The following is a 57,671-nucleotide window of genomic DNA, read 5'->3' as shown; positions in this document are numbered from 1 at the left end:
CGCGGGGCGTCCACGGTTTCCGAATATCAGGGCCTGCCGGAGCAGGAGGCCTTCGACATCGAATACTGGCTGCTCGAAGAGGCGAAGCTGCAGCGCATGCCGAAGCCGAAAAGCCTTGCCGGACAGGTGGCCTTCGTCACCGGCGGCGCCGGCGGCATTGGGCGGGCGACCGCAGCCAGGCTGATGGGCGAGGGTGCCTGCGTGGTGCTTGCCGATATCGACGGCGGCGCTCTTGATACGACCAGGGCAGATTTCGAAAAGTCCTTCGGCAGGGATGTGGTGCGTGGGGTCCTGCTCGACGTGACGACCGAGGACGCGGTGATCACGGCGTTTGCCGAGGCCTGCGTCGAATTCGGCGGCGTCGATATCCTCGTCTCGAATGCCGGGATTGCGTCTTCCGCGCCGGTCGAGGAAACCACGCTTGCGATGTGGAGCAAGAATATCGACATCCTGGCGACGGGTTATTTCCTCGTGTCGCGCGAGGCATTCCGGTTGTTCCGCCGCCAGAAGCTCGGCGGCAATATTGTCTTTGTCGCTTCCAAGAACGGGCTTGCCTCCTCGCCCAATGCATCTGCCTATTGCACTGCCAAGGCCGCCGAAATCCATCTCGCCAGGTGCCTGGCGCTGGAAGGCGCCGATGCCGGCATTCGCGTCAATACGGTCAATCCGGATGCGGTGCTGCGCGGCTCCAAGATCTGGAATGGCGAATGGCGCGAACAGCGGGCGGCTTCCTCCAAGATCGAGGTGGACGACCTGGAGGAGCACTACCGCAAGCGGTCGCTGCTCAAGCTCAATGTCTTCCCGGAGGATATTGCGGAGGCAATCTATTTCCTCGCCAGCGATGCCTCGGCCAAGTCGACGGGGAATATCATCAACGTGGATGCCGGCAACGCCCAGAGCTTTACGCGGTAAGGTAATATCTTCTCCCCGCTGGGGAGAAGATGCCCGACAGGGCAGATGAGGGGGAGGAGCAAAGCGACGCCTTGAGCGATAAGCGAAAGGCAGAATGTGCCGCGAAGACCCCTCATCCGACCCTTCGGGCCACCTTCTCCCCGCTGGGGAGAAGAGACAAAATCAGATGGGAGGACCGAATGGCCGAGTTAAAGATCACAACCAATGTGATCGCCGCCGAAAACGACAAACGCACAGCAGCGCTCAAATCCGACTACGACGCGCTCGGCGATAACCTGTCGCGGCGCGGCATCGATATCGAAACGATTACCCGGGATGTCGAAAAGTTCTTCGTCGCCGTACCCTCCTGGGGCGTCGGCACCGGCGGCACGCGCTTCGCCCGTTTCCCGGGTCAGGGTGAGCCGCGCGGCATTTTCGACAAGCTCGATGATTGCGCCGTCATTCACCAGCTGACCCGCGCGACCCCGACGGTTTCGCTGCATATCCCGTGGGACAAGGCGGATCCGGGGGAGTTGCGCGCCAAGGGCGAAGCACTGGGCCTCGGTTTCGACGCGATGAACTCGAATACGTTTTCGGATGCTCCGGGTCAGGCGCATTCCTACAAATACGGCTCGCTCAGCCACACGAATGCTGCGACGCGCGCCCAGGCGATCGAGCACAATCTCGAATGTATCGAGATCGGCAAGGCAATCGGCTCCAAGGCGCTGACGGTGTGGATCGGCGACGGTTCGAATTTTCCGGGCCAGAGCCACTTCACGCGGGTGTTCGAGCGTTATCTCGCTTCGATGGCGGAGATCTACAAGGCACTGCCGGACGATTGGCGGCTGTTTTCCGAGCACAAGATGTACGAGCCCGCCTTCTATTCGACGGTGGTGCAGGACTGGGGCACGAATTATCTGATCGCCAATACGCTGGGACCGAAGGCCTTCTGCCTCGTCGATCTCGGCCACCATGCGCCGAACACCAATATCGAGATGATCGTTGCGCGCCTCATCCAGTTCGGCAAGCTCGGCGGCTTCCACTTCAACGATTCCAAATATGGCGACGACGACCTCGATGCCGGTGCGATCGAGCCCTACCGCCTCTTCCTCGTCTTCAACGAGTTGGTGGATGCCGAACATCGTGGGATCAGGGATTTCCGCCCGGCACATATGATCGACCAGTCGCATAACGTCACCGATCCGATCGAAAGCCTGATTTCCAGCGCCAACGAGATTCGCCGCGCCTATGCACAGGCTTTGCTGGTCGATCGGGTAGCACTTGACGATTTCCAGCAGGAAAACGATGCGCTGATGGCATCCGAGACGCTGAAGCGCGCCTATCGCACCGATGTGGAGCCGATCCTCGCCGAAGCCCGTCGCCGCACAGGCGGAGCGATCGATCCGGTCGCGGCCTATCGCGCCAGCGGTTATCGAAAACAGGTCGCCGCGGAACGCCCGGCCTCGACCAGCGGCGGCGGCGGGATCGTCTGATCCCTCCGGCCTGCGATGATGCCGGCGGATGGGTTCCGCCGGCGGCCAATTCTTATTATTTGATCGAGTGAACCGATCAGGTATTCCGGCCGATTGCGCGTTCCATGCGGCTCAGGCCCTCCTCAAGCAGGGTGCGCGGGCATCCGAAATTGACGCGGACGAAGTTGCCGTAGGCCTCCCCGAATTCCGATCCGGCATTAAAGCCGACCTTGCCGTGCTCGAGGAAATAGCTCTGCGCGTTCGGTTCCAGACCGAGTTCCGTGCAGTCGAGCCAGGCGAGGAACGTGCCTTCCGACGGGATGAGCTTGATCTTGGGAAACCGGCGCGCCAGTTCGGCCGATAGAAAATCTCGGTTAGCCTCGATATAGGCGAGCATCCGCGTCTTCCAGTCTCCCGCCTTCGAGAAGGCCGCAAGCGTCGCCTCGAGCCCGATGATATTGGCGTTGTCGACCATTCCGAGCCGCGCCTGGTTGAATTTTTCGCGGATCGCCTTGTTGCCAACGATCGCGAAGGCGGTCTTGAGGCCGGCGATGTTGTAGGTCTTGCTGGCAGCCATCAGGGTGATGGTGCGATTGGCGGCATCTTGCGAAAGCGTGGCGATCGGTACGTGGCGGCGACCATCGAACAGAAGGTCGCAATGGATTTCGTCGGAGATGATCAGCGTATCGTTCTGGCGGCAGAGGTTGGTGATTGTCCTCAGTTCCTCTGCCGTGAATACTTTGCCTGTGGGGTTCTGCGGGTTGCAGAACAGCAGTGCCTTCGATTTTGCCAGTTCCGCCGCGAAGGCATCGGCATCCATCACATAGCCTTCACCAGCCGGGGTAAGCGGCGCTTCGTGTCGAACAAGGTTCCAATTCGCGGGGGCTTCGAGGATGGGACGGTAGACCGGCGTCTGCACCAGTACGCCGTCGCCGGGCTGAAGCATCGCGTGCAGCGCCATGTTGAAGCCGGGTACGACTCCGGGGAGGAAGACGATCTCGTCGGGCGAGACGGTCCAGCCGTATTTTTCCTGCATATCGGCGACGATCCGGGCGCGCAGTTCGTCGCGGGCGACGCCGTAGCCGAGCATCGGATGTTCGAGCCGGTTGCGGATGGCTTCGACGATCTCCGGTGCTGCGGGGAAGTCCATGTCGGCGACCCACATGGGCAGCACGTCGTCCGGATACTTGCTCCACTTCGAGCTGCCGGTGCCCCGGCGTTCGTGCACCGCATCGAAATCGGTCATGCTTTCAAATCCCCTTTTGTCATTCTGCCGGTCAACTCGATCGGCCATCCTCATTTTCGACGCGGGCCGCGAACCAGGCAAGCGCCAATCAGCTCCCCGTTGTCCCCAACCGGCCGCGCGCCTGTCAACGCCTTTCTTTGCGTAACCGGCGTACGCAGCGCCTGACGCTTGTCCCGGCAAGGGAGCGAGCAGCCTGCTTCGTTATTGGAGATGACGCGGATCGATCTGGCGGAAAGCTCAGGCGCGAATCAGGATATGCGCTTCCATAGCCGCTTCGACGAAGGCCTTTCGGGCTTCTTCAGGCTTGCGTTTTCCGGCATCCACCGCGGCGCAGACTTCGAGGGCCCGGTCGAGGGCCGTGCCATCCTCCACCGGCCAGTCCTCGATCATCGCCCATGCCGCGGCCTGCGTCGTTTCGATCGTGGTTTCGGCCGGCGGCTCGCCGATCGATACGACGACCGGCTTGTTCCAAGGCGTGTTCATTCTGTTCGGCGTCCCGTCTCGTCCATGCCGGTCTCATAGACCGATTTGACTGCCGTGGCGAGGGTCGGCAGTCGGCGATGCGAGAAAGAAGGAGGGTCGCTCTATCTAGAGCAACCCACGGGCAGCGAGGTTCTTCATCAGCGCCGAGATGCCGAAGCTCCAGGGAGGGCATTCGGTCGAGAGGCGTACCGTGTTGCGCAGCGTGCCGAGGCCCGGAGAGGAGATCTCGACGATGTCGCCGATCTTGTGGGTAAAGCCCTGGTTCGGCACGTCGCGATCCTCCGTCGGTGCAAACAGCGTGCCGAGAAACAACATGAAGCCGTCGGGATACTGATGATGCTCGCCGCATGTATGCTTGACGAGATCGAGCGGGTCGCGGCTGATCTGCGACATTGAGCTCTTGCCGTTAAGGACATATCCCTCCGGCCCGGTGACGCGCAGGTCGAGTTCGGCATTGCGGACATCGTCCAGTCCGTAATCTTCATCGAAGAGGCGGATGAAAGGCCCGATCGAGCAGGAGGCATTGTTGTCCTTTGCCTTGCCGAGCAGAAGCGCCGAGCGCCCCTCGACGTCGCGCAGGTTGACGTCGTTGCCGAGCGTCGCTCCCTTGATCTCGCCCTGGCTGTTGACCGCCAGCACGATTTCCGGCTCCGGATTGTTCCAGGTCGATACGGGATGGAGGCCGACATCCGCGCCCCAGCCGACCGAGGCCAACACCGGCGCCTTGGTGAAGACTTCAGCATCCGGGCCGATCCCGACTTCGAGATATTGCGACCACATGCCCTCCCTGATCAGCGCTTCCTTGACCTTCGCGGATTGCGGCGAACCGGCCTTCAGGTCCTTGAGGCTGCCGCCGATGATCGTGCTGACGGTCTGCCGGATGGCGGCCGCCCTGTCCGGATTGCCGGCGGCCTTCTCCTCGATGACGCGCTCGATCATCGATTGCGCGAATGTCACGCCGCAGGCCTTGACCGCCTGGAGATCGACGGGCGCCAGCAGATGGGGATGCGACGGATCGGGCTTGCCCGTGCTGTTCCCGGCAATGTCTTCCAACGTGCCGATGACCGGGCCAGCGGCGTTTCGGACAAATTCCGCAGCATCAGCGCGCTCCAGAAGCGCGCTGAGGGTCGGCGCTTGCCTGCTGGTGATATCGACCAGGGCACCGTCACGCAGGGTGACGACGCTCGGGCCTGAAACAGCAGGATTCCAGACGCGGCCGACAAAAAGCCCGTTGGCAAACGTATCGATGAGATTGTCGGTCATGCTGGTGTATCTCCTCCCGTTAGATGTGGCCGAACGGGCCACTCTATCCTGTCTTGTCTTTGGCTTGGCGCGAAGCGCGGTTTTCAGCTCGCAGCCGAGGCCGTGTGTTTTCGCTGTCGAAGACGCATTCGTCCAGTCCCAGGCGACGAATTAGATCGAGATTTTGTGGGGGCGCCGGCGCGTCGCGCTGCCGATCGAGGATCTCCGCAAACGATCTCGGCTGAAACCTCCCGGCGTCGGGGTCGCAAATATCGTTATCAGCGGCCGCCGCCGCTCGTCCCTACCTCCCCATTGACAGGGCGGCTTCATTCTATATTCTGTTATAAAAGCCTATATAACATAATTGTGGAACATAAACGGGAGACTATCATGAAGCTGAAGCTTGCATTCCTTGTTGCAACCGCGCTCGTCGCCACGCCGTCATTCCTGATGGCGCAGGAGAAGGGCGGCGTCATCAACGTCGCGACCATCGGGGAGCCGCCGACGCTCGATCCGATGACTTCGACGGCCGACCTTGTTGGTATCGTCACGCAGCACATTTTCGAAACGCTCTATACGTTCGACAAGAAGTGGGGCGTCACGCCGCTTCTCGCGGAAAGCCTGCCTGCGGTCAGCGACGACGGCAAAACCTATACGGTCAAGCTGCGCACCGGCATCAAATTCCATGACGGCAGCGACATGACCTCGGAAGATGTCGTCGCTTCGCTCACCCGCTGGACCAAGCTCGCCTCGCGTGGCAAGCAGGCCGCCGGCTTCATCGAGTCCGTCTCCGCCGCCGATCCGGCGACCGTAACGATCAAGCTGAAGCAGCCCTATGCGCCGCTCGTCTCGCTGCTCGCCTTCAACAACTCCGCGGCAATCATCATCCCGGCTGAGAAGCAGGCCGACACGATGACCGACTTTGCCGGTACTGGACCCTATATGCTGAAGGAGCGCAAGGCGGATCAATATATCCAGCTCGTCCGCTTCAAGGACTATAAGCCGCGCTCCGGCGAGAGCGACGGTTATGGCGGCGCCCGCCACCAGTATCTCGACGAGATCCGCTTCGTACCGGTTCCGGACCCGAACACCCGCGTCGAAGCCGCCGTTTCCGGCCAGTACGACTATGTCGACTCGCTGCCGGTCGAATCCTTCGACAAGGTGAAGGCCTCGAAGGCCACCCAGCCGCTGCTCCTGAAGCCGTTCGGCTACCCGGTCTTCGTCTTCAACACCGCGGAAGGCGCTGCCAAGAGCCTTGGCGTTCGCAAGGCGATCCGCCAGGCGCTCAGCATGGAAGACATGCTGGCCGCCGCCTTCGGCAGCAAGGATTTCTACGCGCTCGACGGCAACATCTATCCGGCCTCCTTCACCTGGAGCACGGATGCCGGCGTGAAGGGCAATTACAACGTCGCCGATCCTGAAGGTGCTGCCAAGGCCGCCAAGGCTGCGGGTTATGACGGCAAGCCGATCCGCATCCTGACCAGCCGCCAATACGAGTTCCACTACAAGATGGCGCAGGTCGCAGCCGAGTATCTGAAGCTTGCCGGCTTTGCCGTCGACATGCAGGTGGTCGACTGGGCGACGCTCACCCAGCGCCGCACCGACAAGGCGCTTTGGGACATCTATATCACTCACAGCCCCTTCCTGCCGGAGCCGGCACTGATCGGTTCGCTGGCGCCGACTTCCCCGGGCTGGTGGGATACGCCTGCCAGAAAGGCGGCCGTGGATGCTTTCTCGGCTGAGTCGGATCCGAAGAAGCGCGTCGAGCTCTGGGCCAATGTCCAGAAGGCCATGTATGACGAGGCGCCTTTCATGAAGATCGGCGATTTCAACGCGGTCTCTGCGATCTCGACCAAGCTTCAGGGCGTCGATCCGGCTCCGTGGCCTTATTTCTGGAACGCATCGATCAAGAAGTAATAGTCCTCCCGGACGGATGCCGGTTTACGGATCGGCATCCGTTTTCGATGATGTCCGCACGGCCGGACACAGGAACACCTTCGTATGATACGCTATATCCTTCAACGCCTTGCCGGCATGATCGTGGTGATGTTTCTCGTCGTGACGATCGTCTTCGTGATCGTTCGCGTGACGCCCGGCGATCCGGCCGCGGTCATGCTCGGTCCCGATGCCACGGCCCAGGACGTCGCCGAACTGCGCACGCGCCTCGGCCTCGATCAGTCCATCGCAGTTCAATATGTCTTCTATATCGGCCAGCTTCTGAAGGGTGACCTCGGCCAGTCGATATTTCTCAACATGCCGGTGACATCAGCGCTTCTCGACCGCGCCGAACCGACCTTCTTCCTGACGATTTTCTCGCTTGCAATTGCGAGCCTCATCGCGCTGCCGATCGGCATCTATGCCGCCTATCGGCGCGGGTCCTTGATCGACCAGGCCGCGACAATGGTGGCGATGCTGGCGGCCAGCATTCCGAGCTTCTGGCTCGGACTCATCCTGATGCAGTTCTTCGCGGTGCGGCTCAACATTTTCCCCGTTTCCGGTTACGGCGGGCCTGGTGCGAGTTTTGCCGAGCGCATGTATCACCTGACGTTGCCGGCCTTCGCGCTCGGCCTCGTTTCTTCGGCGCTAATCCTGCGTTTTACCCGGGCATCGATGCTCGACGTGCTCGGCGACGATTATATCCGCACCGCCCGCGCAAAGGGGCTGGTCGAGCGGCGCGTCGTGCTGAAACATGCGCTGAAGAACGCGCTGATCCCGATCCTCACCGTGCTGGGCTTGACCGCCGCCGTGCTGATTTCCGGTGCTGTCGTCACCGAAACCGTGTTCGGCCTGCCGGGCGTCGGCAATCTGGTCGTTTCGGCGGTGCTGCGGCGTGACTATCCCGTCATCCAGGGTGCGCTGCTCGTTATCGCCGCCCTCTATGTCCTGATCAATTTCGCGATCGACATGCTTTATCTGCTGGTCGATCCAAGGGTGCGCTACTGATGGCGGAAATTGTCACCACCAAGCCGGCCTCGAGCGAGGGCGCCAAGTTCTTCCGCCGCTTCCTGAAACGCAAGACGGTCGCGCTCGGGCTGGTCGTCATCGTGATCTTCGTTATGCTGGCGGTCTTTGCGCCGTGGATCGCGCCCTATTCGCCGTCGAAACTGTCGATCGTCAACCGGCTGAAGCCGCCGAGCGAGATCTACTGGTTCGGCACCGACGAGTTCGGCCGCGATATCTTTTCGCGCACCATTTTTGCGGGGCGGCTGTCGCTGCTGGTCGGGGCGGCTGTCGTCACCCTTTCGGCGATCATCGGCGTGACGCTCGGTCTGCTTGCGGGCTTCTTCCAGAGGCTCGACACGCCGATCGCCCGGCTGATCGATGCGATGATGGCCTTCCCGGATATCCTGCTTGCCATCGCGCTGGTTGCCGCGCTCGGGCCATCGCTGGTGACGGTGATCATCGCCTTGTCGATCGTCTATTCGCCGAGGCTCGCCCGTATCGTCCGGGCCTCGACGCTGGTGATCCGCGAACTGCCTTACGTGGAGGCGGCGAAGGCTCTGGGTATCTCGACCTTCCACATCATGACGCGGCACGTGCTGCGCAACCTGATATCGCCGATCCTGGTGCAGGGCACGTTCCTGTTTGCCAGCGCCATGCTCGCCGAAGCCGGGCTTTCCTTCCTCGGCCTCGGCGTCAGCCCCGAAATTCCCACCTGGGGAACGATGATTGCCAGCGGGCGCCAATATATCGGCCAGGCCGACTGGATGACCTATTTCCCGGGCTTTGCCATCATTCTTTCCGTTCTGTCGCTGCAAATGGTCGGCGACGGACTGCGGGACATGCTCGATCCAAGACTTCGAAAGGACCTGTAAATGACCGGTGAAACAGCGGGCCAGCCGCTCCTCCTCACCAATGTGAAGCCGATGGCTTTTGGCGGCAATGCGGCCTCCGGCACGACTGACATCCTGGTCGGCGCCGATGGAAAAATCTCCGCCATCGGCCCGTCGCTCGCAGCCCCCGCGGATGCGATCCGGGTCGATGGCAAGGGCGCCTTCATCTCGCCCGGCTGGGTCGACCTGCATGTGCATATCTGGCATGGCGGCACCGATATCTCGATTCGTCCGTCCGAATGCGGCGCCGAGCGCGGCGTGACGACGCTGGTCGATGCCGGTTCTGCCGGCGAGGCCAATTTCCATGGGTTCCGCGAATATATCATCGAGCCGTCCAAGGAGCGCATCAAGGCGTTCCTGAACCTCGGTTCGATCGGTCTGGTCGCCTGCAATCGCGTCGCCGAACTGCGTGATATCCGCGATATCGACCTCGACCGCATCCTCGAATGTTATGCGGAAAACAAGGAGCATATCGTCGGCATCAAGGTGCGTGCGAGCCACGTCATCACCGGTTCCTGGGGCGTCACCCCCGTCAAGCTCGGCAAGAAGATCGCCAAGATCCTCAAGGTTCCGATGATGGTGCATGTCGGCGAACCGCCGGCGCTCTATGACGAGGTGCTGGAAATCCTCGGCCCCGGCGACGTCGTCACCCATTGCTTCAACGGGAAGGCCGGTTCGAGCATCATGGAAGACGAGGACCTCTACAATCTCGCCGAACGCTGCGCCGGCGAGGGCATCCGCCTCGATATCGGCCATGGCGGCGCGTCCTTCTCCTTCAAGGTGGCGGAAGCGGCGATTGCCCGCGGCCTGCTGCCCTATTCGATCTCGACCGACCTGCACGGCCATTCGATGAACTTTCCGGTCTGGGACCTGGCGACCACCATGTCCAAGCTGCTGTCGGTCGGCATGCCGTTCGACAAGGTTGTGGAAGCCGTCACCCATCACCCGGCTTCGGTCATCAAGCTTTCCATGGAAAACCGGCTGTCGGTCGGCGAACGCGCCGATTTCACCATCTTCGATCTCATCGACGCCGATCTCGAGGCGACCGATTCCAACGGCGACGTCTCGCGTCTCCAAAAACTGTTCGAGCCGCGTTACGCGGTTATCGGTTCGGAGGCCATCACCGCCAGCCGCTATATCCCGCGGGCACGCAAGCTCGTTCGCCACAGCCACGGTTATTCGTGGCGCTGAGGCGCATTCTTGAAATCGCATGACAGGAGTTGACGTGAATACGTCTTCAGCAAAGGCCGCTCCCACGGCACAGACACCTTACGATCGGCTGATCGAGCTCGGCATCAAGCTGCCGCCGCCGCCGCCGCCGATCGCCAATTTCGTCACGCATGTGCGCGAAGGCAACATGCTCTACCTCTCCGGCCAGGGGCCGCGCGAGGCGGATGGCCATCTGCATGCCGGCAAGGTCGGCGCCGATGTCAGCGTCGATCTCGCCTATCAGCATGCGCGGCTCGTCGGCATCAACCTGCTCGCGGTCATGCACGAGGCGCTCGGCGACCTTTCGCGGGTGAAGCGGGTGGTGAAGCTGCTCGGCATGGTCAATGCCGTGCCGGATTTCGAGGATCATCCGAGCGTCATCAACGGTTGCTCGGACCTCTTCATTGCCGTGTTCGGCGATGCGGGCCAGCATGCCCGTTCGGCGGTCGGTTTCGGCTCGCTGCCGGGCAATATCACCGTCGAAATCGAGGCGATCGTCTCGCTGAACGACTAAGGAGACAAGGTCAGTGGTTGCGCCAACCCATCAGCTTCTCGATCCGCTGGGCGGAAGCGCGGACGTGCTCCGTATAGTGGTTCCCGTCGGAAACCACCTTCTGTTCCGGCAGCACGATGGAAATGGTGGCAATGCACTCACCGCTCCGGTCGCAGACCGGCGAGGCGATGCAGGCAACCGCATAATCGGACTCCGCCACCTGGATCGACAGCCGCTGCTCGAAGGCCTTGCCGGCCGAGTCGGACAGCGTGCGGGCGTCGATCTCGGCGCGGCCGGTCGGCGAGGTGCGGGCGCAGCGCTTGAAAAGCTCGATCCGCTCGGCCTCCGGCAGATGCCCGACGAGAAGCCGGCCGGATGCCGTCCAGTTGAGCGGCACGCGGGTGCCGACGCGCGAAGCGACCTGGTAATGGCTCGGGCCGTCCGCCATGGCGAGCACCAGCATGTAATCGCCGTCGCGGCCGCAGACCTGCACGGTTTCGCCCGCCTCGCGGCAGAGGTCGTGCATTTCGTGGGTGGCGACGCTCATGAAATCGAGCGACCGGGCATAAGCGAGGCCGTAATGGTAGAGCCTCGCGCCGAGCCAGATCGAACCGTCGGCATTGCGGGCAAGCATGTTCTTCTCGACCAGATCGTCGATGATCACATAAACGGTCGACAGCGGCGCCTTGACCGCCTTGGCGATCGCATAGGCACCGGCTGGCGCGCCCGTTTCGTAGAGATAGTCGATCACCTGCAGCGCGCGGTCGATGCCGCTCACACGCGTGCGACGCGCGCCCTGGGCTTCCACTTCGGAACCTGCCTCACCGGAGAGGCCTGCGGATGAAGTCTTTGCGTCCAATTCAACGCTCCTCGTGTGATTTCGAGAGGCTATTACATTATTATGGCATAGTTGTCGATGGCAATTCGCCACTGGCCGCCACTTTGGAGAACCACAATGAGCGATGATATCCGCACCCAGATCGGCCTTCGCCCGGTCATCAACGTTTCCGGAACGATGACAAGCCTCGGGGCCTCCATTGTCGTTCCCGAAGCAATCCAGGCGATGGCGGCTATCCTGCCGCAATTCGTGGAGATCAACGATCTGCAGCGCAAGGCGAGCGCGATCATCGCCCGGTTGACCGGTGGTGAGGCGGGCTTCGTGACGGCCTCCTGTTCCTCGGGCATCAGCCTCGCAGTCGCTGGCGCGATTACCGGCAATAACCTGCTGGCAATCGAGAAGCTGCCGGACACGGTGCCCGACAAGAACGAAGTGCTCGTGCAGATGGGCCATGTGGTAAGTTATGGCGCGCCGGTGGACCAGGCGATCCGGCTGGCCGGCGGCAAAGTCGTGCTGATCGGCCAGGCGACCTCGACGCACCGCTACCATATGGAAAATGCGATCACCGAGAAGACGGCTGCCGCCGTCTATGTCGTCTCGCACCATGTCGTCGACTACGGTCTGCTCAACCTTGTCGAGTTCGTCGAGATCGCCCATGCGAAGGGCGTGCCGGTCATCGTCGATGCGGCTTCCGAATATGACCTTAAGCTCTTCCTGGCACAGGGTGCGGATATCGTCCTTTATTCCGGCCACAAGTTCCTCGGCGGCCCGACTTCGGGCATCGTCGCGGGCGAGAAAGAGCTGGTGCGCAGCGCCTTCCTGCAGAACATGGGCATCGGTCGCGGCATGAAGGTCGGCAAGGAGAGCGTCTTCGGCGTCATGGCGGCCTTGGAAGCTTGGGAGAAGCGCGATCACGCGGGCATCCGCGAGCGCGAGACCGGCTATCTGAACCTCTGGAAACAGACGCTCGACGGCCGCCCGGGTGTCACGGCCCTGATCGAGCCGGATCCGACCAACAACCCGCTCGACCGCATGCGGGTGATCATCTCCGCGCCGGAAGCGCACATTACCGCCTGGGATCTCGCCGCCGCACTCGGCCGCGGCAATCCGCCGATCATCGTCCGCGACCACGAGGTGGAGCATCATTATTTCTACCTCGACCCCTGCAACCTGCATCCGGGGCAGGAAACTATCGTTGCGAAACGTCTGACGGAAGAACTCGATAAGGCACGCGCGTCCAACGAGATCATCGCGACGCCGATCGAAGAGCGCAGCCGCCACCGTTTCGACGGCGCTCTCCGCTGGCCGGACTGAGGTACAGCACGGCAGACTAACCCTCCCCCTTGTGGGGAGGGTGGCCGGCAGGCGGGAGGGGTTTTCACTCGGAGTGAATTCCCCTCCCCAACCCCTCCCCACAAGGGGGAGGGGCTCCACGCACCGCCGACGACAATAAGAAGGGAACGATCATGGCCATCTTGCAAGCACAAGCCACCCAGTCCGCTCAGCCGGTCCTCTCGGTGGAAAACCTGACCACCTCGTTCAATGTGGACGGCGAGTGGAAGTCGGTCGTGCGTGACGTTTCCTTCACCGTCGCCCCCGGTGAAACCGTGGCGATCGTCGGCGAAAGCGGGTCCGGCAAGAGCGTCACCTCGCTCTCCATCATGCGGCTCTTGCAGGAAGGCACGAGCCGCATCGCCGGCAAGATCATGCTCGGCGGGCGGAATCTTCTGGCGCTTCCGGAACACGAGATGCGCAAGGTGCGCGGCAACGAGGTCGCGATGATCTTCCAGGAGCCGATGACGAGCCTCAATCCGCTCTTCACCATCGGCGACCAGATTTCCGAGGCGCTGCTCTGCCACAAGGCGATGTCGGCGGCGCAAGCCAAGGCCGAAACCATCCGGCTGCTCGAAAAGGTGCGCATCCCGTCGGCCGCGTCGCGTTTCGACGAATATCCGCATCGTTTCTCGGGCGGCATGCGCCAGCGCGTGATGATCGCGATGGCGCTGGCGTCGAAGCCGAAGCTGTTGATCGCCGACGAACCGACGACGGCGCTCGACGTGACCATCCAGGGCCAGATCCTCGACCTCATCAAGCTGCTGCAGGACGAGGAGGGGACGTCGGTCCTGTTCATCACCCATGACATGGGCGTCGTTGCCGAAGTCGCCGACCGGACGATCGTCATGTATCGCGGCGAGCAGGTGGAGACGGGCGATACGCCGGATATCTTCCATCGCGGCAAACACCCCTATACGCGGGCGCTGCTCGCCGCGGTGCCGGTGCTCGGTTCGATGCAGAAATACGAGCGGCCGCTGCGCTTTCCTGTCGTCAACACGGCGACCGGGGAATCCGATGTGCAGGTGGAGGTGGCCGATACGGTTGCGGCCAACGACCGGCCCATTCTGGAGGTGAAGAACCTCACCAAGCGGTTCGATATCCATTCGGGCCTGTTCGGCCGTGTCAGCGGCCGTGTCCATGCGGTCGAGAACGTCTCCTTCGATCTGCATGCCGGCGAGACGCTGTCGCTAGTCGGCGAAAGCGGCTGCGGCAAGTCGACGACCGGCCGCGCCATCATGCGGCTGATCGAGCCGGATGCCGGTTCGGTGGTCGTCGAGGGACGGGACGTGCTGGCGCTCGACAAGCGGGAGATGCGCGAGATGCGCAAATCCGTGCAGATGATCTTCCAGGACCCGTTCGCCTCGCTCAACCCGCGCATGACGATCGGCCAGGCGATCGCCGAGCCCTATCTCGAACACAAGATGGGGACGGCGAAACAGGCGAAGGACGTGGTCGCCGACATGCTGCGCAAGGTCGGCCTGACGCCCGACATGGTGAACCGCTACCCGCACGAATTCTCCGGCGGCCAGCGACAGCGTATCTGCATCGCCCGGGCGCTCGCGCTCGAGCCGAAGGTGATCGTCGCCGACGAAAGCGTCTCGGCGCTGGACGTGTCGATCAAGGCGCAGGTCATCAACCTGATGCTCGACCTGCAGCAAAGCCTCAACCTCGCCTTCCTGTTCATCAGCCACGACATGGCAGTGGTCGAGCGCGTTAGCCACCGCGTCGCGGTCATGTATCTCGGGGAGATCGTCGAGATCGGCCCGCGCGCTTCCGTGTTCGGCAATCCGCAGCATGAATATACGAAGAAACTGATGGCCGCCGTGCCGGTGCCGGATCCCGATCGCCGCCGCGAAAAGCGGACGGTCGCCAGCGACGAGCTCAAGAGCCCGATCCGCCCCGTCGACTATAAAGTCAATCCGCTCGGCTATAAGACTGTTTCACCGGGTCATCTGGTCGCGATGTAACGGCTGCGGGCAATCTCTGCAGCAATCAGTCGATGACGGCCTCGATCAGGAAAGGCCCCCTGCGGCTAAGCGCGCCGTCGAACAGCTTGACGAATTCCTCGATGGTCGTCGCGCGGCCGGCTTCGACGCCGAGGCCTTTGGCGAGCGAGCACCAGTCGAGTTTTGGCGCGTCGAGATCGAGCATCCGCTGGGCATTGCGGCCGTAGGCATTGACGCCGACATTGGTCATTTCGCCCTGAAGGATGCGGTAGGCGCTGTTGGCGAAGACGATGGTGACGACGTCGAGTTGTTCGCGCGCCTGGGTCCAGAGGCCCTGCACCGTGTACATGCCGCTGCCGTCGGCCTGCATCGCAACCACCTTGCGGTCCGGCGCGCCGATCGCGGCACCTGCCGCCAGCGGAATGCCGATGCCGATGGCGCCGCCGGTGATCGGAAGGTGATCGTGGGGTGGGAGCCCGGGTGCCAGAACCGGATATTGGCCGACGGAGGTCAGGCCTTCATCGATGACAACCGCATTTTCCGGTAGACGGCGCCCGATCGCGAAGCTGATTGCATCGGGGGTCAGCGCGCCGGTCGGAACCTGGATATCATTCTGGATGAACCGGTTGCGGATGAAGTCCGAGCCCTGCTTGATCCCGAGTGCATCGGCGAGCGTCGCCAGCACGTCGGCGAGATCGTGTTCGTGCTCGGCGAGCTGGATGACCTCGCAGGAAGGCGGCAGGGTCGTGCTCGGCTTCCCGGGATAGGCAAAGAAGGTGACTGGGCGTGGCCCGCCGATGCAGATGGCGACCTCGAAATCCTGCAGCGCTTCGAGCGCAAGATCGATCTTGTAGGGCACCGGTCTGGCGAGCGCCCGCCCGGCGCCGCGGGCGCTGCGGCCCGAGGACGTGGAAAAAAGCACCGCGCCGGTGGTGGCTGCGATGCGACCGGCGATTTCGGCAGGTTTTTCCCTCAGCGCTGCACCCGCCAGCATGATCACTGCCCGCTTGCCGCCGCGCAGCGCGGCAGCGGCGGCTTTCAGGGCTTCGGGGTCGACCGCCGGAGGGGCAGGGATGGCGGCAGGCGCGAGCGTCTCCGGCGAAACCTCGCCCCAGGCAGCGTCCGCCGGCAGGATCATGGTCGAGACGGCGCGATTGGCAAGTGCCGCCACGTAGCCTTCTTCGGTGCAACGGCGGATGTCGGCTGGGCCGCTTGCGCGTCCGACCCAATGGGACATCGGGCGGGCCAGGCTTTCGATATCGCTGGTCAGCGGTGCATCATATTGAAGGTGATAGGAGGCATGGTCGCCGACGACGTTCAGCATCGGCGTGCGGGCGCGGCGGGCATTGTGAAGGTTGGCCAGGCCATTGGCGAGGCCGGGGCCGAGGTGGAGAAGAGTGGCGGCTGGCTTGTCCGCCATGCGGGCGTAGCCGTCGGCGGCACCCGTCACGACACCTTCCGACAGGCCGAGCACGCAGCGCATGGCCGGCTTCCGGTCGAGGGCTGCGACGAAATGCATCTCCGATGTGCCGGGATTGGCAAAGCAGACATCGACGCCGTTCACCAGAAGGACGTCACACAGCATATCGGCGCCGTTCATGCGCTTTTCCTTATCTTTGCAGCGTTCCCAAAGGCCACTGCGACCAAGAGAAACCGCGGGCCGGATCGGACCTGCGGTCAGTGGCGATGAGTGAGGCTCAAGCGGCTGCCGAAGCGGTCGCGTCGGAGAACGCTGCTTCGATCGAAGCTTCGAGAATGGCGAGCCCTTCCTCCAGAACCTCCCACTCGATGGTGAGCGGCGGCAGCAAACGGATCACATTGAAGCGTGTCCCGCAAGACAGGAGGATTAGGCCGCGTGCCTCCGCTTCCGCAATGATGCGGTTGGTGAGGGCGGGCGATGCCGCTTTCGACTGGCGGTCCTCGACCAGTTCGAAGGCTACCATCGCCCCGAGACCGCGCACTTCGCCAATGTGTTCCATGCCCTGGCGGGAGGCGATCATGGTCAGCCGCTCGGTGATCCGGCGGCCGACTTCGGCGGCGCGTTCGCAGAGCTTCTCATCCTCGATGACGTCGAGCACGGCATTGGCGGCGGCGACGCTCAGCGGATTGCCGGCATAGGTACCGCCCAGCCCGCCCGGATGGGCTGCATTCATGATCTCGGCCTTGCCGGTGACGGCCGAAAGCGGGAAGCCGCCGGCCAGACCCTTTGCCATGGTGATCATATCCGGCTTCACGCCGGCATGTTCGAAACCGAACATCCTGCCGGTGCGCGCCATGCCTGCCTGGATTTCGTCGGCGATCAGCACGATGCCATATTTATCCGCGACTGCGCGAAGGTGTACGAGGAATTCCTTCGGTGCGACGTTGAAGCCGCCTTCGCCCTGGACCGGCTCGACGATGAAGGCCGCAATCCGTTCCGGATCGACATCGGCTGCAAACAGCCGCTCGAGCCCGGCGATCGCCTCTTCAATCGAGAAACCGAGATAGGGGTTGGGGAAGGGCGCGTGGTAGATGTCGGCCGGGAAGGGGCCGAAATTCTTCTTGTAAGGCATAACCTTGCCGGTCAGCGCCATGCCGAGCAGGGTGCGGCCGTGGAAGGCGCCCGAAAAGGCGATAATGCCGGCGCGGCCGGTATGGGCGCGGGCGATCTTCACGGCATTTTCGACCGCCTCGGCGCCGGTCGTTACCAGCATGGTGCGGTTTTCAGCTCCGGTCGGCGCCATCGCGTTCAGCCGTTCGGCGAGCCGCACGTAGCCTTCGTAGGGCGCGACATGAAAGCAGGTATGGGTGAAGTGCTCCGCCTGCTCGGCGACGGCGCGCATAACGGCCGGATGGCGATGACCGGTATTGTTGACCGCGATGCCGGCGGCGAAATCGATGAAGCGCTTGCCGTCGACGTCCCAGAGCTGCGCATTCAAGGCTTTCCGGGCGAAGATGCCCCGGGTTCCGACGCCGCCCGCCACAGCGGCTTTCTGGCGGGACTGCAGATCTGCTGAAACGGTCATGGCGATATCCCCTAAAGTCGATGACCTAAGCTATAATCGCGCTCATTATTTTGAGCAAGAGGGGAATCACGAAATCACAGATAGGGCGGCGAGCAGGCCGAGATGACGATTGTCTGCCGGTCCGAGAGGTTGCGGAACCGGTGAGGGATGCGGCTGTCGAAGAGGTAAGCCTCGCCGGCTTTGAGGACGCGAACGTCGTCGCCGACCGTCACTTCCAGCTCGCCCTCGACCACATAGCCGCCTTCCGAGGAAGCGTGCTGCAGCCTTGTTTCGCCGGTGTCCGCATGGGGGCCGTAGATCTCGTGGAGGATCTGCAGGTTATGCGCCCGCGCATCGCCGATCTGGCGAAAGATCAGCGTGCCGTCACCGCCTGCAATCGGCGATGTTGCGACCCTGGAAGTCAGGTCGACCAGTTCGTGCGCCGAGAAGAACGGGCCTTTCGGCGGGCTGCGTTCCGGCTCGAAAAAATCGCCCATGCCGACGCCGAGACCGTTCAGGATCTTGCGAAGCGTCGAAACGGAAGGGCTGACCTTGTTGGTTTCTACATTGGATATCTGCGCGTGCGGGACACCCGCCCTTTCGGCGAGCTGGCGCTGCGAAAGGCCGGCGGCCGCGCGCATGGCGTTGAGGCGTGCACCGATGTCGAACTTTTCATCCATCTCAAATGTCCCGGCTGTTCGGGCCGGTTATGCCGTGGATCGGGATCGTGATCAACTGGATGATATTTTGAGCGATATGGTCCCAAGGCGGCACCAGCGCATGACCGCTCGCGGTGGTGGCCGCGATCGACCGCCGTGGATCTCGATGGAGCGCTGTCCCGCCTGAAAGCGGTCTATTTTCTCCATCAGCCACGAGGCCGATAGGCCTATGGATATAGCTCATTTGGCGCAACTGCCCGCGACTCACGCGCGTGTTATCCTCCGACCCTGCGGTTCAGAGAGGATTTCGCTCATGTTCAGGTGCGGAGACTGCAAGGACACGGGCTGGGTTTGCGAAGCTCATCCTGCCAAACCGTATACCGGTACCCGATGCTGCGGCTGCGGCGCGGTTGAAATGCCATGTCCCCGCTGTCTCGCGTTCCAAGACCTGGACAAATATCCTGAGGCGGTGCGGGGCTTGCCGAAGCTGCCTGGCGTCGAGATCACCTTGGTTCAAGGTTTCGCAGAGCGCTCCGATGCAGCGCAAACCCGCACCTGAATGCGGAGTTTCCCTTGAGAAAACTTTCGCCCTTACAAAAAAAATCCTCCGAATTTTCCGAAGGGAACTTTGCGCAGCAATATTTGTTTCCTCCTGCCTGGAGGTGCGATGTATGGCAGTGTTTCTGGTTATATTGGAATTCGAGAAGGTTGAATCATACAATCGCGCGCGCAAAAGGATTCAGCCGCTTGTAACCTGCAAGTTATCCGGAACCGCATGGTTGGTAGAGTTCGACGGAGATGCTTTCGAACTGCAGCAATATCTTCAGGAATTTATCCTCCAGAATGACAGCTTGTTCATTTCTGCGCTGAACCATGATTGGGCGAGCATCAATATGCATGCGGCAAGGCGCTGGCTTGTGGAGAGGCACGCGATTAGGCCTAAGTGATCACCCGCAAAGCCTGCGGCTGCGAAGGTTTAAAGTCCCATTTCTATGGTAAGCTGCCAATTCCGGATTGACCGGAACCATGAGTAATTTATATATCTCCTAATGTTCTGATTGAGCTTAATCGCAGATCGGGAGATGTGGGAGTAGACGCTTGCAGGTTGTCAGCGCCGCTTCTGCCACGGGTTGGATTCGCAGTTTCAAGTGGCCGCCACGCTATCCCCGGGAGGTTGGGTTCCATGGTGAGATATTTCCTGAATGTCGATCTGAAAGACGGTTTTATTCCTGATACCGAAGGCCTCGACTTCCTCGATATCGAGAGAGCCACGGCCGAAGTCATCTCTGGAATGAGAGACATCGTCGTCGAACATATTCAGCAGGGAGAAGTCCTGGCTTTGCGGGCGATTTCCATCACTGACGATGCCGGCCATCTCATTTCGATCGTCACGCTGGCCGACGCTCTCAACGGCTTCCTACCCGGCATAGCGGTTCCGGGCCTAGGGTAACGCCTTGCTGAGGTTTAGGTGGGGAAGCCGTAACGTTCGGTGATGTCCCAGAACATCCTGTTGATCGCGACGAGCGAATTGATGCTTTCCCGGATCCGGCTGATCTCGCGCGCATCGAGCTCCTCGATCTTTCCGTATTTGATCTCGTCCCTGCTTTCGAAGATCCGCATCGATTGCGTGATGTTGCGGCCGCTGTCGGGATCGAATGAATAAATGCAATGATTGTATTTGTTGCGAAGCTTCGCTTCCTCAGAAAGACGACGAGTGGCCTCCAGGATTTCCTTGCGGCAGGCCGGCGCGGTCTTGCGCATCTTGGTCAGCCGTTCCACGAGATCGACCCGGGCCCGGGTCGTATTCAAGGTCAGGAAGATGACGATCGCCGTTTCCTTGTCCACCTTGGCAACGCCTGCGATCATGTGGATCAGCAGGCTTTCCGTATTGGTCCAGGTATAATTCAGCTGCCCGATCAGGAGCAGGATGTCCTGGAGCCTAGTACTTGTCGCCTGAGAGGGAGCGGCCGTCCTGACCGCGGTTCGTGTCGCCTGCATTGCCGGTCGTATCCTTGCGTCTATATTCGAAATAGAGAGCGACGACTTCTGTTCTGTTATGCACGCCGAGCTTGGTGATGATGTTGTGGATATGAATCTTCACGGTATGTTCGGATAGACCGAGCGCGGCCGCGATGATCTTGTTTTGATTGCCCATGGCCATCCTGACAAGAATTTCGTTCTCGCGTTTTGTCAGCTTTTCAATCGCCGGCTTGCCGGCTTGATATAGGGCTGGCTTGAGATCCGCCGGCTCTTCGCCTTCGAGAGGGGCGTTTCTCTGGGCCCGGTAACCCGTAGAAGGGAAATATGTACCACCCTTCAATATGATCCGCAGACCTGACAGGAAGACGTCGAGATTGACGTTGAACGGCAGGATACCCTGCACGATTTCAAGCTCTTTCGCCCTTCGATGATCGGAGGCTATCTCGCCATCGTCGGTACCCATCAGCGCAAGGGTTGCAGCAGGATGGTGCCTGGCGAGCTCCGGCCAGTATTCGGCGAGAGCGGAGGCAAGGCGGACGTCCGCCAGCACGAGCTGGACCGGATTATCGAATTCCACCGAGGCCAATTTCAGGTCGGGGACCGTCCTGACGGAGAGCCATGGGAACTCGCTTTCGATGGCCGCCGTCATTGCGGTGGAGATTGTTCCGGGTGAGCAGATGAAGAGGAGTGTTCGGATCGCATTCATTCTCTTCAAGGCGTTTGTTGCCAGATCCAAGCCGACATGTTGCGAAATACCATGCGGAATTTGCATGGAAATGTCCCCCTCCCGTCGTTGATCGAAAGTACACGCACAGTGGTGCTCCGAAGATCTTATTAGGGAACGGTAAACCAAGAGCCCAATGCTGGGAATAGACCGAAGGATTTATGGAATAGATCGAATCGGCGACCGAATGGGGCCTTCAAGGTCGTTCCCAGGCGAACGGACCATGATCAGACAGCGTTTCCTCGCGTTGTGAATGAGTTGCTGCATACATAAGGGTAGTTTTGTGCCGATGTGGTATACGTCTTCTTGGTTAGATCATATAGCCCATGTAACTATGCTCACATAGTATTCATCAGGTTGTGCTAGATCGAAATATCACCTTATTTCTTCTGCTCATTCGGCACACAGTGCTCCCATCCCGAAGCACTTGAAGAACGAGCGCTGAAGAATGCTCGTCGGTGCAAAATGTAGTGAGTATGCGATCCACGCGCCGCTCATTCCAAGTCTCTCGGGAAACGTAGGGGAGAGGAAAAAAATCAGACATCACGAGAGAAAGACCGGCGAACGGTCGCGTTGACGCGCGCCTTGTCGCCAGAGGCAAATGACTCATTTCAACCGCGACGAGCAAAGACCCCAAAAAGATGAATGGCGGTCACGCCGTCGCAGTCAGTAAGAGGACTGTGTGATGGTAGATAAACGCAATGTGTTCGACACCTTGGTCGACGATCCTGATAGCCAGGAGCAGCAGCAGCAACAACAGGAACAGCAGCAGCAGCAGCAACAACAGGCCAGCGACCAAAGCCAGAGCCAGACGAGCGATTCCACGAACCTCAACGGCAACGGGAATGGTAACGGCAACCTGAACCTCAACGGTAACGGCAGCCTGAACCTCAATGGCAACGGCAACTTCAACGCAAACGTCAATGAGACCGCTGTCACGGTCGATGTCGGTGTCAACCTTGACGAATACCTGCCGTCGGACGACGACTTTGCAGACGTCGATATGACGGACAGTTCCATCGACGGGATGTTCAACATCCACATCGACAACTTGTTCAACAACGCCCTGACGGGTGAAGGCAACGATGTCGGCAATGTGTTGAGCCAGGTCGCCAACCTGCAGGACAACGACAAGCTCGAAAGCGCCAGCGTCAGCAATGACGGCTCGTTCGAGATGAATCCTACCGCCGAAGGTGGTTTTGCGATCGCCTCGGAAGGGATCAATACCGGCGGCGGCGGCGGTGACGGCGGAAGCAATGCGGATGCCGACGGCGGTGACGGCGGTAACGGCGGTACGGCGCTCGGCGGGTTCGCACTTGGCGGCGACGGCCTCGGCGGCCTGGCCGCAAGCGCTGCAATTGGCGGTGAAGGCGACGGCGGCGATGCCGACGGCGGCGACGGCGACAGCGACGCCGACAGCGGCGATGCCGACGGCGGCAACGGCACTGGTGGCGATGGCGGGCGTGGCGGCGACGGCCTCGGTCTGGGTCTTGGCCTGGGTCTCGGCCTTGGCGCAGGACTTGCATTTGCCGGTGACGGCGATAGCGGCGGCAGCAACACTTCCGGTGACGGTGGCGACGCCGGCGACTCGGACGGCGGCGACGCTGACGAAGGCGGTGACGGCGGCGATTCCGAAGGCGGCGATGCCGGAGCTCTCGTCGGCGGAAGCCTCGGCTTCATCAACCCGATCTTCGTTGAAAACGACGGCGGCGACGGCGAAGACGCCGGTAACGGCGGGGATAGCGAAGGCGGCGACGCCGGCGACTCCGAAGGTGGTAACGGCGGCGAAGCCTCGGATGCCGGTAATGGCGGCGATGGCGGCGGTGCCCTTGGTGCCGGTCTCGGTGCCGGCTTCGGCGCCGGTCTTGGTGCCGGCTTGGGCGGTGACGGCGCAGCAGGCGGTGGCGGTACCGGTGGCGCAGCGGCAACCGGTGCGGCAACCAGCGGCGATGCTACCGGTGGTGACGCGACATCCGGGGCTGGCGAAGGCGGCGGGGCACTCAGTGGCGCATGGGCCGATGGTACCGGCGGCGGAGCTGTCGGCGGCTGGGCATTCGGCGGAGCTGGCGCAGCCGGCGGCGCGGGTGGCTGGGCCTCCACCGGTTCTGGCGCAGCCGGCGGCGATGGCGGTACCTGGGGCTCGAGCAACGGTGACGATGGTTTCGTGACCGGGACGAGTTCAGCTTCGTCCGATGCCGTCATCGAAACTCACGCCTTCAACCAGGAAATCGTGATGGGTGCGAACCTGCAGCAGAACGCGATCGATATGACGATCGTGGGCGGGAACCTCTCCAGCACGGTGGCTGGCGACGACACCGAAGATGGCGTCTAAGCGACACAACTTCCTGCCTTAGGGAGAGACTTCACATCGTGGACTGCGCAGACGCTCCTGCGCAGTCCCTCATTCCGAACGACCTGTGATGCAGGCATGCCAATACAAAGGCAGCGGTCATGACGACGATGGACACAATCACCGAGGAAATCGCTCATTTCATCGGCCTCTTCCACACGAACGTCGAGGATGCGCGCCTGCGGGAAAGTTACCAGGACTTCTCGCTCTACACGCCCGAACAATTCATCCAGACATCAGCGGTGATCCGCTCCGATTTCGAGGCGCCTTACGATCTGCTCGGTTTCGATCCGGGCGTGGTCTACAAGGCGCCTGCCAGTTTCACGCCGATCTGGCATCCCCATTTCGTGGGCCGATACGATCATCCGCCGATCCCCACGATGGAAATCAAGACGCATCACGGCCCGCACGAGACGCCGCAGTACGAGTACCCGTTCTACGCAAGCGGCAAGTCCTTTACCTGGGAGATACAGCCTCCCGGCTCGGTTGCGAATTTCATCGTTCAGGCCGCCTCGCTTTCCGACAACGACAGTTTCGGCGTCGGGGGACATGGCCTGACCTTCAATCCCACCCCGGTTGACAACAGCGAGCTGCTGCAGACGGCCCAGGATGTCCTTGCGGACGCACCTATCGGCGATCTCGAAATGCCCAAGTCCTCGGACGAGCTTATCGAGATCATCAAGACCGTCGCCAGCCAGCTGGAGGCCCTTGCGGCCGGTTCCGACGGACCGATGGAGGCTTTCCTCCATCAGTCCACCACGATCGAAGGCATTTACGTCAACGGCGTGCTCGTCGACGAGGCGCCGAAGCTGGAGGACCATCATTCCTTCAGTGAGGACGAAGATGAAGCAGATGATGCCGCCGACGCCGGTGATGAAGCCGATGCCGATGCGGAGGACGATGCTCAGCCATCCAACGTCCACGTCTATGCGGATGGCTCGGTCGAGGTGGAAGCCTCGGTCGAGTTGGTCGGCGGCAACAATACCGTCGTCAATGATGCTGTTCTCAAGAATATCTGGACCGGCGCGACGGTAACCGCGGTCGTTGGCAATCACTTCGAGATCAACGCAGTCATCCAGGTGAACATCATCCAGAATACTGATGCGATCACCTCGGCCATCAGCGGCTGGACGAACGACGGCGCGCCGGATGAAATATTCAATATTGCGACATTCCAGAGGGTCGATCCGCTGGAGGACGGCAACGCTCCGGCAAATGCCGGCGGATATCCCGCAAGCTGGGCGGTCACAGAAATCCACGGTGATCTGCTGATCGCAAACTGGCTGGAACAGTACATTTTCATGTCCGACAACGACATCGGCATCCTGTCGTCTTCCGGCGCCACGACCAGGGTCATCGCCGGCGACAATACGAGCGTGAACCAGATCTCGATCTACGAGCTCAGCCAGTCCTATGATCTGATCCTGATTGGCGGCAGTCTGTACGATGCCAATATCATCCACCAGACGAACATATTGTTCGACAACGATGTCGTCGGTGCGGTTACGGGTTTCGGAACGACCGGTGAGGGCACGATATCCAGTGGCGGAAATCTGCTCTGGAACCAGGCTCATATCTATAATATCGGCGGCGCCGACCGTTTCAGCGCTCTGCCTTCGGCCTATCTGGATGCGGCCAACGATTTTGCCGCCGGCGGAAGAGATATTTCCCAAGGCATTTTGACCGACCCGGCGTTTGCGGGAACGGCTGGGCTGCGCGTTCTTTATATCAGCGGTGACTTGCTGAATATCCAGTATATCAGCCAGACCAACATCGTCGGCGACAGCGACCAGATCGCCTTGGCGCTGAATGCCCTCAATCCCCACGCAGACGCGACGTGGTCGATCTCGACCGGGGGAAATGCGCTCATCAACAACGCGGTGATCGCCGACCTGGATTCTCTCGGCATTACCTATGTGGGCGGCGAGCAATATTCCCAGGAAACGCTTTTTCAATCGGGATTGATTTCGAGCAGTCCGGAATGGGCCGCTCACGATCCGGACGCGCTGGTCAACGAAGCGGTGGCATTTCTCGACGATTCCATGCTGGAAGCCGAACCGACCGAGCTCGGCTTCGGTGTACCTGTAGATCCCGACGGCCAGTATCAGAATGACGGACTACAGCATGTGCTCGGATAATGGGGGGAAACATGTCGGATGTCCAAAAAAGGGCCGATCTGGAACAGGCCCATGATCACGATGAAGGTCAGCAACTTGCCGGTGAGGATATCTATGAAAAATTGGAGCGCGCTGTGGACGAATGCCTGAAACTGTCACCCGGTGGCGCAGCCCCTTCAGCAACGATATCCAGACTGGAACCCAGAAACGCTTCGCAGAATCCGTCCCGGACGAATGAAAACTCCTCCGGAGCCGATATTCTGCCCATGCCTGCCAGTGACAGGATCATCGAAATCGAGCCGAAGTCCACGGTGCGCGAAGCGACGGAGGCAAAGGCGCCGGAAGGCATGATCACGATCGATGCCGACACCGGACCTTTGCGGACCGAAACAAAGACCTTCGGAAAATCGCCGTCGACCGGCGGCGGCCGCGGCGGCGACGGAACGTTTCACAAGCGTCTCGCGCCGGTCGATTTTTCGGCCAGCCTGCGGGCGGGCGTCACCGCCGTGCGGCGGAACCTGGCGATCGTCATGCTGTTCACCGTCGCCAGCAATATCCTGGTGCTTGCGATCCCGGTCTACCTGTTCCAGATATCGGACCGGGTGCTGACCAGCCGCTCTCTTGACACCCTGGTGATGTTGACGATCGTGATCGTCGGCGCCGTCATTCTGCAGGCGGCCTTCGACGCGCTTCGGCGCTTCATCCTGATGCGGACCGCGGTGGAGATCGCGGCGCAGCTCGGCGCTCCGATCCTGAGCGCGGCCGCCCGCGCCTCGCTTCAGAGCAATGGCCGCGAATACCAGGTGCTCGGCGATCTTCAACAGGTTCGCTCGTTCCTGGTCTCCAGGACCTTGCTCTCGTTCCTCGACGCGCCGATCGCCCCTCTCTTCGTGGTGGCGGTATTCCTCATCCATCCGCATCTGGGCCTGATCGTAGTCCTGACGGCCCTCATGCTGCTTGTTTTCACCCAGATCAACCAGCGCATGACGGCCGAGCCGTTTGCCGAAGCCAATACCGCGCAGATAAAGGCCAATCTTCATCTGGAATCGATGTCGCGCAATTCGCAGATCATCAATGCGCTCGCCATGATCCCCGAGACGGTACAGATCTGGGGCAAGGATACCGCCACCTCGCTGAAGGCGCAGGTCATTGCCCAGGACCGGAACATCACCATTGCGGCCATATCGAAGGCATGCCGTCTTCTGACGCAGATCGCGATGCTTGGCTGGGGCGCCTACCTGTCGATCGAGGGGCAGCTCACCGGAGGCATGGTGATTGCGGCGTCCATCATTGCGGGTCGCGCGCTGGCGCCGATCGAAGGGGCCATCGAAGGATGGAGCCAATACAGCCAATCCCGCGCGGCCTACGCTCGGATAACGGCGCTGCTGAAATCCTCGCCCTTGAATTTCGACCGTCTGAACCTGCCGAAGCCCGAGGGGCGCCTGGATGTCGAACGCCTCCTTTATGTACCGCAGGGAACCAAGCGTGTCGTGCTCAACGGCGTCTCGTTTGCCCTGCAGCCCGGAGATTCTGCTGGCGATCATCGGCAATTCCGGCGCCGGCAAGACCACTCTTGGAAAAATGCTCGTCGGATCGATCCTGCCCACGTCGGGCAGTGTCCGCCTGGATCTGATGGACCTGAGGAACTGGGATCAGCGGCAGTTCGGCGAAAACATAGGCTACCTGCCGCAGGACGTGCAGCTCTTCCCCGGCACGATCAAGGCCAATATCGCCCGGATGCGGCCGGATGCGGCTGACGAGCAGATTTACCGCGCCGCGATGCTGGCCGATGTTCATGAGATGATCGCCAGCCTGCCCCACGGATACGAAACGGTGGTTGCGGCGGATGGTTCTCCCCTTTCGGGCGGCCAGAAGCAGCGCATCGCGCTCGCCCGGGCGTTCTTCGGCGATCCGAGGATGGTGGTGTTGGACGAGCCGAATTCCAATCTCGACAATGCGGGTGATGCGGCGCTGCTCCATGCACTTCAGCATGCCAAGGAACACAAGATAACCGTCGCGACGATCACGCAACGTCCGGCTCTCCTCAGCAACGTCGACAAGGTTCTTCTGCTGGTGAACGGCACCGTTGCGCTGTTCGGGATGCGGGCGGATGTGCTGAAGGCCATCGAAGCCCGCGGCATCGACATCAATACCGGTTCATTCGGCCATCTGTTGCAATAGGGGTTGGGCATGTCTGCTGTCGCCAAGGTACACGATCTCGAATGGTACTCGGAAGTTCCCCGGTCGGTCTGGAAACAGACGGTGACCGGTCTGGCGCTGACGGCCATAGCCTTTGGCGGTTTCGGCACCTGGGCTGCGACGGCCCCGCTCGCGGCGGCGGTCATCGCGCAGGGCAGTTTCGTCGCAACCGGCCGCAACAAGATCGTGCAGCATTTCGAGGGCGGTATCATCAGGGAGCTGCTGGTCAGCGAGGGTGACCAGGTTGTCGAGAACCAGCCGGTGGTCAGGCTTGACGAGACCGCATCGCAGGCCAAGAAACGGGAATTCTTCCTCAGACGCGTCAGGCTGGAAGCAACGGCCGCCCGGCTTACCGCCCAGTCCGAGGGTGCCGACTCCATGAAGATTTCGTCATACCTGAACGATTTCAGGGATGACCCGGATGTTTCCGCGATCATCCTTACCCAACAGCTCAACTTCAAGGCCCAGCGCATGAAGCTGGCGACCGAGCTTTCCCTGCTGAAGCAGAACATGAAAGCGCTGGAATTCCGCAGCGAAGGTTACACCCGGCACCGCGAGGCCATGTCGCGGCAGCTCGTCCTGCTCAAGGACGAATACGATACCAAGCGGGTTCTGCTGACCAAGGGATTGCTGCGAGCAACCGAGGTCAGAGCGCTTCAACGGGCGATCGCCGATGCCGAAGGGCAGATCGGCCGGCTGGAGGCGGAGGTATCGGAAACCGGAGCCCAGCTCCTGAAGGGGCAGCAGGAGATCATGCGCGCTGAGGAGACATATCGGGAGGAAGCGCTCGACCGCCTACAATCGATCCAGGGCGAGCGTGATACTTCGCGCGAACAATCACGCGAAGCCGACGATGTTCTGCGTCGCGCGACGATCCTTGCTCCGGTGTCAGGTACTGTCGTGCGGACATATTACCATACGACGGGTGGCGTTATCGAAAGCGGCAAGGGGATCATGGAGATCCTGCCTGCCGGCGTGCCGTTGATCATCGAGGCAAAGGTGCCTCGCAACGAGATCGACAGCGTCAAGGTCGGCCAGAAAGCCACGGTCCGCCTCATCGCATTGAACCAGCGCACGACCCCGGTCCTGCAGGGCGAGGTTTTCTATGTCTCGGCGGACGCAATGGAGGATAGCAGGGCAGGGCTCTCAAACCACGACGTCTATGTCGCGCGCATCAATATCTCGTCTGACGAGATCGCCCGCATCAAGGGGTTTACTCCGCAACCCGGCATGCCGGCGGAAATCATGATCCAGACTGCGGTCAGAACGTTCTTCAGCTATCTGGTCAAGCCGGTTGTGGACAGCATGTCGAGAGCGTTCAGCGAGCGCTGATAAGCCCCACCTGCTCGGGCCTACGCCAGGGGGCTACCTCTTAAGGCGTAGGCTCGCTGCTATCTTCAACGCGCCCTGTAAAGCCATTCGCCTTTTACAGGCTTCCAGCCAGCGCTCCGGAGATGGGCGGCAGGCTGGCTTTCCTCGCTTTTTCCCTAAAAGAAACCCTCGCCGATCAAACAGCGAGGGCGTCCGCAACACGGGAAATACTCGAGGCTGACAGGACGCCTCGGGCAACATAACACCACGAGCGTTGACAAATGTCAGGTTCACCAAAAGGAGAAGGCCCGACCGTTTTTCCCGTTCGAGCCTTCAGCAGTCTGTTTGGCAGAAGTATTATTCCTTTATCTGCAAGAGACATCAACTCAATCAAAAGGATTAGGTTCTCTCATTCGTTGTGGATAGGATAAAATTTAATAATCACAGGTTGTTTTCTATCTTTACATGCGCAGTTTCGGGCGAAGTACACGAAACTCGACGGCAATTCGTTCGGCATTTGGTTGGCTAAATTAGGCGTTCGAAAATTACACTTGAGGTGTGGCCTGATTGCAATATCGCCGATCTATGATTGTGCTATTTTATAGTGCGGACTTGAGCAGAACGCCTCGGGTTTCGGCGTTGTAGACTGGCCGGTTGCCCCCTAGGCAGCCGGTCAGTTGTTTGATCAATACTTTTATCGCGATGCCTTCGGTGCTGTGTCATGAAAGCGGGATATTCCGGCCCCGTGAACCCACAAGGCCGACCGTATCGACAAAGATCTGACGATTGTGTCTGTTGATCTTCCTCCCTGACTGGGTTGAGACGGCGTTGTTGAACGGCGGGCTGGGCGTTGCGGTCTTCTTCGTACTCAGCGGTTTTGTCATCGCCCATTCACTCTACGACAAACCGATGTCCCTTCCGGAATTCGGGCGTTTCACCCTCAGGCGATCGCTGCGACTGGATCCGGCCTACTGGGCTTCCATCGCGGTGACCATCGCCTTTGCTGCGCTGTCGTCATATCTGGTCTCCGGGCGGCTCGGTCAGCGCAAGGACCCAGATTTGCCTCCGCAGAACGTCGCTCCTCTCGCCGTTCGGCATCTGCCGCAATGATGTCGCGCCTTGCATCCACGTCGGAAGCGTCCTGGCCGGCTCGGCGATGATGAACAGGTAATCTAGAGCAGGGAGGCAGTTCGCACGGCTCGGCGAATGCCGAAGATTGGCGAAGGACGTCGAGAAATCCGTTGCGTCAGCCGAGGCGTGGATCGCTCATACACGCCAGATGACGGGACGGCCGGCAGGAGACTGCTATCGCGCAATACTTACGGAGCCCGTTTCTGATTGGAACTCCCTCCGCATGAGGATTTTCTCTATTGCCAGCCACTTGGGATTGCTGTCGCTCTCATTTTCCAACAGCCCCCAACTGCCCCACTTGCTCGCATCCGTCATTGAAGAATATAGGGCATAGGCATCTCCACCGGATCGCTGCCAGATATTCAGATGGAGGAGATAGAGATCGCCCATCCGTCTGTCACGATTTGCCGCTATGAAGAGGTTCGTCATCCTCTCGTTGTTTTCTGCACCAGTATGTCCGACAAGATGTTGTCCGCCTTCATAGGCGTAAAGCTTGACGCCATATTTCTTGGCAACGGAAGCCTGGGCCTCGATCATCTTCCGATTGTCGTTTAATACGTCCCGTTCAAGTTCCGTGAACAACTGGGCCAAAGGCCATCTGGAAACCGCTTCAGCTCGCTCAGGCGACCCGAGACTGCCGCCGAAATAGGGCGCGATGGCAAGGACGTCCGCATGCGCCCGCACGCCCTTCCACGACAGTATCGTTTCACTGGTCCAATCATTTACGGATTGAGCAGAATAAATCCCGATGACCCTTTGCGTCTGTCCACGAAATACGTCTTCCCAGATGGCAAGAATTTCCGTTGTCCGCTGGGCGTAGTAGCGGAGTTGGGCTTCGAACTCGTTGCTCGAAAGTCCGAGTTCGAGCCCCTTTTCCTTTGCATACTCCGCCTGGCCGAAGCTGGAATTCCAGACTTCGTTGGAATACTCCACATTCACCATCAGGTTTCCGTCCAAGCCGTCTTTCACCTGCTGTGCGAACCGGCGGATGTATTCGTCATCGGCTTGGTGAGGCATGTTGAACCAAGGGTCGATTTGTAGCTCGTTACTCAGTTCGATCATGTACTCAAGCGGCGTTCCGGCATCGGATTTACCGAAGTGGCCCACACGGGGCCGATCATCCCAGCTGCGGACCGCCGAGTTATTGGTAGCCATCCAGTCCATGAAGCGTAGCGTAGACATGCGCTTCAACCGCCTGAGGAAGGGCTCGCGGAATCGTTGTGTCGGCCTTTTGCCTCGTTCGTAGACACGGATGTTGCGGATCGGATCGGAAGGATCGGTTTCCATCAAGATTGTGGTGAAAGCCGCGTCCTTGCGAAGATTTCGCACATCATCGCGCCCGGGCAAACGCGCCTCCAGTTCGGCGCCTTCGCGATATCCGAGTTTTCCCTTGCCATCATAATAAACTGAGAGATTTACAGGCAGATTTCTCCGTTCACGTGAGAAGATCAGGAAACTCTCGATCGTAGAGTTCTCCGGGACGTTCAACGGGTACCCGTCCGGTGTCATCGGCGGTAACGGCGTGTCCCATGTAAAGGGTGCGCCTCTGACCTGCACACGCCAGCGTGAGGCGTTATAGGCCAGGTCGGAGAAGACCTGCTCGGTGGCCCAATAATTCATCGGGCTTAGATTCACGCCCAAACGGCTTGGATAGTCCTCTCTGGCTGAGGCTTGCCCAAACGAAAAGGCGTTGAAAGGTTCGGTGGCTGCAAGACCTGCCAGCATTTGAAGAAGTGTTCGGCGGTTCACGGCAGATGTTCTCCGTATTCACTCGGATATCTGTTGCAGTGCTTGTCGCGGAACGTGGCCGTCCACCACCAGACGAGATAATACAAGGCGCCCGCGAGCAAGCTGCGCATTAGTCGTATGCCGCCTCCAAAGTTAGTAGGTGGGAATCCCTTTTACCGTGTGGCGACCCGCAACCGAATGGGTAGCATTCCAGCGTAGCGGGATACCTTGCTCGATAGCGGCGGGTGGCGGGGAAAATATACAATATGCAGGCGTTCCTCAGATCATTGCGGCGGGGCAAGAGACGTTAGATGCCAGAATTCCTGCGCTCGCTTGTCTTTGTATTGATAGCCGCTGCCCCTGCCCTTTATGTCGGCGGGAAGATAGCGGTGCCGATAATCGGCCTGGCTGAGCTCCGTCTTTGGCGAAATTGCTGGCTGCTGGCGACCGTCATCACCTTCCTATCCAGGGGTTTTTTTGATTTTGCTGTCGCGATGGCTTTCGTGAGCTTTTATGTTCACCGATACTCCAAGCAGCCGGCGTTTTTCTATATAGTCCTGATGTTTGTTGCGCCCTGCGTGCCTATCCCCAGCGGGATACCCGGCATCTTCAACAAGATTATTGATCTCGATCCTCCTCGTTGGCTGGCGATTACAATTCTCCTGCCGATTGCGGTCAGGCTATTGAGGGACCGAGGCACTCGGGAATTTCGGGGCTTGGATGTTCTTGTGATTGCCTTCGTGGCGTATACCTCGCTGCTTTCCGTAAGGTTGGGAGATTTCAATTCCATTCTTCGGATCCTGGCCGGCAATTTTCTCGATATCTGCCTTCCTTACTTTGTCTTCAGCCGGGTGATCCGCTCCAGTCTTGATATGAACAAAGCGCTTCTCGCCTTCGTGGTCGGCGTGCTGCCCCTGAGCGCCATCGGGGTTCTGGAGATATCGAAAAGCTGGCGAGTCTATTATGTCGTCGTGCAGGAATGGGACGTGTTTCTTATAACCGCCTATCTATTTCGAGACGGGCTCCTGCGTGCTTCAGCCACGTCTATCGAAGCGATTGCCTTCGGCTTCGTCTGCATGACCGGAGCCGGTTGTCTCTTGGCTCTCCGAAGCCCAGTCCCGCTAGGTGCCTGGCGTTATGCGGCACTAGGCGTACTGGTGCTCGGGCTGCTTTCGAGCGTGTCACGAGGCCCGTGGCTGGGTTTCGCATTTTGTCTCTTGTTCTTGACCATCACTAACCCGAAGAGGTCTTTCAGGCTTGCTCTTGCAGGTTTGCCCGGGGTGGTTGCGTTGCTGTTCCTGCATCCCCCATTTCTTGACCGCTTCATAAACTTGCTTCCGTTTGTCGGATCGGCGGATAAGGGTAGCGAAACTTACAGATCCAGCCTTTTCGAAAATTCTCTGATAGTCATCCAGCGTTATCCGCTTTTCGGTTCGGCTTCATTCCTGAAGGAACCAGAGATGCAGACCATGATACAGGGGCAGGGTATTATTGATATAGTGAATACTTATCTGCAAGTCGCGCTATATTACGGACTAATCGGCTTGTTTATATTTGTACTATATTTCGCCTTTATTACGTCGGCGCTGACTCGAAAATCGTTCGAGGGTAACTCGGATGCGTTAAACTACAAGGCAGTTTTGGGTATCCTGGTCGCGATGCTCCTGGTGATTATTACAACCAGCAGCGTTTCTGTCATACCCTATATATATTGGACTTTCTCCGCCATGTGCGCCGCAATTCTCGCTCCGAGCTTCGCCAGAAACCGGGAATATCTTCCACTGAAGGTCCTTGGCTTGAACCTGCTGGCCCGCCAAGGCTCTCCGGACGATGGCAGAAAGAAGATGCGAGTGTTGGGCATGCACTGAAGGGACGCAAGCTGCGAACCTTCGACAGATATTGATTTGAACTACTTATACTCGATGATCCTTTGTCGACGATTGAGCAACCGGTTTAGGTAGAACTGCGCGATGCCCTGCATTTCCGGGAATTTGCCCAGCACGTCGAAAGTTGCGAAAAGCAGAGCATTTCCGAGCGCCGGTCGCGTACGCCGAGCCAGGCGCAGCAGCTGAAGCGGATAGAGCAGCAGAAGCGCCAGGGCGGCGGGGTGCAAAGCCGCGCCCGCGATTGTGACCAGCGGCAGCAAGCCGCCCCAGAAAACTGCGCGCCGGAAATTTCTCGTCCATATCCGGGATGGCGATGTCCGATGGAGATGAGACACCTGCGCATAGGCATGCCCGCAGCGTACGCTTCTCCGCCACCATTGGCTCAGGCGGCTTATATCCGCATCGTGGCGTGTCATTTCGGAAGGGAGGCGCCAGATCTTCCAACCTCTCTCGCGCAGGCGGACGCAAAGTTCCGGCTCTTCTCCCGCGATCAGCCCTGGGGAGTAACCTCCGAGATCCTTGAGGACGGAGGCTCTGATGAGAATATCGCCGCCGCATGCCTGAACTTCGCCCGGCAGCCCATCCCATTCGTGATCGCACATGGCATTGAAGATGGTGCGTTCGGGATACCGTTCGCGCCGTCGTCCGAAGACCAGCGCGACATCCTTGCGCATGACCAGAAAGGTCGTGGCTGTCGCTATCCATCCGGTGTCGAGTTCGCAGTCCCCATCCAGGAACTGCACAAAGATGGTATCGGGCCAGCGCCGCATGACGGCGTCGAAACCAGCATTGCGCGCGCGCGCCGCGGTGAAGGGAATTGTCATGTCCAGCGGCACTACCTCCGCGCAGAGGGCGGCCGCCGCCTCGGCGCTTCCGTCGGACGAGGCCGAATCCACGTAGATCGTACGGTCGCGATGGGTTTTGAGCGAACTGAGGCAGTCGATGAGACGCTGCCCTTCGTTGCGTCCGATCACCACGATGCCGACATCGGCCCCGATCCCGGTATAGCCGCGGTGCATTAGGATATCTGTGTCCATGCGTGCTTGTCCCCGGCCGTTGGTCTGGCGGTCGTCGCCAGTCGCGATCTCGGCCTGCCAACCTGGTAAGCCCATATTCTATTTGTAGAATTCGGGATCGCGGCTGTAAATTTACCTCTTTGGTGGAAGCCGATGCCGCGGCCCTAAGCTCTTTGTCCCACTGAGCCTCCGAAGCCCTTTTTGCTATACCGGTTCCAAGGGGAATTGCCGACGATCGGCAAAGATGAAGGGATGTTTGTGGAATGCGGATTGCGTATTTCACCAACCAGTATCCGGCGCCGAGCCACACGTTCATACGGCGCGAAATCGTAGCGCTGGAGGCGAGGGGGCATCGGGTCGAACGATATGCGGTGCGTCCCTTTCGTGGCGCGCTGAAGGATCCCGATGACATCGGAGAAGCTCGACATACTCGCCATATCCTGCGCACCCCGATGATACGGGCCATGGCGTGCGTCGCCCGCCAACTGCTTTCCCGCCCTGGGAATTCGTTGAAGGCATTGGGAGGTGCGTTCCGGTTCGCGAGGACGTCAGGCGGACGTTACCTGCATCACCTCGTGTACTTCTTCGAAGCGTTGATCCTGGCCGATTGGTGCCGCAGGGACGAGATCGATCACCTGCATGTGCATTTCGGCACTAACCCTGCGACGGTTGCGACACTGGCACATCAGATCGGCGGCATGAAATTCAGTTTCACAGTCCACGGGCCGGAGGAATTCGATCGGCCCGAAACGCTGGGGCTCGGCGACAAGATCAGGGCTTCGTCATTTGTCGTCGCCGTCAGCTCCTATGGTCGCAGCCAGCTGCTGCGCTGGGCCGACCTTGGAGATTGGCGGAAGATCGAGGTCGTTCATTGCGGCATCGACCAGCGCTACCTGAGCGACGACGTGGGCGTGCATGGCACCAGCCAACGTCTTGTCTGCATTGCCCGGCTGTCCGAACAGAAAGGCCATCTCCTTCTGCTGCAGGCGGCGGCAAACCTGCGGGCCGAGGGGATGTGCTTCCAACTCGTCCTTGTTGGCGACGGCCCGCTGCGGGCTGAAATCGGACACGAAATCGAACGGCTCGGCCTCGGCGATACGGTCGTGCTGACCGGCACGATCTCGCAGGACGACGTGCGCAGCGAAATCCTTCGGGCCAAGGCTCTGGTGCTGCCAAGTTTCGCGGAGGGCCTTCCCGTCGTGCTGATGGAGAGCATGGCTCTGAAGCGCCCGGTGATCTCGACCTATATTGCCGGCATCCCCGAGCTCGTTCAACCGGACAACGGCTGGCTCGTTCCCGCCGGCGATCTGGAGGCGCTGACCGGCGCAATGCGGCAGGCGCTGTTCGCAAGCGATGTCGAATTGTTTCGCAAAGGCGAGGCGGGACGGCGCCGGACGCTCGAACGGCATGACATCAACAGATCGGCGGCGGCGCTGGAAATACTGATGGCCCGACCGGGAGTTGTTTAAACCGGTCGGTATTTGCGAAGGCGGTCAGACCCTGCGAAATGGCCCCGAGTGACGAATGAAATCCTGCAGCAGATGCGGCGGTCCGCTTGAGGGCTTGCCTTCTGCGAGAAGGCGGACGCGCCAGGCGATGTGTCCGCAAAGCCAGGCAAGGTCCGAGAGAACCGAGAATACGGCTCCATGATGTTTCAGATGGTAGCGCCGCCGGGACTCGAACCAATAGGCCGGTCGCCTGGAAGGTTTGATGTGTCGCGTCACACCCGTCGATTGGCCGACCAGGTGGATGACGCGGCTTTGCGGCACGTGCCAGCAGGACCATCCGGCGCGCGCTGCCCGGATACAGAAGTCGACCTCCTCGTAATAGAGGAAATACCCTTCGTCGAGCACGCCGATCTGGTCGAGGACCTCTGTCCTGATCATCAGGCTGGCCCCGGAAACCCAGTCGATCCGGCTTGGCTCCTTCGGCATGTCGGGGACGATACGCCAGCGCCCGAGGAGGCGGGTGACCGGGCCTAGCCTGGCCTCGCTTTCGAATTCATTGGTAATCGAAGGAAAGCGGAAAGCGCAGGCCTGGCCCCGCCCGTCCGGATGCTCCAGACGGCTGCCGGCGATGCCGGCATCAGGCTTGCCGTCCATGAATTCCACGAGACGGCTAATGCTGCCGGGGCGTGCGATGGTATCGGGATTGAGGAGCAGCACATAGTCCGGCCGGCCGAAGTTCGCCGTGGCATACTCGATGCCCCGGTTGTTGCCGTAGGCAAAGCCGCCGTTCGTCTCGAGCGGGAGACATACGGCGTTCGTCCAGCCGTTCTCCTCTATGGCGGCCGCAATGAGTTCGGCCGAACGATCGCCGGACCCTCCCTCGACGGCAACGATCCGCGTCCCATCCGGAACCGTGCCCGGAACACTCAAGGAGGCAAGGCAATCGATGGTCAGATCGGCGGTCCGATAGTTGACGATGACGACCACCAGTTTCAGCCGCGGGGCGTCGTCTTGCCGGCTATGTTCGACATCCATCAAAGGCCGTGCCTCTTCGTCTTGTTCAGGACCACCTGCATGCTTTTTTCGGAGCCGAGATAGCTCCGGCAGATGTCCAGTTCAGAAAGCTTTGACTTACCAATGGCGAGTACGATCACGGCGGTGTCCGACATATCGACGAACGGGATCACCTCGTCCGAACTCAACATCGGCGGCAGATCGAAGAGAACGATCGTCGGCTTCAGCATCTGTCGCACAAATTCGATCTGCGTCGTCATGCGGGCCAAGTCAGCCGGCAGTGGAATTCTGCCCGGCCCCCAGGCGGCACGCAGCAGATGGCAATGAAGGCCTCGTATGTCCAGCGTCGTCAGCCACCCGCGGATTGGGTCCTCCAATGGCGGACGAGGCGGCAGTCCGAGTATGTTGCCGACTGCGGGATCCCGGAAGTTGGCGTCGACCAGCAGAACGTTGGATCCGGGTACGCGGGCAAAGCTGAGCGCCAGATTGATGGCGGTTACGGTGGTGCCGCAGCCGGTCGTCGGGGCGGTCACCGAGATCACCCGCGTGTCCTCATCCTTGTGTTCGGTCAGCAGCTGGTTTCGCAGGATGTCATAGGCGTGTGCCATCGAACTGTCGCTGTCGAAAGCGATGATGCGATTTGCATACAGGAAGGTGGGGGAGACCGGCGAGAGGTCAGGCGGCGGACATTCTTCATAGGAATGGATTCCATTGGCCGAGCTGTTGAGGTAGCCGGCATTCAGCTCGGCGAGACCGGTGCCGTCCAGTCTTTCCGCCATTCTTCCTCGAGCCGAGATATTCTTGATGATTTCCATAAAATTCCCTGCCCTATCCCATAGGTGCGATTTTCAACTAAAGGCGGTCCTGCCGGATTGGTGTGATGTCACCCTCCCGCGATCGGACTTGGGTTGGTGAATGTGGAATTCCGGAACGCCTTGGCTATGCGTCGCTTCGGCTTCCAATGTGGGATGACCACCAGAGTTTCTCCCGCCAGAGCGTGGCTGAGATCAAACGCGCCGCGAACGGTTCGATCAAACAGATGCCTGGCGTAAATTCCTGCAGCCGCGGCCATCGCCGCTGCGGCGCAAACCGCGGCGGCCAGATGAAGCCGCCGCGGTCCTGAAGCAACTTTGGCAACTTCCGGCTCCTCGATCACCTCGATCTGCTGGGCGGCATCGCCTTCCTCCAGGCGCTCGCCGAGGCGCGCGGCATCGAGTTTATTCTGCATCTCGTTCATGTTTCGCTGAAGCGAGACTTTCTCGGCTTCGTTCGCTTCGATCTGCGCTCCAACTTCGGGAGCGTGGGAGATGAGTTCCCGCAGTCGGCCGATGCGTTCTACGAGGGAGTTCCGTTGTGCGAGGTTCTGTTCCCGGCGTGGCTTTGCCATTGCGATACGTTCAGCAATCAGCATGAGCTCGGGCGGAAGCGTCTTGATCTGTTCCGGCGTCGGCATGGTCGCCGATCCATCGCGCGGCGCGGCGGGTGCGACCTGAGCCCGCATCTCCTCGAGACGCTGCTTCATGGCACGGATTTGCGGATGGGTGTCCGAATAAATGACGGACTTCACTGCAAAATCACGCTCAAGCTCGATGAGCTGCCCATGAAAACGCGTAACCTCTGTCGTCTGCCCGGGACCAATACGCAGCTGCGCCTCATAGATCCCGATCTCCTCATTCAACGCAATGGCCGCCCGATCGAGCGTCGCGAGTTCCAGTTCCTTGGTCTGAAGCTCGATCAGCAGGGTCGGGATCCGAGTGGGATGGGACTCCTTGTTTTCTTCGATATATCTGGTCCAGGCGCCTTCCCTCTCGCGGAGACGTTGCGTGACGTTATTGGCTTCCTGCGTGAGGAACTTGGTCGCTTCCGAGGCACGCGCCGTGCGGATGCGCCGGTTTTCTTCGATGACCTGCGACACGAGGTCCGACACCATATTCGCAGAAACGACGGGATCGTCATATTTAAAGCCGATCCTGACGGAGGCATTGCTTGCGGTGCGGTCGGCTCCGTCGGTCACCGATATCTGGAGAGTGATGTTGTTGCGTATCACGGCGGCAAAATTGTTCTTGGCGAGGGGCTCCCGCAGATTTGGAAAAAGACCATGCTTGTCGGCCAGCGCCAGCAGGCTGTTGCGTGAGAGTACCCGTTGCTCGATGAACAGCAGGCGGTCGTTCGATACGGTCGGCGATACGAGCGTTGTCGGTATCTGCTGGAATTCCATCAGCAGCAGCGCGTCGGAGTAATAGCTCCGAGGCATGGAGTAAATGAAGTAGGCCCCGACCATAAGAGTAACCAGAGCGGGCACGATGGCATAGAAAGGTTTGGCGAGTGCGATCTCGATAAAATAGAGAATATTGCGTCCTAATTCATTGATCATGCTGTCGCCTCATTGCTTCGCGTACGAAATACATTGGTCATCACGAAGTCTCCCTTATCGAGCCGCTCTCGTCGTTAACCCGGACGTACGGCTTCCGACCTGGGCCAATGGCTGTACCGCCCCCGCATCTTGGTTGTTCGCGGGATCGCTGTAGACGACGCGCAGCAGATCGCCGGGCAGGATCGGGGTCATCTCGGTTGCGGCGAACTCCCGTGTTTCACCGTTGGCGGTGCGCACGATCTGATAACCGAGCACGCGGCGCTCTTTTTGATGGTTCGAGGCGGCACTCTCGCCATAGATCGTCATGATCCGCGTGCTGTCGGCAAGCCGCGCCGCGACCTCCTCCTGTTCGCGGTTGGCTGCATTGAGTTCAACCAGCAATTGGGTCCGTTGCGCCTGGCGTGCGCTGTCATAACGGGCGATCTCCGCCATTTTTGCCCGCTCGGCGACTGCGATTTCAGATGTCAGTCGGCTGACCTGTCCCTCGAGTTCGGCAATCGTGCCTTCCTGGACCATCTGCTGGGAGCCTTCGGTCACGCCCTTGGCGACTAGCCCGTTGATGCTCTGGAGGCGACGCCTTGCCAAGTCTATCCGTTTCGTCAGGGTGTCGGCTTGCTCCTGCATCGCGAGGCTGTTTCGCTCCGTGAGCTGGTTTGCCTGGGCCTGGGCTTTTTCCTCCAAGGCGAGCGCTTCCATCCGGGCGTTCAGGAGCGATTGTTCCTGCGCAAGGGCCGGATCGGCGGCGAGGGTTTCGGCCGTGCCGATGGACTTTTCTTCGCGCATTTCCGCCTCCAGGCGGGTGATGCGTGCCCGCAGTTCCTGCAGGCGTTTTTGGGAGTGTTCGACTTCGCGTTTTACCACCACTGACCGGTCCTGATCGGCAGCCAGCAAGGGCGTGCGATAAACGCCGCCGGCGACACTGATGCCATGAAGGACGGTCATGTTGGCGCGATATGGATATTCGCCGGGGTTGTCGACTTCGCCGAGGACATAGATCAGCTGCGGGTTCTGGGAATTGGGGCGCAGCATGATGGTGAGATTGGGGCTGTCCTTGAAATAGGTCTTCAGCCGCCCGAGAAGTTGCGCTTCCAGTTCCGAAAGGGAAAGCCCCGCGCTCTGAATATGGCCCGCCAGCGGGAACGACAGCCACCCATCCGGAGCAATGACGACCTCGCGGGTAAGCTCAGGCTCCTGGGCAATCCATACCTGCAGCGTATCTCCCGGCTGCAGGCGATAGGTCGTCTGAGCTGCAACGTCCCCAAATGTCAGGCAGAGCAAAAGCCCCGCGAGACTCGTTATCCCACGCATACAGACCCCCAATGATCGGTAACCCCTTCCCGTCCAACTGGGACAAGACGGTTTATACTAGGGCGGCCTTAGGCACCTGCAAACAGAGCACAAAGAGGTAAGCTTCCGATCCCAAATCCTCCATCTAACGGATGAGCCTGAAAGTACTAATCGACTTTAAGATGAGCGCATCGCGCACGCAGCCGCTTGCGAAACGACCGGCCGACCTTAACCAATATCTCCTGGTGGCTCGGCTGAGCGATGCGGCCATGCCTATGCGGCCGCGGCCGTGGTGCTTACGGCCTCGGTTCGGATTTTTGTCGGAAAAACCGAAGCCAATCATGCCCAGATCGCGGACAAACGTCGGAGGCCATTTCAGATGTGTTTTTCGAGGATTTTGACAGCCGCTTTCGCGACATCCGCGGTCGGTGCGCTCACACTTGGCGCGGCCATGTTCAAGCCTGATCCAGTTACCGCCGAGCGGGATCTCGACGCTCCATCCCAAGCCCTTTCGGCGGCCAACCGAGACCATATCCTGCTGTCCGGGCACAGCCTGACAGATCAACCCTATCCTGATCATTTGAAAGGGATCGCCCGGCAGGAAGGGATTTCCGTGTCCTTGAGGTTGGAGAACGTGACCGGTTCTTCAATCCTGCAGCGAACCGCCGGCGGGCTCGTCCGATTGACCGACGAGCCTTACAACGTTCTCATCATCACCGAACAACATCGTGTTCTGGATGCGTTGATGTGGAGCGAAACTGTTCGTTACCTCCATGGCTACCACCAAGCGTTCACCGCGGCAAATCCAGCCGGGATCACATACTTCTACACCCCCTGGATAAGCCTTTCGTCTTTAGCGGATCCGCATCCGTGGATCGAGTATGAGAGGCTGGCTCTGCCCGTCTGGCGATGCGTCGTAAACCGGGTAAACGATAAGATCGGGGCGGCTGGCCGTAAAAACCATATTCGCTTCATTCCAACATCGCTTGCGCTTGCCGAGCTCGTCTCGCGCCTGGCGTCCGAGCCAGCCTTTAGCGGATTCGAGGACTGGAATGCGGCGGACCGCTTGAAAGCAATCTTCTCCGATGAGGTTCATCTGACGGAACTTGGCTCTTACTACGTGGCCGCCGTAAGCTTCGCGGCGATCTACGGAGTGGATATCCGTCGGCAACGGCCGCCCGCCTTGCTGGATGCCCGACAAGCCGACGCGCTGAGGCTATTTGCTGCCGACTTCATGCAACGCTATCGGGCAAACAAGATGAATGAAGCGGGCGATTGCGAGGCGCCGGTCTCGCTCGCCTTCGCGTCCCACTACGCGAACTATGTGGCGCGCGCCTACCCTCGTGAGGGCAGCTATCTCATTACGCAGTTGCTATGCATCCGGAATATTGTCCGTTTTACCTGGCGCTTCAGGAAAGGCCTGGAGTGAAACGGCTAAGGTGGATGCCCTCAGTTCAGAGCCGATAGCGGCGCTTCGGGAGGGCTAGGGAGCCTACGTTGCCTGATACGCCGAAATGAGTAACCCGATAGCCCAAAGACTAGCGGCGAAACCATTGGCAGCTATGCGAATATCTCGGTCGGGATGCGGAGTTTCGCACAAGGAAAACTCCCCTTGTCCGATGCTGATTGTACCTTGCGAGGATAGTTGGTTGATATCTTTTTTGCCGATTGTACATTCTCTGAGAAAGATTGCCGGGATGCCTTTCCCGGATATCGAAGCGGTTGCCGTCGATCGCTGGACGATTGCCCCGCAGACCCGGCGCTTCATTCGTCCCGCAAAGTTTTTGCCGCATCATCTCGACCGTATAAAGGGCACTCAATTCGGGCCGGTCACCGAGGTCGTGAAGGGCTTTCGTGGAAACTATGAAACCACTCAGGAGGCCACGGTCGGCTACCGGATGAAGAATGTCGACCTCATCGATGGCGTTCTCTACGCGCCGAAGTGTTCGAGGAGCCTCAGACCCCGCAGCCGTCGGCTGCCTGTCTATGTACCTCCCAAGCACTCGACCAGCGGTGCACTGTTCGAGAGCTGGGTCGGCAATCGCTGGTTCGGCAACTGGCTTTCGGATGATTGCCTGACCTATTCGCTGGCGGACCAATACGAAGCTCCGATAACGACGCGGCCGATCACGCGGGGGCACGAGCCGCAATATGCCTCCAAACTCGATCTCAAGCCGATCTATGTCAGCGACGTCCATTTCGACGAGGTCATCCTCTTCAGGGACAAGGGGCAGAACGAGGGCAAGAAGAAACGAGCCGATCAGGTTCGAGAAAAGCTTCTGGCATCGGCGCCCCCTTTTCCCGTTCATCCCGGCGTCTTCATCCTGCGGGGTAACAAGGGCGAAAACCGCCTGCTGTCAAACGAGTCCGATATCGCCGAACAGTTCGCGAAGAAATACGGATTCCGGATCATCGATCCGTTAGCCTCGTCGGTCGACGACATCATCCACGCCTGTGCCGGAGCGCGGGTCGTCGCCGGCGTCGAAGGCAGCCACCTGGTTCACGGACTGACGGTCATGCCGCCGGATTCCGCCCTGTTCGTCATCCAGCCGGCAGATCGGGTGGTTTCAGTTCTCAAGGTCATGACCGATCGTCAGGGACAAGGCTATGCCTTCGTCGTCGGCGAGGGAACCTGCGAGAACTTTCGGGTCGAGTGGAGTGATATCGACCGCACGTTGGAGATGGTACTCGCATGACATCACGGCTTCGTTTTCTCTATCCTCAATCTGCGGTGATGGCCGACCATAAGGGTGCGGCATCCCAGCATGCGCCTCCCGCCTCGTTTCGCGAACTGGTGCGGAAGGACTACGAGCGCCACGGCAGGAGGATCCTCAATGCCGGCTTTATCTCGCTGCTGGTCTATCGCTTCGGCCGGTGGGCGGGGAGCCTTCGGAGCCACGTGGCCAAACGGTTTTTCCAGAAGATCTACGGCGCGATCAACATGGTCGTTTCGACGCTTACGCGCGTTTGGATACCGGCAGAGGTGACGCTCGGCGAGGGTTTTCACATCATCCACGTAGAGGGATCGATTTCGATCCACCCTGACGCCGTGATCGGAAAACGGTGCGGCATCATGCACAATGTCACGATCGGCACGAACATGAGCGCCGGTGCACCCAGGATCGGCGATGACGTCTTTATCGGGGTGAATTCCACCATTCTCGGCGATATCCGCATCGGCGACCGGGTACGGATAGGGGCCAATACAGCGGTCTCTACCGACGTGCCATCGGATTCGATCGTCGTCGGTTCCCCGGCCAAGATTTATCCCCGCCTCGGCCCGTTTTTGACCGAACAGACCAAGACCGATGCCAGTCCCTGATCCACTCATCCGCTGGAGGAGTTTGCCATGAACGCGTTGACCACCAACTTCTATCAGCTTCTGGCTGACAACCTCGGCTCGAGGCCAGGTAAGCCCGCGATCGTCGATGGTCATCGCGCTGCGAGTTATGCCGCGGTTGCGGCCGACGTGGATCGACTGGCGGGTTATCTGCAGAGCCGCAACATTCGGCCGGGTGACCGGGTGATCGTGCACCTGCGCAAGAGCATCGCCGAGGTCACCGCCATGTTCGCCATCGCCAAGGTGGGCGGGGTGGTCGTCAACGTCAACACGCAATGGACGGTCGAGCAGCTCGAATATGTCGCCAACGACTGTGGTGCACGCCTGCTGATTGTCGAGGCAAGGGTCGCCGAAGCTCTTGGCGCGCGCAAGCTACCCGACACGGTCGACAATGTCCTGGTCAAAGGCAAATTGCCGGCCGACACCATATTCGATGTCTGGGATCATCTTCCGGAAGATCTTTCTGGCGACGAGATTGCACGCCTCGACACAGAACTTGCGATGATCATCTACACGTCCGGTTCGACGGGCATGCCGAAGGGTGTGATGCTGACCCATCGCAACATCGTTGCCGGCGCCCGCTCTGTATCGCGCTATCTGGGCCTGAGGGAAGACGACCGGTTACTCAGCATCCTGCCCTACAGCTTCGACTACGGCCTGAACCAGCTGACGACAATGATGTTGATGGGCGGTACCGTCGTGCACCAGGCGGTGCCGATGGCCACCGAAATCGTCCTGGCCATGCAGCGGCATCGGGTGACCGGGGTGGCCGCCGTGCCGCCGCTCTGGAGCCAGATCGTGCGTCTGCTGAAGGACAATCCGGTGGAGTTTCCGGCGCTCCGGCGGATCACCAATTCCGGCGGCAAGATTTCGCTCAACATCCTGGAGCAGATACCGCGGGTCTTCCCGGATGCGGATGTCTATCTGATGTACGGGCTGACCGAGGCTTTCCGCTCGACCTATCTCTCGCCGCAGAAGTTTACCCGCAAGATGGGGGCTATCGGTCAGGCGATCCCCGGCGCCGAAGTCTATGTCATCAAGCATGGCGAAGGCATCGCCCATCCCGGCGAACAGGGCGAACTCGTTCATCGCGGCCCGCTTGTCAGCCTTGGATATTGGGGCAAGCCGGAGGTGACGGAGCAGAAGATCCGGCCGTGTCCGGAACTCTGGCACCTGATCGGCGACGAACCGGTTGTCTATAGCGGCGATATCGTCCGGATCGATGCCGACGGCGACCTCTGGTTCATCGGCCGCAACGACGCGATGATCAAGACCAGCGGCTTCCGCGTCAGTCCGGATGAGATCGAGGATCTCGTCTGCCGCAGCGGCGCGGTGGCGGAGGCGGTCGCCTTCGGCGTCGACGACGAGGAACTGGGGCAAACGGTGCATGTGGCGATAACCCCGATCGGCGAATTCGACGAGGAGGCCCTGCTGCGCTACTGCCGGCGCGCGATGCCGTCCTACATGGTGCCGCGGCAGTTCCATGTCTGGCCGGAAAGCATGCCGCGGACATCGAGCGGCAAGCTGGCGCGGCCGGATGTCGTGCGCCTTTGTCGCGAATGGATGCAAGGCGGGGAAAATGTCTTAAGCGAGCCTCCGCCGGCAGCTCAAATCAAAGTGACCGAAACACGGGAGAACCTGCAATGAGCCTTACCCATGGAAAGTTGATTGGTTATCTGCGGGAATCCCTGAATATCGCCCATGCCGACAGCGAGAGCGAACTGTTCTCCTCAGGCCTTCTCGATTCCGTTTCGATGGTGAACCTCCTGGCATTTGTCGAACAAACGACGGGCCTTTCCATTCGCGCCGAAGACGTGACGCTCGAAAATTTCGATACGCCGGACCGGATTATCCGTTTTGCGGAAGCCAGTGCCTGATGAACCATTTTTCGGCGCTCGATGTCTGGCTGCAGAGTGCGGCGGCATCATTCGGAACCCCCTCTTATGTCTATCTCGCATCGGCAATCGAGAGCCGGGCAGCGCTCCTGAGGCAAGCTTTCGAGCAACGCTTCGCATTGAGCTTTGCCGCCAAAAGCAATCCAAACCCGGCTCTGCTTTCCCTCATGAAGGGCCAGGCGGAATATCTCGACGTCTCCTCGATCGGGGAGTTCCGGACGGCGATAACGGCTGGATGGGAAGCCGAGCGCATCAGCTTCACAGGTCCTGGAAAACGGCCGTTCGAAATCCGTGAGGCAATAGAAGGCGGCATTGGCGAACTGATCCTGGAATCGGTGCGTGAGGCGGTGCTTGCGAACGCGGTTGCCGGCGAACTCGGACGGATACAGCATGTCCTGGTGCGTATCGCGCCGACCACGGTTCCCAAAGGGTTCGGCGACCAGATGGCCGGCCGGCCGTCCGCCTTCGGCATAGACTGGGAAGATATCGCAAGGGACATCCCCGACATTGCGGCTCTGCCCAATCTCAAGATCGTCGGACTGCACATCTATTCCGGCACGCAATGCCTGAAGCCGGAGGCAATCTGCGAGAATTATCGCAACTTCATCGGCATTTTCCGGGAGGTTTGCGAAACCTACATTCCGCGACCGGAGAAGTTGGTTTTCGGATCAGGGCTTGGAATTCCTTATCACGACGGCGACCTGCCGCTAGACCTCTCTGCGGTCGTTGCCGGCATCGCAGCGGATCTCGATGGTTTCAAGGCGCTGCCGCAATTTGCCGAGACCCGGCTGGTGCTCGAACTCGGGCGGTATCTCGTCGGCGAGGCCGGATATTTTCTGACGCGCGTCGTCTCGGTCAAGGAATCGCGCGGCGTGCGGATTGGCATCTGCGATGGCGGCATGAACAACCACCTGCCGGCTTCCGGTCATTTCGGAATGGTGATGCATCGGAACTATACGATGCACAAGGTCGGCGGGCAAGGCGAACCGGAGAAAGTCAACCTTGTCGGGCCTCTTTGCACGTCGATCGACCGGCTCGCTGTCGGGGTGATGCTCCCGCGGATCGAAGAGGGTGATCTTGTTGCCGTCCACAACAGCGGCGCTTACGGGCTAACGGCAAGCCCGATCCATTTCATCAGCCACGCACCACCCTGCGAGGTTCTCATCGAGGCCGCCGGCATGCGCGATGTGACACACATTCCGGCGCTCCCCTCGGCATAACGCCTGCCTAAAATCTCGCAGTGAAAATCAGTAGGCTTTGCCGAAATCGCAGATCTCGATCGCGGTGCGGAGGACGATCTTCGTATCCAGCCAGAACGACCAGTTGTTGATGTACCAGAGGTCGTGGAATATCCGCTCTTCCATCTTCTCGATGTTCGGCGTCTCGCCGCGGCAATTGTTGATCTGCGCCCAGCCGGTCAGGCCGGGTTTGACGTGCCGCCTGAAGGCGTATTTGGCGATCTGAGCGTCGTAGAGTTCGTCATGGGCGAGCGCATGCGGGCGGGGGCCGACGATCGACATCTCGCCGCGAAGGACGTTCCAGAATTGCGGCAACTCATCTATGCTCGAAGCGCGGATGATAGCTCCGACTTTCGTGACGCGGGGATCTTTCCTGGTCGCCTGGCGAATATCACCCGAATCTTCCATGACGGTCATGCTGCGGAATTTCAGGATTCGGAACGAGCGGCCGCCGTACCCCTTGCGGACCTGCCTGAACAGCACGGGACCCTTGGAATCACATTTGATGGCGATCGCCACGACCAGCAGCAACGGAAACAGCGAGAGGATGGCGGTCAGCGAGAAGACGATGTCGAATGCGCGCTTGGTGCCGCGTTCATAGAGGTTCAACGGTGGCCGCTGCGTCTGAAAGGCGGTCATGCTGCCAATCTTGCGGGCAGGAGCGCTGGTCAGACGACCGACGACGCCATCGAAGATGACATTGACCGGCAAAGCAGAGCGCCTGAGTTCGCCGAGGTAGAATTCGAGATTGGAGACGTTCGGGTCCCGCCAGATGATGAATACTTCATCTAAGCTGTCGGTCTCGCTTTGCTTCAGTCTCTGCAGGGCGTTCGCGGGCAGCAGATTTTCATCCGAGAGGCGTATGATCTGCGCGAGGGTCATGCCGCTTGCGGCGGCCTGATGCTGCCAATGTTCGGCCGAAAACTCCTCATGGCAGATCAGCAGCACCCGCTTCATCTTGAAGGAGGCCGCAGCTGCCGCCGATGGCAGATACCAGTGCCAGAACAGGCGGGTGCAGATCAGCCCGGACAGAGAGATGAAAGCGGTCATCAAGATCGCCCCGCGCGAGAACGTCGTGCCGATCTTCAGAAAGAAGATGACGGTCAGCAGGAAGGCAAGGGCGCTTGGGATAAGGACGCAGATCAGCCGGATCTGCGGCCTCAGGAGCTGAATGCTCTCTGGGCTGTAGGCCTGGGCGCTGTGCATGGCGAGCACGAAGATCGTCGACAGAACGAGGCCGATGCCGATGAAAAGCGAAGGATCGGGCGCAGATCCGAAAACGGCATACTGATAGCCCGTGAAGCCGACACCGGTCGCTCCAAGAAGGTAGACGAAGTCCGTCGCGGCCGCCACATAGGCGATGACATGATATTCCAATCCTCCGCGCGGAGGCTTGTGCTCATACGATATGTAGTCATTTCCGATGTTCGGCTCAAATGGTGTGATCATCGTTAAAAAACCCCTACCAGCGGTACGAGTATAGCCGAGGAGAGGGTTGGCACAATGTATCCTGCCTACCTCCTAAGAATGATCTCCCTATTACCTACTTTTGTTGCTAGGATGATTGAGTACAATCCTTTGTGTATAACGTCCAATTTATGCTCAGGTTTTTAGTAAACCTACAGGTATGACTTAAAATTGAGCATGTGAGTTTATTTTATATTTCTGATGGTAAGGCGGAGCTACCGTTTCGCTGAGAAATGGACATTGGCAGCGGTTGGATGCTCGGCTCTGCGTCCGAAGGAGCCTCCTCGCCGGCTGAGGCTTGATCGCCACAGCCCTTGTTTTGAGTTGGGGGTGTGGATGGAATTTGAATGGGACGTTGCCATCGTCGGCGCCGGAATGGGCGGGGCGGCAATGGGATACGCGCTGGCAACCGCCGGGCATCGCGTACTTTTCATTGAAAAGGGTCTGGCTCACTTTTCGCAGGACGAACGTGATGACCCCGATAGTCTGGACGAAGCGAAGCGCCTGAGAAATGGCCGATGGCCGCAGCAGATTTCCGGCTCGGTGGATGCTCGTCCCGTCCGGTTCTTTCCTGCGCTCGGCTGTGGAGTCGGCGGTTCGACGCTTATCTATGCGGCGGCGCTTGAACGGTTTTCCCCAAGCGATTTCAAAATCGTCGACAAGTCCGGCAGGCAGGCCTGGCCGATAGACTATGAAAACTTTGAGCCTTTTTATCGCAAGGCGGAGCGCCTCCTGCATGTGAGCGGCAGCCAGGATCCGCTGCAGCCACGATCGGAGGTTATCGAGCCTCCTGCCATGACACGATGCGACCAGCATTTTTTCGACTCGGCGCAAGCGAATGGGATGCATCCCTATCGAGTGCACACGGCCTGCCGATATATCGACGGGTGCGGCCAATGCGGCGGCTTCATCTGCCATAAATCCTGCAAGCAGGATGCGCGGCGGGCGTTCATCGAGCCGGCACTCGCCACCGGAAACGCCATGGTCATCGATCAATGCAACGTGGAAAAGGTCTCGGCGGACGACGAGGCGGTCACCCAATTGTCGTGCCGGAGGAATGGAGACGAGCTGGCAATCGTAGCCAAGCTCTATGTACTCGCGGCCGGCGCGCTTTCGACACCCTTGTTGCTCCTCAACTCCACCAACGAATTCTGGCCGAACGGCCTTGCAAACACGTCGGACCTCGTGGGGCGCAACCTGATGTTCCACGCGTCCGATTTCTTCGCCGTCTGGCCCCGGGGCAGAACCCGTGTTTCCGAGCCGGGAAAGTCGATCGGCCTTCGCGATTTCTATGAACATCAGGGTCTCAAGCTAGGCGTCATCCAGTCCACGGGCCTGACTGCGACCGCCAATAACGTGCTTCATTTCCTGAAATCACTGATCGACCAGAACGGCTGGATCTGGCTGAAGCCGCTCAAGCCCTTCATGCGCATTCCGGCGATGATCGGCGCTCTTATCTCCGGCAACGCGACGATATTCACCTCTATCCTCGAGGATCTGCCCTATCCCGAAAATCGCGTGAAGCCTGATCCGGAAGATGCCGCCAGCATCTATTTCGAATATACAATTCATAATGAGCTGCGGCAAAGAATGCAGGCCTTCCGCAAGTTATATCGCAAGGCATTCAAGCGGCACCGGATGATGATGCTCGGGTCCGAAGTCAACCTCAACTACGGCCATGCCTGTGGAACGTGCCGGTTTGGTCCGGATCCCTCCACGGCGGTACTGGATGCCAACAACCGTGCGCACGACCTGAACAATCTCTATGTCGTTGATGCTTCGTTCTTCCCGACCAGTGGGGGGGCCAATCCAAGCCTGACGATTGCCGCTAACGCCTTGCGTGTCGGTGAGCATATTGCTCAGAAATTGTCCGCGACAAAGGCGAAACAGAGGGAGGCCTGCGTCGTTTCGGATTCCGCGTCCTGACCACGGAGCTTCCGAAGGGGGCAATGCCCCGGTCTCTCCAATCAGTGGTTCCTGTTTCGATCGGTTCTGATCCAGGCCGCCTCGCCGGCTTGGAGGATATGGCGCGGATAAATCCTCAATTTCCTGAACATGTATCCCGGAATGTCCGCCATGGCATGCATGGGAAGCGCGCGTCTGCCGTGACGCCACCAGGCAACCGATAGCGCGATGTCGAAAGCAAGGATTCCGATGGACGAGATCGCAAGTGGCGCGATCGCAATTCCCGAAGTTGCGAGGAAGACTGCCGGAACCAGTGAGAGCAGGAGAAGCGCTGCCAGCAATGTCAGCGGCGGTATGAGCGCATCGACGACGAGCGCCAGATAGGCCCTGTTCCGCAACGTGTTGACGTCCAGCAAGGCGGAGAAAAGGTGTGCCGCCAGCGCGAAGCGGCCGGCGTTCCATCGGGAGGCTTGCGTTTCGAGGCCTTTCTTCGAATACGGAAACCTGCTGCTGACGGCTGCGGCATCGCAGAAAAGCGGAGCGTGGCCGATCCGCGCCAGGTCCAGCCCAAGCTTCATGTCTTCGACCAGATCGCCGTTCGCAAGCGCGGCGTCCCGCAGGATGGCCCAGGGGAATGCCATGCCCGAGCCGGTCAATTGCGCAGGAAGCCCGAGTTTCGCCAGTCCAAGAAGCCGGATCCGGTTCTTCAGAAGAAATGCGAATTCGGAAACCGCCAGGTTGATGCTTGCGTCCGGCGGCGCGAACATCAGGTAGCGGGATTGCACAGGTCTGTTCGTTGCCGCGGCCATGATGGCGAGGTTATCGAGTGCGCCCGGCTCCAGCCAGCAGTCGGCGTCGACAATGACGACCACCTCCGGCGGCAGCAGGCCGAGATACCTGACGCCGGCGTCGAGGGCGTATCCCTTGCCGCGGCGAAGCGGATCGAACCGTACGATGACATCCGCGCCCGCTTCACGTGCCAGCGATGCCGTGAGATCACTGCAATTGTCGGCCACGACGATCAGCCGATCCCCGTGGCGCATCTGGCTTTGGATGCTGTGCAGGGTATCGGTGATCTGGAGTTCTTCGTTATGCGCCGGGACAAGAACCGCGACTTGCGGCCGCCGCCCGTTCTGACGTGGCGGTCCGCTCCGCCCACCGAGACTTCCAGCGAGACATTCAATCGCGAAAAAAACAGTCGGAACCAGGACGACGACGGACAATATCAAGGCCGCGGCGATCAGTATGTCCTGTTGCATGGCTTCCCCTCCGACGACGCGTCTCAAGCGGTCAATCATAGCCCGAGGGCCGAGGGTTCTAAGCTGACCACGCTACACCGTTCGAGTGTGCACGGGCTCATCCTATTTCGGGGCAGGTGGAGCCACCGCGAACATGTCTACGCCCATTTGATGGCTGGTGGATCAATTGAAGTCTGATCCTTGCGCCCAATACGGTTATCCGATGCAATTCGTTGAGCGAATGCAGTCGGTTACCCGAAAATATGGTTACGCATTGCTGACCGTCCGCCTCACGGTGAAACGGACCGGAAGGACGTCGTTCCAGGCGGAAGGCGCTTGGGATACGGCCGGCGACTTCAACGGATAGTCATGCCGGCGACGACATACCCGTCGCGCAGCCTGATCTGACCCATCAGCCGGTCGCCCGTCTTGAAGGGCGGGACATCGATCTCGAAATAGGCGGCGAAATGCCCGTCCGCGAGGTTCAGCTCGATGCGGATGGCCTCGAAGCCGAACATCGTGCGGGTCAGGCCGTACTGGCACTTGTAGGTGCATTCCTTGGCGCTGAAGATCGCTTTCACCAATCGTCCGCGAGTGCCCCATTGCTGCCGGTTGAGCCACTGTCGCTCGCGCGGAGTGCAGATCTCTTGCGCATAGGTGTCGTCAAGCGGCGTCGCTTCCTCAAGATCGAGGCCGAGAGCCTTGATGCCGTCCGAATGGCGGCCGATGGCGGCGACGCAGCGGGTGGTGGAGTGGCTGATGCTTCCGGCGATCCCGGCCGGCCAGATCGGCGCCCGATCCGATCCAACGGGTATGGCCATTCCAGGCAGTCCCAGATGGTCCATGGCCCGCCTGGCGCAGATGCGACCGGCAGTGAACTCCTGCTGCCGGCTCTTTACCGCATTGGCGATCGCTGTTCTCTCTTCAGGATAGAGTTTCGAAACGTCACCGAGCAGGTCGGCTTCGGCGACCGACACGGAAGGGTCGAATATGCCCTCCAGCAGCATGGCTAGACCTTGGTTTCCACGCGAACCAGCGTGGGGCGCCGTTCCATCGCGTTGCGCCGCAATGCGGCTCGCTCGGCTGCCCGGCCGAGCTGCAGGTCTGCCTTGCCCTTGCCGGAGATGTGGTCGGCAAGGAGGGCAACCGTCGGGAAACGGAAGAGGTCGGTGATCGTCAGGTCCGGCGCCAGCTTCGCCTTCATTTCCCGATGGACCTGGACCGCCAATAACGAATGCCCGCCGAGAGCGAAGAAGTTGTCGAATATCCCGACCTTCTCGAGTCCAAGGGCGCGACCGAACACCTCGCTGATATCCCGCTGCAGATTGTTGGACGGTTCGATGAACGTAGCTGCCGGGGCCTGGACCTTTTCCGTCGGGGCCGGCAGCTTGTTGCGATCCACCTTGGCGTTCGGCGTCAGGGGGAAGGCCTCCATCGTCACGAAATGCGAAGGTATCATCGCATCGGGCAGGGCCTCGGCGATATGGGTGCGAAGTTCCGGTTCTGAGACGGATGTCCCGTCGGTGCGGATATAGGCCACCAGGCGCACGTCGCCGGGACTATCCTTGCGGGCGACCACGACCGCCTCGCGGATGCCGGCGAATGTGCCGATTCGCGCTTCGATCTCGCCGAGTTCGATACGATGGCCGCGGATCTTCACCTGATGATCGGTGCGGCCAAGGAAATGCAGCACGCCGTTCCGGTCGAAGCGGGCAAGGTCGCCCGTCCGATAAATCCGGCCCTCCATGAACGGGTTGGGCAGGAAGCGTTCTTGCGTGAGCTGTTCGCGGTTGTGATATCCGCGGGCGACGCCGTCACCACCGATATAAAGCTCGCCGATATCGCCGGGCGGCACCGGATTACAGGCGTTGTCGAGCACATAGAGCTGGGTGTTGGCGATCGGATGGCCGATCGGAACGACGCCCGTCGATGGGCCGGCCGTGAATGTCGAAGACCAGATCGTCGTCTCCGTCGGGCCGTACATGTTTTCGATCGTCGCGTCGGTGACGGTTCGCAAGGCTGCGAGAAGCGAGCCCTGCAGCGCCTCGCCGCCGAGGAAGAGATGGCGGACATCGCTTAAGGCGGCGCGGTCCTCGTCGATCATCATGAACATGCGGGCCATCGAGGGCGTGCATTGCAGATGCGTAACCCGATGCTTGCGGATTTCTTCCGCAAAACCGTCGCCGGCCTCGTCGCTGACGGGATTCTTGCTCGTCTTGACGACTTCGGCCAACAAGGGAAGCCTTTCCAGGACGATATTGTCGGCCAGGCCGAAATCGATGAGGCATGCGATGTCGTCGACGCCGGCCGCCTTGACCTGGTCCAGCCTTTCCAGCGCATCCTCGACGGTGCCGAACAGGCCGCTGTCCTCGAAATAACGCAGGAAGGCAAATTCAAGGATGGCATCCATCTCCTCGGGCGCCAGCGACTGGAGGTCGATATCCATCGGCTGGGCGATGCCCTGCGGCTTCTTGAATGCAGGAAACGCCCAGGCATATTGCTTGATGAGGGCGGCTGCGCTGCGCAGGTATTCCTTCATCGGGCCGCGGGCCAGTTCCCGCACCTCGTCGCGGTCTTTGCCGATCAGGGTGTGGAGCATCAATGTTACTTTATAATCGGCCGGATTGCGGCCGGTCTCGGCAAGCGTCTGCCGGTAGATGCGAATCTTTTCCGCAAGCTCCTCGACCGATTGGCCGAGCAAGTGGGTCAGCACATTGGCTCCAAGCCGGGCCGCTTCCCGGTAGCTTTCCGGATTGCCGGCGGTGGTAAGCCAGACGGGCAGTTCCTTTTGGACCGGCCGAGGCTGGGTCACGACCGCAACCGTGCCGGCGCCGAAATCGAAATCGACGCTCTCGCCGCGCCACAATTTGCGGACGACCTCGATATCGCGGGTCAGGCTCGCCTTGTTCTTCGGCGGCGCGTTTTCGGGCCGCAGGACGAAATCCTCGGGCATCCAGCCGGAGGCGAAGGCAAGTGCAACCCGCCCGTTGCTGAGATTGTCGATCACCGCCCATTCCTCGGCGACGCGCGCCGGATGATGAAGCGGCAGAACGCAGCTGCCGGCCCGGATCGAAAGGTTCCTGGTGACAGCCGCGACTGCGGCACCGGTGACCGCCGGGTTCGGATAGGGACCGCCGAACGCGTGGAAATGGCGCTCCGGCGTCCAGACGGAATCGAAACCGTTGGCATCGGCAAATTTGGCGCCTTCGATCAGCAGCCGGTATTTGTCCGGCCCCGATCCGCCGTCATTGCCCCAGTAAAAGAGGCCGAAATCGAGATTGGTACCTCTTCCGGCGGAAGACGCGCCCTTCGCCTTGGCTTCGATAATTTCGGAGGAGTGGATGACGACCTTGAAGCCGCGGGCGAGCGTCCAGAAGAGTTCCAGAACCGAGATATCGAAGGAGAGGCTGGTGACAGCCAGCCAGACATTGTGACGATCGGTCGTGTGCGGCACCCGTTCGTCCATGCCGGCGAAGAAATTCACGACGTTGCGATGCTCCAGCATCACGCCCTTCGGAAGGCCGGTGGAGCCGGACGTGTAGATGACATAGGCGAGATTGCTGGAAGTGACGCCGGTTGCCGGGCGATCCGCTCCAGCCTGGTTTCTGAGGATATCCTCGACGCACAGGAAGTTGCTACCTTCGAGCGTCTCGGATTTCGACAGCCGTCGCTCGGTCAGAACCAGCTTGGCGCCGCTATCCTTGATCATGAATGCCAGTCGGTCGGCCGGAAAATGCGGGTCGAGAGGAATATAGGCCCCGCCTGCCTTCATGATCGCGAGCGCGCCGACGACCAGATCGAGTGAACGAGGCAGGTATAGGCCGACGGTGACGTCCGGGCCGACGCCCTGGGCCACCAGCGCTTGCGCAATGCGGTTCGCCCGCTCGTCCATCTCGCGGTAGGAAAGGGAGCGGCCGTGGAATGCCAGAGCTTCGGCATCCGGCGTCCGGTCGACCTGCCGTTCGATAAGCTGATGGACGCAGGCGGCGGTATCGTATTCGCGCTCCGTCCGGTTCCAGTCGAAGAGGACCATGTTCCTGTCGGCATTCGACATCAGGGGCAGGTCCTGCAGCAACGTCGCGCGGTCCTCGAACGCCGAGGCCAGGATCGCAAATGCCGTTGCCAGATCCTGCGCCTGCCGTTCGTCGATCCGCGCCCGATCGTAGAGCAGGTCGGCTTTGGTCTCGCCGAGCCGGAAGGTCAGGGCGCAGCCCTCGATCTCATCGGCGAACGCCGGGTTGGAGATGTCTGCGACACCGATCGTCAGTTCCGGCGCGGCAAGGCCGGGATAACGGTCGACAAGATCGCGGCAATAACCCTGGCGCTGATCCAGCACCGTCAACGCCTGACCGACCTGCCTGAGTAGGTCGTCGACCGAGGCTTGCCCCGTGGCGTCGATCCGCAGCGGAATGGACTTCGCGAAATAGCCGGGATGGCGGGCGTCGAGATCTGCCAGCCTATCGTTCGTATAGGCGAGGTCGAACGCGGTCTGGCCGGAAAGACGCACGAGGAAGGCTGCTGTCAACGCGAGCCGCTCCTGGCGCGAAAGCCGCCCGGAAAAAAGCAGAGGTATGATACGGATATCCGGTGCCTGGCCGGCTTCCGATGCTTTTATATAGGGAAGCGCGATATCGGTGCCGGCTTCGAGTGCACGGCGGAAGAAGGTTTCATGCCCCGCATGAGCGGAAACCGCTTCCGACAGAGCGGTCTTGTCCGCCTCGCTTAGAAGGGGCAGCCGATCGCCCGGACGTAGTACCGAAGAAAGCGCGATCTGCCTGGTGCCATCCTTGCGGGCGGCCTCGAGCAGAACCGGCATGTCTGCGGTGCCGACCGTCACGCCATGGGCGCCGACCGACAGGACGAGACCGGGTTCCCCGTTCAGTTCGCCGTCGAGGATGCGAAGGTTCCTGACGGTGAAGACGTCGTTGCCGAAACGGACCTTGGGTGTTGCCAGGGGGTTGAGATAGGTGGGACCGAAATCCAGGCCGCGCACCAGGCGAGAGAGCTCGCCTGCCGAGGCTGTGAAATCGAGCGTACCGGCGGCCGACGGACGCTTGAGCTGTCCGTAATAGATACGGGTTGCGAAATCCTGCCGGCGTGGCTTCAAGGCGCCGCGCTCGATATCGCCGAGCATGTCAGAGAAAGTGGCGATCCCGGCTTCGAAACATTTCGTATTCAGCGTCAAGGCGGTCTCATCCGCGCTGATCTCGAAATGCTGCTGCGCATAGACATCACCTTCGTCGATCCCTTCGGTGATCGCGTGCCAGGTGATGCCGTGCCGGTCATGGCCTTCGAGGATCGCCCAGGCGGGTGTGTTGAGGCCGGCCATGTCCGGCAGCAGACCGTCATGAAAATTGGCGGCGCCGATGTTTGCACGCCGCCAGGCCGCGTC

Annotated in this window: 43 protein-coding genes and 2 pseudogenes (2 of these 45 running past the window's edge); 26 read left to right on the top strand and 19 right to left on the bottom strand. The window is 60.2% G+C overall.

From position 1 onward, the window contains the following. On the top strand, positions 1-912 hold the final stretch of the coding sequence (locus tag LZK81_RS18485; protein ID WP_233954186.1) for a bifunctional rhamnulose-1-phosphate aldolase/short-chain dehydrogenase. Its footprint begins 1,185 nt before the window's first position; only the last 912 of its 2,097 coding nucleotides appear in the window; the start codon falls outside the window, past its left edge; the stop codon is at positions 910-912. A gap of 179 nt (positions 913-1,091) precedes the next feature. Continuing rightward, entirely contained in the window at positions 1,092-2,384 is a 1,293-nt protein-coding gene (gene rhaI / locus LZK81_RS18480; protein WP_233954185.1) for an L-rhamnose catabolism isomerase, read from the top strand. A gap of 76 nt (positions 2,385-2,460) precedes the next feature. On the opposite strand, the gene LZK81_RS18475 is transcribed toward rhaI, so the two are convergent. The 3 genes from LZK81_RS18475 to LZK81_RS18465 all read right to left on the bottom strand — a co-directional run bounded on the left by LZK81_RS18475 (position 2,461) and on the right by LZK81_RS18465 (position 5,355). Beyond that, positions 2,461-3,609 (bottom strand): MalY/PatB family protein, encoded by a 1,149-nt coding sequence (locus LZK81_RS18475; protein ID WP_233954184.1) that lies wholly within the window; start codon positions 3,607-3,609, stop codon positions 2,461-2,463. Between the two features lie 237 nt (positions 3,610-3,846). Next, positions 3,847-4,092: a DUF982 domain-containing protein gene (locus LZK81_RS18470; protein ID WP_233954183.1), complete on the bottom strand. Its 246-nt coding sequence runs from the start codon at positions 4,090-4,092 to the stop codon at positions 3,847-3,849. A 105-nt stretch (positions 4,093-4,197) separates the two neighbouring features. Further along, entirely contained in the window at positions 4,198-5,355 is a 1,158-nt protein-coding gene (locus LZK81_RS18465; RefSeq protein WP_233954182.1) for a fumarylacetoacetate hydrolase family protein, read from the bottom strand. 369 nt (positions 5,356-5,724) lie between these two features. Between LZK81_RS18465 and LZK81_RS18460 the strand changes: the two genes are divergently transcribed. The 5 genes from LZK81_RS18460 to LZK81_RS18440 all read left to right on the top strand — a co-directional run bounded on the left by LZK81_RS18460 (position 5,725) and on the right by LZK81_RS18440 (position 10,890). After that, the gene (locus LZK81_RS18460) at positions 5,725-7,251 is read left to right on the top strand and encodes an ABC transporter substrate-binding protein (protein WP_233954181.1); all 1,527 of its coding nucleotides are present in this window, start codon (positions 5,725-5,727) and stop codon (positions 7,249-7,251) included. 84 nt (positions 7,252-7,335) lie between these two features. After that, positions 7,336-8,277 (top strand): ABC transporter permease, encoded by a 942-nt coding sequence (locus LZK81_RS18455; RefSeq protein ID WP_233954180.1) that lies wholly within the window; start codon positions 7,336-7,338, stop codon positions 8,275-8,277. Beyond that, positions 8,277-9,149 (top strand): ABC transporter permease, encoded by an 873-nt coding sequence (locus LZK81_RS18450; protein ID WP_233954179.1) that lies wholly within the window; start codon positions 8,277-8,279, stop codon positions 9,147-9,149. The genes LZK81_RS18455 and LZK81_RS18450 overlap by 1 nt, the downstream gene beginning before the upstream one ends. Then, complete coding sequence (locus tag LZK81_RS18445) at positions 9,150-10,358, top strand: amidohydrolase/deacetylase family metallohydrolase (RefSeq protein WP_233954178.1); 1,209 nt, start codon at positions 9,150-9,152, stop codon at positions 10,356-10,358. A 19-nt stretch (positions 10,359-10,377) separates the two neighbouring features. After that, positions 10,378-10,890: a RidA family protein gene (locus LZK81_RS18440; protein WP_046599924.1), complete on the top strand. Its 513-nt coding sequence runs from the start codon at positions 10,378-10,380 to the stop codon at positions 10,888-10,890. Between the two features lie 10 nt (positions 10,891-10,900). On the opposite strand, the gene LZK81_RS18435 is transcribed toward LZK81_RS18440, so the two are convergent. Continuing rightward, a complete protein-coding gene (locus LZK81_RS18435) occupies positions 10,901-11,728 on the bottom strand; it encodes an IclR family transcriptional regulator (protein WP_233954177.1) in 828 nt (275 codons plus the stop codon). Between the two features lie 96 nt (positions 11,729-11,824). Between LZK81_RS18435 and LZK81_RS18430 the strand changes: the two genes are divergently transcribed. Both LZK81_RS18430 and LZK81_RS18425 read left to right on the top strand, forming a co-directional pair. Further along, positions 11,825-13,021: an aminotransferase class V-fold PLP-dependent enzyme gene (locus tag LZK81_RS18430; protein ID WP_233954176.1), complete on the top strand. Its 1,197-nt coding sequence runs from the start codon at positions 11,825-11,827 to the stop codon at positions 13,019-13,021. Positions 13,022-13,173: 152 nt separating this feature from the next. After that, positions 13,174-15,009: an ABC transporter ATP-binding protein gene (locus LZK81_RS18425; protein ID WP_233954175.1), complete on the top strand. Its 1,836-nt coding sequence runs from the start codon at positions 13,174-13,176 to the stop codon at positions 15,007-15,009. Positions 15,010-15,034: 25 nt separating this feature from the next. On the opposite strand, the gene LZK81_RS18420 is transcribed toward LZK81_RS18425, so the two are convergent. From LZK81_RS18420 to LZK81_RS18410, 3 genes are all read right to left on the bottom strand, one after another. Then, entirely contained in the window at positions 15,035-16,588 is a 1,554-nt protein-coding gene (locus tag LZK81_RS18420) for an acetolactate synthase large subunit (protein ID WP_233954174.1), read from the bottom strand. 97 nt (positions 16,589-16,685) lie between these two features. Beyond that, positions 16,686-17,993 (bottom strand): 4-aminobutyrate--2-oxoglutarate transaminase, encoded by a 1,308-nt coding sequence (gene gabT, locus LZK81_RS18415; protein WP_233954173.1) that lies wholly within the window; start codon positions 17,991-17,993, stop codon positions 16,686-16,688. 74 nt (positions 17,994-18,067) lie between these two features. Beyond that, on the bottom strand, positions 18,068-18,652 hold the full coding sequence (locus LZK81_RS18410) for a cupin domain-containing protein (RefSeq protein ID WP_046604254.1): 585 nt from the start codon (positions 18,650-18,652) through the stop codon (positions 18,068-18,070). Between the two features lie 650 nt (positions 18,653-19,302). On the opposite strand from LZK81_RS18410, the gene LZK81_RS18405 reads away from it, so the two are divergent. Continuing rightward, positions 19,303-19,578, top strand: coding sequence for a hypothetical protein (locus tag LZK81_RS18405; RefSeq protein ID WP_046604256.1), 276 nt, complete (start codon positions 19,303-19,305; stop codon positions 19,576-19,578). 236 nt (positions 19,579-19,814) lie between these two features. Beyond that, positions 19,815-20,081 carry a DUF6894 family protein gene (locus LZK81_RS18400; protein ID WP_037085768.1) on the top strand — a complete coding sequence of 89 codons (267 nt, stop codon included), beginning with the start codon at positions 19,815-19,817 and terminating at the stop codon, positions 20,079-20,081. 14 nt (positions 20,082-20,095) lie between these two features. On the opposite strand, the gene LZK81_RS18395 is transcribed toward LZK81_RS18400, so the two are convergent. Both LZK81_RS18395 and LZK81_RS18390 read right to left on the bottom strand, forming a co-directional pair. After that, on the bottom strand, positions 20,096-20,629 hold the full coding sequence (locus LZK81_RS18395) for a hypothetical protein (RefSeq protein WP_046624553.1): 534 nt from the start codon (positions 20,627-20,629) through the stop codon (positions 20,096-20,098). Further along, on the bottom strand, positions 20,571-21,464 hold the full coding sequence (locus tag LZK81_RS18390; protein ID WP_233954172.1) for a helix-turn-helix transcriptional regulator: 894 nt from the start codon (positions 21,462-21,464) through the stop codon (positions 20,571-20,573). Before LZK81_RS18390 ends, LZK81_RS18395 begins: the two co-directional genes overlap by 59 nt. A gap of 556 nt (positions 21,465-22,020) precedes the next feature. On the opposite strand from LZK81_RS18390, the gene LZK81_RS18385 reads away from it, so the two are divergent. The 6 genes and pseudogenes from LZK81_RS18385 to LZK81_RS18360 all read left to right on the top strand — a co-directional run. Beyond that, complete coding sequence (locus LZK81_RS18385) at positions 22,021-23,667, top strand: hypothetical protein (protein WP_233954171.1); 1,647 nt, start codon at positions 22,021-22,023, stop codon at positions 23,665-23,667. A 119-nt stretch (positions 23,668-23,786) separates the two neighbouring features. Next, positions 23,787-25,823: a hypothetical protein gene (locus LZK81_RS18380; protein ID WP_233954170.1), complete on the top strand. Its 2,037-nt coding sequence runs from the start codon at positions 23,787-23,789 to the stop codon at positions 25,821-25,823. 11 nt (positions 25,824-25,834) lie between these two features. Further along, positions 25,835-27,983 (top strand): annotated as a pseudogene (locus tag LZK81_RS18375) (type I secretion system permease/ATPase). A gap of 9 nt (positions 27,984-27,992) precedes the next feature. Then, on the top strand, positions 27,993-29,333 hold the full coding sequence (locus LZK81_RS18370) for an HlyD family type I secretion periplasmic adaptor subunit (protein WP_046604260.1): 1,341 nt from the start codon (positions 27,993-27,995) through the stop codon (positions 29,331-29,333). A 765-nt stretch (positions 29,334-30,098) separates the two neighbouring features. Continuing rightward, complete coding sequence (locus LZK81_RS18365; protein ID WP_233954169.1) at positions 30,099-30,422, top strand: acyltransferase family protein; 324 nt, start codon at positions 30,099-30,101, stop codon at positions 30,420-30,422. A 73-nt stretch (positions 30,423-30,495) separates the two neighbouring features. Next, positions 30,496-30,624 (top strand): annotated as a pseudogene (locus LZK81_RS18360) (IS5/IS1182 family transposase); the annotation flags it as partial. On the opposite strand, the gene LZK81_RS18355 reads toward LZK81_RS18360, so the two are convergent. Further along, positions 30,618-32,192: a hypothetical protein gene (locus LZK81_RS18355; protein WP_233954168.1), complete on the bottom strand. Its 1,575-nt coding sequence runs from the start codon at positions 32,190-32,192 to the stop codon at positions 30,618-30,620. The pseudogene LZK81_RS18360 and the gene LZK81_RS18355 sit on opposite strands and share 7 nt — an antisense overlap. Positions 32,193-32,482: 290 nt before the next feature. Between LZK81_RS18355 and LZK81_RS18350 the strand changes: the two genes are divergently transcribed. Further along, complete coding sequence (locus LZK81_RS18350) at positions 32,483-34,039, top strand: O-antigen ligase family protein (RefSeq protein ID WP_233954167.1); 1,557 nt, start codon at positions 32,483-32,485, stop codon at positions 34,037-34,039. A gap of 41 nt (positions 34,040-34,080) precedes the next feature. On the opposite strand, the gene LZK81_RS18345 is transcribed toward LZK81_RS18350, so the two are convergent. Continuing rightward, positions 34,081-35,094 (bottom strand): glycosyltransferase family 2 protein, encoded by a 1,014-nt coding sequence (locus tag LZK81_RS18345; RefSeq protein ID WP_233954166.1) that lies wholly within the window; start codon positions 35,092-35,094, stop codon positions 34,081-34,083. Positions 35,095-35,336: 242 nt separating this feature from the next. Between LZK81_RS18345 and LZK81_RS18340 the strand changes: the two genes are divergently transcribed. Then, positions 35,337-36,542, top strand: coding sequence for a glycosyltransferase (locus LZK81_RS18340; protein ID WP_233954165.1), 1,206 nt, complete (start codon positions 35,337-35,339; stop codon positions 36,540-36,542). 24 nt (positions 36,543-36,566) lie between these two features. Here LZK81_RS18340 and LZK81_RS18335 read toward each other — a convergent pair whose 3' ends face one another. The 4 genes from LZK81_RS18335 to LZK81_RS18320 all read right to left on the bottom strand — a co-directional run bounded on the left by LZK81_RS18335 (position 36,567) and on the right by LZK81_RS18320 (position 41,217). Next, positions 36,567-37,556: a glycosyltransferase family 2 protein gene (locus LZK81_RS18335; protein WP_046604266.1), complete on the bottom strand. Its 990-nt coding sequence runs from the start codon at positions 37,554-37,556 to the stop codon at positions 36,567-36,569. Beyond that, complete coding sequence (locus tag LZK81_RS18330; RefSeq protein WP_046608209.1) at positions 37,556-38,350, bottom strand: hypothetical protein; 795 nt, start codon at positions 38,348-38,350, stop codon at positions 37,556-37,558. The genes LZK81_RS18335 and LZK81_RS18330 overlap by 1 nt, the downstream gene beginning before the upstream one ends. A 68-nt stretch (positions 38,351-38,418) precedes the next feature. Then, positions 38,419-39,909: a GumC family protein gene (locus LZK81_RS18325; RefSeq protein WP_046604268.1), complete on the bottom strand. Its 1,491-nt coding sequence runs from the start codon at positions 39,907-39,909 to the stop codon at positions 38,419-38,421. Between the two features lie 54 nt (positions 39,910-39,963). Continuing rightward, positions 39,964-41,217, bottom strand: a complete 1,254-nt coding sequence (locus LZK81_RS18320; protein WP_233954164.1) for a polysaccharide biosynthesis/export family protein — start codon at positions 41,215-41,217, stop codon at positions 39,964-39,966. A gap of 268 nt (positions 41,218-41,485) precedes the next feature. Here LZK81_RS18320 and LZK81_RS18315 point away from each other — a divergent pair, with 268 nt between their 5' ends. The 6 genes from LZK81_RS18315 (at position 41,486) to LZK81_RS18290 (ending at position 47,651) form a co-directional block, all read left to right on the top strand. Then, positions 41,486-42,625 (top strand): hypothetical protein, encoded by a 1,140-nt coding sequence (locus tag LZK81_RS18315; protein ID WP_233954163.1) that lies wholly within the window; start codon positions 41,486-41,488, stop codon positions 42,623-42,625. 268 nt (positions 42,626-42,893) lie between these two features. Beyond that, the gene (locus tag LZK81_RS18310; protein ID WP_052753515.1) at positions 42,894-43,892 is read left to right on the top strand and encodes a glycosyltransferase 61 family protein; all 999 of its coding nucleotides are present in this window, start codon (positions 42,894-42,896) and stop codon (positions 43,890-43,892) included. After that, positions 43,889-44,518: a serine acetyltransferase gene (locus LZK81_RS18305; protein WP_080954466.1), complete on the top strand. Its 630-nt coding sequence runs from the start codon at positions 43,889-43,891 to the stop codon at positions 44,516-44,518. The genes LZK81_RS18310 and LZK81_RS18305 overlap by 4 nt, the downstream gene beginning before the upstream one ends. A 27-nt stretch (positions 44,519-44,545) precedes the next feature. Continuing rightward, on the top strand, positions 44,546-46,183 hold the full coding sequence (locus tag LZK81_RS18300) for an AMP-binding protein (protein WP_052756708.1): 1,638 nt from the start codon (positions 44,546-44,548) through the stop codon (positions 46,181-46,183). Beyond that, a complete protein-coding gene (locus LZK81_RS18295; protein ID WP_046604273.1) occupies positions 46,180-46,413 on the top strand; it encodes a phosphopantetheine-binding protein in 234 nt (77 codons plus the stop codon). The genes LZK81_RS18300 and LZK81_RS18295 overlap by 4 nt, the downstream gene beginning before the upstream one ends. Next, complete coding sequence (locus tag LZK81_RS18290; RefSeq protein ID WP_233954162.1) at positions 46,413-47,651, top strand: type III PLP-dependent enzyme; 1,239 nt, start codon at positions 46,413-46,415, stop codon at positions 47,649-47,651. Before LZK81_RS18295 ends, LZK81_RS18290 begins: the two co-directional genes overlap by 1 nt. A 27-nt stretch (positions 47,652-47,678) precedes the next feature. On the opposite strand, the gene LZK81_RS18285 is transcribed toward LZK81_RS18290, so the two are convergent. Continuing rightward, positions 47,679-49,118 (bottom strand): exopolysaccharide biosynthesis polyprenyl glycosylphosphotransferase, encoded by a 1,440-nt coding sequence (locus tag LZK81_RS18285; RefSeq protein ID WP_046604275.1) that lies wholly within the window; start codon positions 49,116-49,118, stop codon positions 47,679-47,681. A gap of 354 nt (positions 49,119-49,472) precedes the next feature. Here LZK81_RS18285 and LZK81_RS18280 point away from each other — a divergent pair, with 354 nt between their 5' ends. Further along, on the top strand, positions 49,473-51,062 hold the full coding sequence (locus LZK81_RS18280) for a GMC family oxidoreductase (RefSeq protein ID WP_233954161.1): 1,590 nt from the start codon (positions 49,473-49,475) through the stop codon (positions 51,060-51,062). A 41-nt stretch (positions 51,063-51,103) separates the two neighbouring features. Here the strand turns inward: LZK81_RS18280 and LZK81_RS18275 are convergent, their stop codons facing one another. From LZK81_RS18275 to LZK81_RS18265, 3 genes are all read right to left on the bottom strand, one after another. After that, positions 51,104-52,300, bottom strand: a complete 1,197-nt coding sequence (locus LZK81_RS18275; RefSeq protein WP_233954160.1) for a glycosyltransferase family 2 protein — start codon at positions 52,298-52,300, stop codon at positions 51,104-51,106. A gap of 335 nt (positions 52,301-52,635) precedes the next feature. Then, a complete protein-coding gene (locus tag LZK81_RS18270; RefSeq protein WP_046604278.1) occupies positions 52,636-53,286 on the bottom strand; it encodes a 4'-phosphopantetheinyl transferase family protein in 651 nt (216 codons plus the stop codon). Between the two features lie 2 nt (positions 53,287-53,288). Then, a protein-coding gene (locus LZK81_RS18265) for a MupA/Atu3671 family FMN-dependent luciferase-like monooxygenase (RefSeq protein WP_233954159.1) crosses the window boundary here: on the bottom strand, positions 53,289-57,671 show its 3' portion. 87 nt of this gene lie beyond the right edge of the window; the window shows 4,383 of its 4,470 coding nt (coding positions 88-4,470); its start codon lies beyond the right edge, outside the window — the gene reads right to left on this strand; it ends in the stop codon at positions 53,289-53,291.

The organism is Neorhizobium galegae (assembly GCF_021391675.1).
GTDB classification, from domain to species: domain Bacteria; phylum Pseudomonadota; class Alphaproteobacteria; order Rhizobiales; family Rhizobiaceae; genus Neorhizobium; species Neorhizobium galegae_B.
Note: the sequence above shows the minus strand (reverse complement) of the source record. Positions and strands in the feature narration are given on the sequence as shown.

Bases quoted from the DNA above. Each gene is read 5' to 3' on its own strand.
- rhaI (WP_233954185.1), top strand. From the start codon at position 1,092: ATGGCCGAGTTAAAGATCACAACCAATGTGATCGCCGCCGAAAACGAC.
- LZK81_RS18475 (WP_233954184.1), bottom strand. From the start codon at position 3,609: ATGACCGATTTCGATGCGGTGCACGAACGCCGGGGCACCGGCAGCTCG.
- LZK81_RS18470 (WP_233954183.1), bottom strand. From the start codon at position 4,092: ATGAACACGCCTTGGAACAAGCCGGTCGTCGTATCGATCGGCGAGCCG.
- LZK81_RS18465 (WP_233954182.1), bottom strand. From the start codon at position 5,355: ATGACCGACAATCTCATCGATACGTTTGCCAACGGGCTTTTTGTCGGC.
- LZK81_RS18460 (WP_233954181.1), top strand. From the start codon at position 5,725: ATGAAGCTGAAGCTTGCATTCCTTGTTGCAACCGCGCTCGTCGCCACG.
- LZK81_RS18455 (WP_233954180.1), top strand. From the start codon at position 7,336: ATGATACGCTATATCCTTCAACGCCTTGCCGGCATGATCGTGGTGATG.
- LZK81_RS18450 (WP_233954179.1), top strand. From the start codon at position 8,277: ATGGCGGAAATTGTCACCACCAAGCCGGCCTCGAGCGAGGGCGCCAAG.
- LZK81_RS18445 (WP_233954178.1), top strand. From the start codon at position 9,150: ATGACCGGTGAAACAGCGGGCCAGCCGCTCCTCCTCACCAATGTGAAG.
- LZK81_RS18440 (WP_046599924.1), top strand. From the start codon at position 10,378: ATGACAGGAGTTGACGTGAATACGTCTTCAGCAAAGGCCGCTCCCACG.
- LZK81_RS18430 (WP_233954176.1), top strand. From the start codon at position 11,825: ATGAGCGATGATATCCGCACCCAGATCGGCCTTCGCCCGGTCATCAAC.
- LZK81_RS18425 (WP_233954175.1), top strand. From the start codon at position 13,174: ATGGCCATCTTGCAAGCACAAGCCACCCAGTCCGCTCAGCCGGTCCTC.
- LZK81_RS18420 (WP_233954174.1), bottom strand. From the start codon at position 16,588: ATGAACGGCGCCGATATGCTGTGTGACGTCCTTCTGGTGAACGGCGTC.
- gabT (WP_233954173.1), bottom strand. From the start codon at position 17,993: ATGACCGTTTCAGCAGATCTGCAGTCCCGCCAGAAAGCCGCTGTGGCG.
- LZK81_RS18410 (WP_046604254.1), bottom strand. From the start codon at position 18,652: ATGGATGAAAAGTTCGACATCGGTGCACGCCTCAACGCCATGCGCGCG.
- LZK81_RS18405 (WP_046604256.1), top strand. From the start codon at position 19,303: ATGGCAGTGTTTCTGGTTATATTGGAATTCGAGAAGGTTGAATCATAC.
- LZK81_RS18400 (WP_037085768.1), top strand. From the start codon at position 19,815: ATGGTGAGATATTTCCTGAATGTCGATCTGAAAGACGGTTTTATTCCT.
- LZK81_RS18395 (WP_046624553.1), bottom strand. From the start codon at position 20,629: ATGCAGGCGACACGAACCGCGGTCAGGACGGCCGCTCCCTCTCAGGCG.
- LZK81_RS18385 (WP_233954171.1), top strand. From the start codon at position 22,021: ATGGTAGATAAACGCAATGTGTTCGACACCTTGGTCGACGATCCTGAT.
- LZK81_RS18380 (WP_233954170.1), top strand. From the start codon at position 23,787: ATGACGACGATGGACACAATCACCGAGGAAATCGCTCATTTCATCGGC.
- LZK81_RS18370 (WP_046604260.1), top strand. From the start codon at position 27,993: ATGTCTGCTGTCGCCAAGGTACACGATCTCGAATGGTACTCGGAAGTT.
- LZK81_RS18350 (WP_233954167.1), top strand. From the start codon at position 32,483: ATGCCAGAATTCCTGCGCTCGCTTGTCTTTGTATTGATAGCCGCTGCC.
- LZK81_RS18345 (WP_233954166.1), bottom strand. From the start codon at position 35,094: ATGGACACAGATATCCTAATGCACCGCGGCTATACCGGGATCGGGGCC.
- LZK81_RS18340 (WP_233954165.1), top strand. From the start codon at position 35,337: ATGCGGATTGCGTATTTCACCAACCAGTATCCGGCGCCGAGCCACACG.
- LZK81_RS18335 (WP_046604266.1), bottom strand. From the start codon at position 37,556: ATGGATGTCGAACATAGCCGGCAAGACGACGCCCCGCGGCTGAAACTG.
- LZK81_RS18330 (WP_046608209.1), bottom strand. From the start codon at position 38,350: ATGGAAATCATCAAGAATATCTCGGCTCGAGGAAGAATGGCGGAAAGA.
- LZK81_RS18325 (WP_046604268.1), bottom strand. From the start codon at position 39,909: ATGATCAATGAATTAGGACGCAATATTCTCTATTTTATCGAGATCGCA.
- LZK81_RS18320 (WP_233954164.1), bottom strand. From the start codon at position 41,217: ATGCGTGGGATAACGAGTCTCGCGGGGCTTTTGCTCTGCCTGACATTT.
- LZK81_RS18310 (WP_052753515.1), top strand. From the start codon at position 42,894: ATGCCTTTCCCGGATATCGAAGCGGTTGCCGTCGATCGCTGGACGATT.
- LZK81_RS18305 (WP_080954466.1), top strand. From the start codon at position 43,889: ATGACATCACGGCTTCGTTTTCTCTATCCTCAATCTGCGGTGATGGCC.
- LZK81_RS18300 (WP_052756708.1), top strand. From the start codon at position 44,546: ATGAACGCGTTGACCACCAACTTCTATCAGCTTCTGGCTGACAACCTC.
- LZK81_RS18295 (WP_046604273.1), top strand. From the start codon at position 46,180: ATGAGCCTTACCCATGGAAAGTTGATTGGTTATCTGCGGGAATCCCTG.
- LZK81_RS18290 (WP_233954162.1), top strand. From the start codon at position 46,413: ATGAACCATTTTTCGGCGCTCGATGTCTGGCTGCAGAGTGCGGCGGCA.
- LZK81_RS18285 (WP_046604275.1), bottom strand. From the start codon at position 49,118: ATGATCACACCATTTGAGCCGAACATCGGAAATGACTACATATCGTAT.
- LZK81_RS18280 (WP_233954161.1), top strand. From the start codon at position 49,473: ATGGAATTTGAATGGGACGTTGCCATCGTCGGCGCCGGAATGGGCGGG.
- LZK81_RS18275 (WP_233954160.1), bottom strand. From the start codon at position 52,300: ATGCAACAGGACATACTGATCGCCGCGGCCTTGATATTGTCCGTCGTC.
- LZK81_RS18270 (WP_046604278.1), bottom strand. From the start codon at position 53,286: ATGCTGCTGGAGGGCATATTCGACCCTTCCGTGTCGGTCGCCGAAGCC.